Annotated in this window: 70 protein-coding genes and 4 pseudogenes (2 of these 74 cut by a window edge); 18 read left to right on the forward strand and 56 right to left on the reverse strand. The window is 24.7% G+C overall.

The window, feature by feature from the left end; genetic code table 4:
• Positions 1-2,605: the 5' portion of a hypothetical protein gene (locus ACOBME_RS11195; protein ID WP_419333857.1), read on the reverse strand. 617 nt of this gene lie to the left of the window's left edge; the window shows 2,605 of its 3,222 coding nt (coding positions 1-2,605); the start codon lies at positions 2,603-2,605; the stop codon falls past the left edge of the window.
• Between the two features lie 3 nt (positions 2,606-2,608).
• Positions 2,609-3,376 (reverse strand): hypothetical protein, encoded by a 768-nt coding sequence (locus tag ACOBME_RS11200; RefSeq protein WP_419333855.1) that lies wholly within the window; start codon positions 3,374-3,376, stop codon positions 2,609-2,611.
• Positions 3,377-3,486: 110 nt separating this feature from the next.
• Here ACOBME_RS11200 and ACOBME_RS11205 point away from each other — a divergent pair, with 110 nt between their 5' ends.
• Both ACOBME_RS11205 and ACOBME_RS11210 read left to right on the forward strand, forming a co-directional pair.
• The gene (locus tag ACOBME_RS11205) at positions 3,487-3,780 is read left to right on the forward strand and encodes a hypothetical protein (protein ID WP_419334037.1); all 294 of its coding nucleotides are present in this window, start codon (positions 3,487-3,489) and stop codon (positions 3,778-3,780) included.
• A gap of 73 nt (positions 3,781-3,853) precedes the next feature.
• The gene (locus ACOBME_RS11210; protein ID WP_338963556.1) at positions 3,854-4,192 is read left to right on the forward strand and encodes a hypothetical protein; all 339 of its coding nucleotides are present in this window, start codon (positions 3,854-3,856) and stop codon (positions 4,190-4,192) included.
• A 19-nt stretch (positions 4,193-4,211) separates the two neighbouring features.
• On the opposite strand, the gene ACOBME_RS11215 is transcribed toward ACOBME_RS11210, so the two are convergent.
• From ACOBME_RS11215 to ACOBME_RS11265, 11 genes are all read right to left on the reverse strand, one after another.
• The gene (locus tag ACOBME_RS11215) at positions 4,212-4,421 is read right to left on the reverse strand and encodes a hypothetical protein (protein WP_338963231.1); all 210 of its coding nucleotides are present in this window, start codon (positions 4,419-4,421) and stop codon (positions 4,212-4,214) included.
• A gap of 185 nt (positions 4,422-4,606) precedes the next feature.
• On the reverse strand, positions 4,607-5,071 hold the full coding sequence (locus ACOBME_RS11220) for a hypothetical protein (RefSeq protein WP_419334039.1): 465 nt from the start codon (positions 5,069-5,071) through the stop codon (positions 4,607-4,609).
• Complete coding sequence (locus ACOBME_RS11225; RefSeq protein WP_338963407.1) at positions 5,056-5,946, reverse strand: recombinase RecT; 891 nt, start codon at positions 5,944-5,946, stop codon at positions 5,056-5,058. The genes ACOBME_RS11220 and ACOBME_RS11225 overlap by 16 nt, the downstream gene beginning before the upstream one ends.
• Position 5,947: 1 nt before the next feature.
• Positions 5,948-6,649, reverse strand: a complete 702-nt coding sequence (locus ACOBME_RS11230; RefSeq protein ID WP_338963619.1) for a kinetochore Spc7 family protein — start codon at positions 6,647-6,649, stop codon at positions 5,948-5,950.
• Positions 6,650-6,651: 2 nt separating this feature from the next.
• Positions 6,652-6,789, reverse strand: a complete 138-nt coding sequence (locus tag ACOBME_RS11235; RefSeq protein ID WP_338963239.1) for a hypothetical protein — start codon at positions 6,787-6,789, stop codon at positions 6,652-6,654.
• A gap of 1 nt (position 6,790) precedes the next feature.
• Positions 6,791-7,012 carry a hypothetical protein gene (locus tag ACOBME_RS11240; protein WP_338963241.1) on the reverse strand — a complete coding sequence of 74 codons (222 nt, stop codon included), beginning with the start codon at positions 7,010-7,012 and terminating at the stop codon, positions 6,791-6,793.
• A gap of 507 nt (positions 7,013-7,519) precedes the next feature.
• A complete protein-coding gene (locus ACOBME_RS11245) occupies positions 7,520-7,756 on the reverse strand; it encodes a hypothetical protein (RefSeq protein ID WP_338963243.1) in 237 nt (78 codons plus the stop codon).
• A gap of 43 nt (positions 7,757-7,799) precedes the next feature.
• Positions 7,800-8,564 (reverse strand): hypothetical protein, encoded by a 765-nt coding sequence (locus ACOBME_RS11250; protein ID WP_419335305.1) that lies wholly within the window; start codon positions 8,562-8,564, stop codon positions 7,800-7,802.
• Positions 8,565-8,610: 46 nt separating this feature from the next.
• Positions 8,611-9,576: a transposase gene (locus ACOBME_RS11255; RefSeq protein ID WP_419335307.1), complete on the reverse strand. Its 966-nt coding sequence runs from the start codon at positions 9,574-9,576 to the stop codon at positions 8,611-8,613.
• A gap of 46 nt (positions 9,577-9,622) precedes the next feature.
• Positions 9,623-10,087 (reverse strand): hypothetical protein, encoded by a 465-nt coding sequence (locus ACOBME_RS11260; RefSeq protein WP_419335309.1) that lies wholly within the window; start codon positions 10,085-10,087, stop codon positions 9,623-9,625.
• A gap of 389 nt (positions 10,088-10,476) precedes the next feature.
• On the reverse strand, positions 10,477-12,213 hold the full coding sequence (locus ACOBME_RS11265; RefSeq protein WP_338966311.1) for a hypothetical protein: 1,737 nt from the start codon (positions 12,211-12,213) through the stop codon (positions 10,477-10,479).
• Positions 12,214-12,304: 91 nt separating this feature from the next.
• Here ACOBME_RS11265 and ACOBME_RS11270 point away from each other — a divergent pair, with 91 nt between their 5' ends.
• On the forward strand, positions 12,305-13,627 hold the full coding sequence (locus ACOBME_RS11270; protein ID WP_419335311.1) for an Mbov_0401 family ICE element transposase-like protein: 1,323 nt from the start codon (positions 12,305-12,307) through the stop codon (positions 13,625-13,627).
• A 164-nt stretch (positions 13,628-13,791) separates the two neighbouring features.
• Here ACOBME_RS11270 and ACOBME_RS11275 read toward each other — a convergent pair whose 3' ends face one another.
• Genes ACOBME_RS11275 through ACOBME_RS11285 form a run of 3 tightly spaced genes read right to left on the reverse strand, consistent with a single transcriptional unit; the run spans position 13,792 to position 15,524 of the window.
• Positions 13,792-14,604 carry a hypothetical protein gene (locus tag ACOBME_RS11275; RefSeq protein ID WP_419335313.1) on the reverse strand — a complete coding sequence of 271 codons (813 nt, stop codon included), beginning with the start codon at positions 14,602-14,604 and terminating at the stop codon, positions 13,792-13,794.
• A 3-nt stretch (positions 14,605-14,607) separates the two neighbouring features.
• Positions 14,608-15,150 carry a hypothetical protein gene (locus tag ACOBME_RS11280; RefSeq protein WP_419335315.1) on the reverse strand — a complete coding sequence of 181 codons (543 nt, stop codon included), beginning with the start codon at positions 15,148-15,150 and terminating at the stop codon, positions 14,608-14,610.
• A 17-nt stretch (positions 15,151-15,167) separates the two neighbouring features.
• Positions 15,168-15,524: a hypothetical protein gene (locus ACOBME_RS11285; protein WP_419335317.1), complete on the reverse strand. Its 357-nt coding sequence runs from the start codon at positions 15,522-15,524 to the stop codon at positions 15,168-15,170.
• 307 nt (positions 15,525-15,831) lie between these two features.
• Here ACOBME_RS11285 and ACOBME_RS11290 point away from each other — a divergent pair, with 307 nt between their 5' ends.
• The 3 genes from ACOBME_RS11290 (at position 15,832) to ACOBME_RS11300 (ending at position 18,442) form a co-directional block, all read left to right on the forward strand.
• Positions 15,832-16,794: a transposase gene (locus ACOBME_RS11290; protein WP_419335319.1), complete on the forward strand. Its 963-nt coding sequence runs from the start codon at positions 15,832-15,834 to the stop codon at positions 16,792-16,794.
• Positions 16,795-17,154: 360 nt separating this feature from the next.
• On the forward strand, positions 17,155-17,865 hold the full coding sequence (locus ACOBME_RS11295) for a hypothetical protein (RefSeq protein ID WP_419335321.1): 711 nt from the start codon (positions 17,155-17,157) through the stop codon (positions 17,863-17,865).
• A gap of 16 nt (positions 17,866-17,881) precedes the next feature.
• Positions 17,882-18,442 carry a lipoprotein gene (locus ACOBME_RS11300; protein ID WP_338966487.1) on the forward strand — a complete coding sequence of 187 codons (561 nt, stop codon included), beginning with the start codon at positions 17,882-17,884 and terminating at the stop codon, positions 18,440-18,442.
• A 28-nt stretch (positions 18,443-18,470) separates the two neighbouring features.
• On the opposite strand, the gene ACOBME_RS11305 is transcribed toward ACOBME_RS11300, so the two are convergent.
• The 5 genes from ACOBME_RS11305 to ACOBME_RS11325 form a co-directional block, all read right to left on the reverse strand.
• The gene (locus ACOBME_RS11305) at positions 18,471-21,677 is read right to left on the reverse strand and encodes a hypothetical protein (RefSeq protein WP_338966489.1); all 3,207 of its coding nucleotides are present in this window, start codon (positions 21,675-21,677) and stop codon (positions 18,471-18,473) included.
• Positions 21,678-21,680: 3 nt separating this feature from the next.
• On the reverse strand, positions 21,681-23,072 hold the full coding sequence (locus tag ACOBME_RS11310) for a hypothetical protein (RefSeq protein WP_419335324.1): 1,392 nt from the start codon (positions 23,070-23,072) through the stop codon (positions 21,681-21,683).
• A 311-nt stretch (positions 23,073-23,383) separates the two neighbouring features.
• Positions 23,384-23,581: a hypothetical protein gene (locus ACOBME_RS11315; RefSeq protein WP_419335326.1), complete on the reverse strand. Its 198-nt coding sequence runs from the start codon at positions 23,579-23,581 to the stop codon at positions 23,384-23,386.
• 195 nt (positions 23,582-23,776) lie between these two features.
• Positions 23,777-24,802, reverse strand: coding sequence for a PBSX family phage terminase large subunit (locus ACOBME_RS11320; protein ID WP_419335328.1), 1,026 nt, complete (start codon positions 24,800-24,802; stop codon positions 23,777-23,779).
• Positions 24,795-25,193, reverse strand: a complete 399-nt coding sequence (locus tag ACOBME_RS11325) for a hypothetical protein (protein WP_338966469.1) — start codon at positions 25,191-25,193, stop codon at positions 24,795-24,797. The genes ACOBME_RS11320 and ACOBME_RS11325 overlap by 8 nt, the downstream gene beginning before the upstream one ends.
• Before the next feature lie 244 nt (positions 25,194-25,437).
• Here ACOBME_RS11325 and ACOBME_RS11330 point away from each other — a divergent pair, with 244 nt between their 5' ends.
• From ACOBME_RS11330 to ACOBME_RS11355, 6 genes are all read left to right on the forward strand, one after another.
• Positions 25,438-26,400 (forward strand): Mbov_0401 family ICE element transposase-like protein, encoded by a 963-nt coding sequence (locus ACOBME_RS11330; protein ID WP_419335330.1) that lies wholly within the window; start codon positions 25,438-25,440, stop codon positions 26,398-26,400.
• 46 nt (positions 26,401-26,446) lie between these two features.
• Positions 26,447-27,409, forward strand: a complete 963-nt coding sequence (locus tag ACOBME_RS11335) for an IS1/IS1595 family N-terminal zinc-binding domain-containing protein (RefSeq protein WP_338963247.1) — start codon at positions 26,447-26,449, stop codon at positions 27,407-27,409.
• Between the two features lie 189 nt (positions 27,410-27,598).
• Positions 27,599-28,561: an IS1/IS1595 family N-terminal zinc-binding domain-containing protein gene (locus ACOBME_RS11340; RefSeq protein WP_338963247.1), complete on the forward strand. Its 963-nt coding sequence runs from the start codon at positions 27,599-27,601 to the stop codon at positions 28,559-28,561.
• 221 nt (positions 28,562-28,782) lie between these two features.
• Positions 28,783-29,244 carry a hypothetical protein gene (locus ACOBME_RS11345; protein ID WP_338966496.1) on the forward strand — a complete coding sequence of 154 codons (462 nt, stop codon included), beginning with the start codon at positions 28,783-28,785 and terminating at the stop codon, positions 29,242-29,244.
• A gap of 18 nt (positions 29,245-29,262) precedes the next feature.
• Positions 29,263-29,613 (forward strand): hypothetical protein, encoded by a 351-nt coding sequence (locus ACOBME_RS11350; RefSeq protein WP_338966498.1) that lies wholly within the window; start codon positions 29,263-29,265, stop codon positions 29,611-29,613.
• Between the two features lie 114 nt (positions 29,614-29,727).
• On the forward strand, positions 29,728-30,690 hold the full coding sequence (locus tag ACOBME_RS11355; RefSeq protein WP_419335333.1) for a transposase: 963 nt from the start codon (positions 29,728-29,730) through the stop codon (positions 30,688-30,690).
• A 167-nt stretch (positions 30,691-30,857) separates the two neighbouring features.
• On the opposite strand, the gene ACOBME_RS11360 is transcribed toward ACOBME_RS11355, so the two are convergent.
• Genes ACOBME_RS11360 through ACOBME_RS11370 form a run of 3 tightly spaced genes read right to left on the reverse strand, consistent with a single transcriptional unit; the run spans position 30,858 to position 31,366 of the window.
• Positions 30,858-31,031, reverse strand: a complete 174-nt coding sequence (locus ACOBME_RS11360; protein ID WP_338966500.1) for a hypothetical protein — start codon at positions 31,029-31,031, stop codon at positions 30,858-30,860.
• A 58-nt stretch (positions 31,032-31,089) separates the two neighbouring features.
• Positions 31,090-31,248: a hypothetical protein gene (locus ACOBME_RS11365; protein ID WP_338966501.1), complete on the reverse strand. Its 159-nt coding sequence runs from the start codon at positions 31,246-31,248 to the stop codon at positions 31,090-31,092.
• Positions 31,232-31,366, reverse strand: a complete 135-nt coding sequence (locus ACOBME_RS11370) for a hypothetical protein (protein WP_419335336.1) — start codon at positions 31,364-31,366, stop codon at positions 31,232-31,234. The genes ACOBME_RS11365 and ACOBME_RS11370 overlap by 17 nt, the downstream gene beginning before the upstream one ends.
• Before the next feature lie 507 nt (positions 31,367-31,873).
• Here ACOBME_RS11370 and ACOBME_RS11375 point away from each other — a divergent pair.
• Positions 31,874-32,080 (forward strand): hypothetical protein, encoded by a 207-nt coding sequence (locus tag ACOBME_RS11375; RefSeq protein WP_338966505.1) that lies wholly within the window; start codon positions 31,874-31,876, stop codon positions 32,078-32,080.
• A 230-nt stretch (positions 32,081-32,310) separates the two neighbouring features.
• Here ACOBME_RS11375 and ACOBME_RS11380 read toward each other — a convergent pair whose 3' ends face one another.
• The 16 genes from ACOBME_RS11380 to ACOBME_RS11455 form a co-directional block, all read right to left on the reverse strand.
• Positions 32,311-32,583, reverse strand: coding sequence for a hypothetical protein (locus ACOBME_RS11380; protein WP_419335338.1), 273 nt, complete (start codon positions 32,581-32,583; stop codon positions 32,311-32,313).
• 218 nt (positions 32,584-32,801) lie between these two features.
• Positions 32,802-33,053, reverse strand: a complete 252-nt coding sequence (locus tag ACOBME_RS11385) for a hypothetical protein (protein WP_338966509.1) — start codon at positions 33,051-33,053, stop codon at positions 32,802-32,804.
• Positions 33,053-33,181, reverse strand: coding sequence for a hypothetical protein (locus ACOBME_RS11390; RefSeq protein WP_338966607.1), 129 nt, complete (start codon positions 33,179-33,181; stop codon positions 33,053-33,055). Before ACOBME_RS11390 ends, ACOBME_RS11385 begins: the two co-directional genes overlap by 1 nt.
• Positions 33,182-33,310: 129 nt before the next feature.
• The gene (locus ACOBME_RS11395) at positions 33,311-33,466 is read right to left on the reverse strand and encodes a hypothetical protein (RefSeq protein ID WP_338966618.1); all 156 of its coding nucleotides are present in this window, start codon (positions 33,464-33,466) and stop codon (positions 33,311-33,313) included.
• A 101-nt stretch (positions 33,467-33,567) separates the two neighbouring features.
• A complete protein-coding gene (locus tag ACOBME_RS11400; protein WP_338966511.1) occupies positions 33,568-33,894 on the reverse strand; it encodes a hypothetical protein in 327 nt (108 codons plus the stop codon).
• Between the two features lie 13 nt (positions 33,895-33,907).
• A complete protein-coding gene (locus ACOBME_RS11405) occupies positions 33,908-34,096 on the reverse strand; it encodes a hypothetical protein (RefSeq protein ID WP_419335340.1) in 189 nt (62 codons plus the stop codon).
• A 6-nt stretch (positions 34,097-34,102) separates the two neighbouring features.
• Positions 34,103-34,531, reverse strand: coding sequence for a M60 family metallopeptidase (locus tag ACOBME_RS11410; RefSeq protein ID WP_419335342.1), 429 nt, complete (start codon positions 34,529-34,531; stop codon positions 34,103-34,105).
• Between the two features lie 152 nt (positions 34,532-34,683).
• Positions 34,684-34,938 carry a M60 family metallopeptidase gene (locus ACOBME_RS11415; RefSeq protein ID WP_419335344.1) on the reverse strand — a complete coding sequence of 85 codons (255 nt, stop codon included), beginning with the start codon at positions 34,936-34,938 and terminating at the stop codon, positions 34,684-34,686.
• Positions 34,928-35,122, reverse strand: coding sequence for a hypothetical protein (locus ACOBME_RS11420; RefSeq protein WP_338966515.1), 195 nt, complete (start codon positions 35,120-35,122; stop codon positions 34,928-34,930). Before ACOBME_RS11420 ends, ACOBME_RS11415 begins: the two co-directional genes overlap by 11 nt.
• A gap of 147 nt (positions 35,123-35,269) precedes the next feature.
• Positions 35,270-35,536 (reverse strand): 30S ribosomal protein S15, encoded by a 267-nt coding sequence (gene rpsO, locus ACOBME_RS11425; protein WP_040093642.1) that lies wholly within the window; start codon positions 35,534-35,536, stop codon positions 35,270-35,272.
• Between the two features lie 100 nt (positions 35,537-35,636).
• The gene (locus ACOBME_RS11430) at positions 35,637-36,524 is read right to left on the reverse strand and encodes a riboflavin kinase (protein ID WP_338966517.1); all 888 of its coding nucleotides are present in this window, start codon (positions 36,522-36,524) and stop codon (positions 35,637-35,639) included.
• Positions 36,524-37,435 (reverse strand): tRNA pseudouridine(55) synthase TruB, encoded by a 912-nt coding sequence (truB, locus tag ACOBME_RS11435; RefSeq protein ID WP_419335347.1) that lies wholly within the window; start codon positions 37,433-37,435, stop codon positions 36,524-36,526. The genes ACOBME_RS11430 and truB overlap by 1 nt, the downstream gene beginning before the upstream one ends.
• 315 nt (positions 37,436-37,750) lie before the next feature.
• Positions 37,751-38,713: an IS1/IS1595 family N-terminal zinc-binding domain-containing protein gene (locus ACOBME_RS11440; protein WP_338963247.1), complete on the reverse strand. Its 963-nt coding sequence runs from the start codon at positions 38,711-38,713 to the stop codon at positions 37,751-37,753.
• A gap of 460 nt (positions 38,714-39,173) precedes the next feature.
• Positions 39,174-39,938 carry a type III pantothenate kinase gene (locus ACOBME_RS11445; protein ID WP_338966520.1) on the reverse strand — a complete coding sequence of 255 codons (765 nt, stop codon included), beginning with the start codon at positions 39,936-39,938 and terminating at the stop codon, positions 39,174-39,176.
• 246 nt (positions 39,939-40,184) lie between these two features.
• Positions 40,185-40,313 carry a hypothetical protein gene (locus ACOBME_RS11450; RefSeq protein ID WP_338966522.1) on the reverse strand — a complete coding sequence of 43 codons (129 nt, stop codon included), beginning with the start codon at positions 40,311-40,313 and terminating at the stop codon, positions 40,185-40,187.
• A 188-nt stretch (positions 40,314-40,501) separates the two neighbouring features.
• On the reverse strand, positions 40,502-41,473 hold the full coding sequence (locus ACOBME_RS11455) for an IS30 family transposase (RefSeq protein WP_338966523.1): 972 nt from the start codon (positions 41,471-41,473) through the stop codon (positions 40,502-40,504).
• A 119-nt stretch (positions 41,474-41,592) separates the two neighbouring features.
• Here ACOBME_RS11455 and ACOBME_RS11460 point away from each other — a divergent pair, with 119 nt between their 5' ends.
• Positions 41,593-41,700: a lipoprotein gene (locus ACOBME_RS11460; protein WP_338963303.1), complete on the forward strand. Its 108-nt coding sequence runs from the start codon at positions 41,593-41,595 to the stop codon at positions 41,698-41,700.
• Entirely contained in the window at positions 41,681-42,022 is a 342-nt protein-coding gene (locus tag ACOBME_RS11465) for a hypothetical protein (RefSeq protein ID WP_419335350.1), read from the forward strand. The genes ACOBME_RS11460 and ACOBME_RS11465 overlap by 20 nt, the downstream gene beginning before the upstream one ends.
• Positions 42,023-42,045: 23 nt before the next feature.
• Here ACOBME_RS11465 and ACOBME_RS11470 read toward each other — a convergent pair.
• From ACOBME_RS11470 to ACOBME_RS11490, 5 genes and pseudogenes are all read right to left on the reverse strand, one after another.
• Positions 42,046-44,251: pseudogene (locus tag ACOBME_RS11470) on the reverse strand (spiroplasma phage ORF1-like family protein).
• A 16-nt stretch (positions 44,252-44,267) separates the two neighbouring features.
• Positions 44,268-44,504: a hypothetical protein gene (locus ACOBME_RS11475; protein WP_338963583.1), complete on the reverse strand. Its 237-nt coding sequence runs from the start codon at positions 44,502-44,504 to the stop codon at positions 44,268-44,270.
• Positions 44,505-44,554: 50 nt separating this feature from the next.
• Positions 44,555-44,815: pseudogene (locus ACOBME_RS11480) on the reverse strand (hypothetical protein); the annotation flags it as partial.
• Positions 44,808-45,158: pseudogene (locus ACOBME_RS11485) on the reverse strand (hypothetical protein); the annotation flags it as partial. The pseudogenes ACOBME_RS11485 and ACOBME_RS11480, both read right to left, overlap by 8 nt.
• Positions 45,104-45,328, reverse strand: a pseudogene (locus ACOBME_RS11490) (DUF3627 domain-containing protein); the annotation flags it as partial. The pseudogenes ACOBME_RS11490 and ACOBME_RS11485, both read right to left, overlap by 55 nt.
• Before the next feature lie 302 nt (positions 45,329-45,630).
• On the opposite strand from ACOBME_RS11490, the gene ACOBME_RS11495 reads away from it, so the two are divergent.
• The gene (locus ACOBME_RS11495) at positions 45,631-46,593 is read left to right on the forward strand and encodes an IS1/IS1595 family N-terminal zinc-binding domain-containing protein (protein WP_338963247.1); all 963 of its coding nucleotides are present in this window, start codon (positions 45,631-45,633) and stop codon (positions 46,591-46,593) included.
• Positions 46,594-47,023: 430 nt separating this feature from the next.
• On the opposite strand, the gene ACOBME_RS11500 is transcribed toward ACOBME_RS11495, so the two are convergent.
• The 9 genes from ACOBME_RS11500 to ACOBME_RS11540 form a co-directional block, all read right to left on the reverse strand.
• Positions 47,024-47,275: a hypothetical protein gene (locus ACOBME_RS11500; RefSeq protein WP_338966526.1), complete on the reverse strand. Its 252-nt coding sequence runs from the start codon at positions 47,273-47,275 to the stop codon at positions 47,024-47,026.
• Positions 47,275-47,424: a hypothetical protein gene (locus tag ACOBME_RS11505; RefSeq protein ID WP_338963269.1), complete on the reverse strand. Its 150-nt coding sequence runs from the start codon at positions 47,422-47,424 to the stop codon at positions 47,275-47,277. Before ACOBME_RS11505 ends, ACOBME_RS11500 begins: the two co-directional genes overlap by 1 nt.
• A 107-nt stretch (positions 47,425-47,531) precedes the next feature.
• Entirely contained in the window at positions 47,532-47,687 is a 156-nt protein-coding gene (locus ACOBME_RS11510; RefSeq protein WP_338966611.1) for a hypothetical protein, read from the reverse strand.
• Between the two features lie 223 nt (positions 47,688-47,910).
• The gene (locus ACOBME_RS11515; protein WP_338966528.1) at positions 47,911-48,270 is read right to left on the reverse strand and encodes a hypothetical protein; all 360 of its coding nucleotides are present in this window, start codon (positions 48,268-48,270) and stop codon (positions 47,911-47,913) included.
• Positions 48,271-48,490: 220 nt separating this feature from the next.
• Positions 48,491-49,453, reverse strand: a complete 963-nt coding sequence (locus tag ACOBME_RS11520) for an IS1/IS1595 family N-terminal zinc-binding domain-containing protein (protein ID WP_338963247.1) — start codon at positions 49,451-49,453, stop codon at positions 48,491-48,493.
• Positions 49,454-49,642: 189 nt separating this feature from the next.
• Positions 49,643-50,605: an IS1/IS1595 family N-terminal zinc-binding domain-containing protein gene (locus ACOBME_RS11525; protein ID WP_338963247.1), complete on the reverse strand. Its 963-nt coding sequence runs from the start codon at positions 50,603-50,605 to the stop codon at positions 49,643-49,645.
• 125 nt (positions 50,606-50,730) lie between these two features.
• On the reverse strand, positions 50,731-52,074 hold the full coding sequence (locus ACOBME_RS11530) for a hypothetical protein (RefSeq protein WP_338966529.1): 1,344 nt from the start codon (positions 52,072-52,074) through the stop codon (positions 50,731-50,733).
• Positions 52,075-52,116: 42 nt separating this feature from the next.
• Positions 52,117-53,724, reverse strand: coding sequence for a formate--tetrahydrofolate ligase (locus tag ACOBME_RS11535; protein WP_419335353.1), 1,608 nt, complete (start codon positions 53,722-53,724; stop codon positions 52,117-52,119).
• A gap of 15 nt (positions 53,725-53,739) precedes the next feature.
• Positions 53,740-54,189: a GNAT family N-acetyltransferase gene (locus ACOBME_RS11540; protein ID WP_198049372.1), complete on the reverse strand. Its 450-nt coding sequence runs from the start codon at positions 54,187-54,189 to the stop codon at positions 53,740-53,742.
• Between the two features lie 71 nt (positions 54,190-54,260).
• On the opposite strand from ACOBME_RS11540, the gene ACOBME_RS11545 reads away from it, so the two are divergent.
• Positions 54,261-55,121 carry a bifunctional 5,10-methylenetetrahydrofolate dehydrogenase/5,10-methenyltetrahydrofolate cyclohydrolase gene (locus tag ACOBME_RS11545; RefSeq protein WP_338966533.1) on the forward strand — a complete coding sequence of 287 codons (861 nt, stop codon included), beginning with the start codon at positions 54,261-54,263 and terminating at the stop codon, positions 55,119-55,121.
• 78 nt (positions 55,122-55,199) lie between these two features.
• On the opposite strand, the gene rbfA is transcribed toward ACOBME_RS11545, so the two are convergent.
• Both rbfA and ACOBME_RS11555 read right to left on the reverse strand, forming a co-directional pair.
• Entirely contained in the window at positions 55,200-55,538 is a 339-nt protein-coding gene (gene rbfA / locus ACOBME_RS11550) for a 30S ribosome-binding factor RbfA (RefSeq protein ID WP_338966534.1), read from the reverse strand.
• Positions 55,539-56,213: 675 nt separating this feature from the next.
• On the reverse strand, positions 56,214-57,176 hold the full coding sequence (locus ACOBME_RS11555) for an IS1/IS1595 family N-terminal zinc-binding domain-containing protein (RefSeq protein ID WP_338963247.1): 963 nt from the start codon (positions 57,174-57,176) through the stop codon (positions 56,214-56,216).
• Between the two features lie 195 nt (positions 57,177-57,371).
• On the opposite strand from ACOBME_RS11555, the gene ACOBME_RS11560 reads away from it, so the two are divergent.
• Positions 57,372-57,671, forward strand: the 5' portion of a protein-coding gene (locus ACOBME_RS11560; protein ID WP_419335356.1) for a hypothetical protein. 561 nt of this gene lie beyond the right edge of the window; 300 of the gene's 861 nt are visible here — the first part of the coding sequence; the start codon lies at positions 57,372-57,374; its stop codon lies beyond the right edge, outside the window.

Genomic DNA, 57,671 nt, shown 5'->3' on the forward strand with positions numbered 1-57,671 from the left:
TACTTTGAATTGTTGGGTCAATTTGTTTTAAATCAATTTCTATTTCATAATAAGCAGAATTAAATTCATTAGAGAATAAATTAACATCAGGGTATAATGTGGTGTTAACTTTTCTACATTGTGCTGGTGCTATAATTTTAGTTAATAATGGTAATACTACATCGGAAGGCAAAATATCTTTGGTATAAGGTTGATAGTTATATGGCACTGGTGGCAAGACATATTGTGGGTAATTAAATGTTGGTATTTCATAATCATGTGGTAATAGAAAACTAGTTTTATAATTAGTTGTCATATCTCGTAAATAATTATTTAAGACACTTTTTGTTTTACCTCTAAAACTTCATACTGATAATCGTAAATAATCTTCTTCATTATTTGTATATGGATTATCAGCATAAAAGATAATTTCAAAATTACCTTTATATAATGCTTGTATTGAAAACATATCAATTATATAACTACAATTTGTACCATCAGGTGTTTGTAAGAATTCACAATCATTATCTTTTTCACTATCACTAACTGATGTTTGTGCATCAACTGCTTTGGTTTCTTCATTAATTAAATATATACGATTAGTTTTGGGGTTTAATTGTTTTAAATTATAAGTTGAATAAGTTATTCGTTCAGTTGGTTTGCCATCTTTTTCTAAAACATTGCCTTGTATTTTATCAGTTAATAAAGTAGTAAAACCTAAACTAGTGGCATTTGCTCCAAAGATAGCACCAATTTTATCATTTCCTTGTTCTCTAAATATTTCAAATGGTAAATAACCTTTACCAGCAGACTTATCACCTCAAAAGGCATCGTTATAAAAACTATAAACATTAGCACTCATAAAACCATTAAGTCATGGAAAATTAGGTCATTTATCATCTTGGGTAATTGTTAAATTTCCAATTCAGTCCCAAGGAATACCAAAAGAAACAAAGTTTAAAAACTTTCCAATAGCAGGTATAGTAAAAGGATTAAAGACTAATTTTTGCGTATAGTTTAAAGGTAATACGGTAATTTGGCGATTAATAAAATTATTCATATTTAAAATGTCTCAAACATTACACGAACCCATTTTATTATATTCAATTTGAACACTTCCAATAGTATTACCAAATTCATCTTTTCTTCTAAAATATGATGACGCTTGGGTACTAATAATATTATTAACAGTTCCACTATTTACTTTTACTTGATTTGGTGGAGTAATCATTCAACTTTTAGACCAATAAGGTTTAGAATTTGAATTTTCTTCCTTAATAGTTGTTCCAACAGTCGGATTGGTTGCTGTTGAACTTGCTTTATCTGTTATTACCATACCCTCATTATTTTTTTCAATTCAAAAATCAGACATTGATTGAATATGTTCTTTTCAATCTTTATATCCAGTAATAATAGTTGGTTGTATCCCTTGAATGTTATATCAACTTACTTCGGGTGATGCATAAGTATTTATTTTATCAGGTGGGGCAGGATACATGTTATACATTAATAAATCTCTTGAATTCATAACTTTTTTATTAAATTCACCTTTAATAATTGGTCGACCAATAACAGGCATATCAAAAAAGATAGGATTACCATAAAATTTAACTGCCATTGCTCTAACACCTGGGTCTTTTAATAAAACTTCATCTAATTCAACAATACCTTTATTTAGTTTTTCATCATAAGTTATTTTAGGAAAACAATAACCTTCACCTGGTGCTGATGTTTGAATAAATTGTCGTACTGCCAAACCACTATTACTAATTTTGTCATTAATACTTGAAAAGGTAATTTCTTGTCATAAAAAACTACCATCATAAGGTGAATAATAATTAATAACATTTGATGGATATAATCATTGTCTATCTTGGGGTGCAGAATTAATATCACCACCACCAATATTTAAACCACGGTCATTAAATACAGTATAAAAATTATAATAATCATTAATATTTAATTTATCTGCATCTTCATCTAAAATTAATAAAGTATATTTTCTTTCAGTTGATTGTTGTGTAAATACTTGTTCAAATTTGGCTTCACCAAATTGAATTGAACTTCTATCATCAATCATATAAGCATCTCAATATTTACCAACTTTAACTTCTTTTGTATAAAAGTTATCTGCTTTATTATCATTATTCATAAAATAACTTAATTTATATTGCTTTAAGTATTCTAGCATTCTATTAATATCATAAATGTTTTCACCATCAATTAATTTTCAATAAACATTATTATTTTCATCTTTTAATTTTATCGCAAAAGGTGTTTCATTATTTACTCATATAGTTGAATTAATTGGTTGTTTATTAAAATCATCAATCGTTAATATATTAATTTCTTCACCTTTATATTTTTGCACTATTTTTAAACTATCTTGTCATTGTGCAATAGTACTTTCCATATTATCAAATATGCGTGAATAACTACCATAATCACTTGGTTTAGCATTATTAGGTTTTCAACCTGTTTCAGTATCAGGAATATATGAACTATAAACATTAAAAGGAAATACCATTCAATGGCGATTGTCTTTTATGTTTTCTCTAATATCTATTAAAGTATCATGGGCTTGTCTTCGTAATTCTTCGATAACCCCTGGGTTAATTCTACTCATTTTTTAATTCTCCTTAATTTCTGTTCTACCTTGTAAGGCATTTTGATTATTACCAGTTTCATCATATTCCATTAATTTATTATTATGTTCTATTTCTTTGGCTTGCATTTTATCTTGTCATGCTTCTATTTTTTCTAAATATTTTGCTGCTTCTAATTCATCAATATTTTCATATTCAGTAATTGCTCTTATTGGTTCCATTGTGCCATTATCTAATCTAGCAGTAATTAATTCATTTTGTCGCATTTGATCTACTAAACTAGCACTAACAAAATCAAAACCATAAGGTCTTTCACCAGTACCATCTCATAAACCGTAATATTTTAAAACGGTATCAAACACTTTTGTATAATATTGCTTACGATATGCTTGTAAATATGCTTGTTTTTCTAAGTCTTTTGTTTTAGTTAATAATGACTGTGTTTTATTTTGGTCATTATCTGATTTATCACCAAAAGGACTAGAAAAATGACATGCTAAGTATACTTGTTCAATAATAGCTTTTTGGTCTTCGGTATATGTTTCTAAGGTTGGTGTACCTTGTACTACTTGTAAAGATTGGGATAATTGACCATCAACTGCTGATTGACCTGATTGAATAAAAATATCATCAAAAGCATCTTGTAATACTTTTTTATTACCCTTGTTATAAGCAGTCATTAAATCATCATCTAATATTCCATATCAATGCGTACGATTTGCTCATCTTTCTTTTGATTTAATATTAAAACTATCTTCTAAATCAAATTGTAATTTATAACAATTTGCCATTGTAGGTCGTGTGTTTAATGTAGTTGATGTTGATAAGAATAATGGATTAGGTTCATTTTACATATGGAATTCAAGGTATATTTGTTGCTAGTAGTAAACCAAAAGTAGATATGAAAATTGATATTCCACGATTAAAAATATCTAAAATGGGATTAGTATTTACAATTTTACCTTTAATTACTTTAATAATTTCTTTAATTATTATTTGAATTGATAAATCAAAATGAAAAAAAGACCATTTAAGACATTGTTTGAACTGCCGTATTAATCCGCGTGTTATTCAACCAAGAATAGCAAAACAATGAAATAATTTGGATGGTATAACAGAAGAAATATTTAAAAATATGCAAGATGAATATACTAAAAAACAAGAAGAAAATAACAAAGAATTAAATTTAAAATAAACTATATATAGGGGCGGTTGATATTTTTGGGTGGTTATATAGTTTAATTTATAAATTATTTTGTTCTGAAAGAATGGATGGCCACTGTTTGAGTAAGGATAAGAAAGGAAATAAAGAAATGGAAATTAGTAATGAAATAGTAATTGCTTTACTTGTATTAGCGGGTGCTGGTGGAATGGGTAGTCTTGGTATTCTTGGATTATCTGCTAAAAAAATTAAAAAATATAAAGCAGAAATTAGAGAATTAAGAACTGCTGTTATTGCTCACGAAAAACATTTACGAGGACCTGATTATGCAACAGAATTAGCATTAAAAACAGGTCAAATTAAAAATGTTAAAAAACAAGTTAAAGTAAATGACAAAAAACAAGCACAAAAAGATGCTATTAAAAAACTAACAAATAGTATTTAAAAAAAATAACCTTAATTGGTTATTTTTTATTTTCTAATATTAAGTCTAAATTTTTAACTTTACAAATAACTAAATTATTTTTTCCATAATTATTTTTATAATATTCTCAGTATTCAGTTGAATTAATATCTACATCTTGTTTATCAATCCCAATTATATATTCACCACGAGGGTTTTTACAAGGGCGATTACCTTGTTCAGATCGATAACATAAAATATAATTATTCATATTCTTTATTTCCTTTATAATGTGTTATATAAAAGTTAATAAGGTATTCTATTTTTTGAGAATAAGTATTAAAATTTAATTCATTTCAAACTTTTTCTTCGTTTTTATTTAAGTAAATATTAACATTCCTAATTTTGCAAGAATAATATTTTCCAGTTTTTTGATTATATGAATGTTTCATAATATTAACTTTCATAATTAGCAATAATAATGGCATCTCGTAAATGATTACTTATTTTATCATTATTATATTTTCAACCTTTACCATATTGATAAGTTAAATTAGTATCTTTATCAAATTTTCATATACAACTATCATTATATTTACTTAAATTTTCCATATTTTTAACAACTGATTTAGTATTTTTTGGTGATACTCAATTAATAAAATATTTATAAACAGATAATGCTCCTAATAATCTTAATAAATCATCCCTATCTTTACTTGCATTAGCAGATGTATATAAACAATCTTCAATATTAATTTTTTCTTCATAATCAAACAATTTATCATTAATAAATTGATATTGTTCTTTTCAATTTTTATTTGTAAATTCTAATTTTTCAATTAATTTATTATCTTCATAAATAACAATAGCAGTAGTACCTGTTCCTGATGGGTCAATACCTATTTTTATCAAGTGGCTCATTCCTCATCGTTGTTATTATTAATTGTTGGCACTACATTTGATATATCTTCTTCTTTAACTAAATTATTATCTGTCACTTCTTCACTTGATATATTTTCATTACTAATTTGACCCTTATTTATGCTTATATTGCTATCATTATCAATATAAATCTTTTCATCATTAGTTGTAATAACTGCCTGATCTGATTTATAAGCTTGTTGTAATTCAACAGACATAATACCTCATTTTCTTAATAAAGATGTTAATACTGTTTTTAATGCCATTTCATCAAAACTAGCAATATAAAATGATTTATTTTTAGCATAAGTTTTAGAATATTTCATAAAATGATTTTCCATTTGTTCTTTGGTCATATATAAAGTTTTTCCAAAACCATTAACCATTTTAAAGTATGCTACATAACCAATAATTGGTAATTTTTCTCTTTCATCTTCATTTTGAATTCAATTAAAACTAGTTCCTTTTAAACGATCATAATTTACTAATTCATTTTCTCTAACATCTGATACTGACATATCTAAATATTGACCACTTCTTTGTGCTAATTGAATATAACCTTTATAACCTATTTGAAATTGAGCTTGATTAATTCATTCTTGGATTTCGCGACCGTTAATAATTCTTGTTATTTTAGTATTATATGGAACTACATAAGCATAACCAAATTGTTTTTCCATTGGTAAATTTAATAAAACTCCTTGATAACAAGCAGTCATAATTGTTTTTGGATCTGCTTTTTGTAATAATTCATTACTATTTGATATTGCAACTATATTACTTTTAAATCTTGCAATTTCATTTTCATTAGAAAATTTACTTTTTATTCATTCTGTTGCTTTATCTGTTCTTAAAAATTCAACAATATTTGCCATATTATTTTTCTCCTTTATTTATTTTAAAATTAATACCTTTAACCCCAATTAAATTAATATCTTTATTACTATCTCACTGATCTTTAATTTCATTTTTAACAATTTGTTCATCAACAACTAAATAATTTTTAATAAGATTAATAAGTTCTAATTTATCAGCATTTTGTAAAAAATCATCATTAATACCAATAACCTCAATATCTTTAATTAATAATTTTTCTTTCCGAAAATTACTAGTAATAATTTTTAATTCTTGCTCTTTTTTTGCTACACTTTTAATTTCTAAAAATTGTTCTTTTTTATGAGTTTCAATAATTTCATTTTGTTTTTGAAATTGAATATTAATAACATTATTTTTTAAAGAATCATGATTATTCTTAATATTATTTTCTAAATTCAAAATATCTTTTCTAATAAAATTTAATTCATCTTTAAAAGATTTTATTAATTCTAATGGTTCTCTAAAAATATAATCAATTTTTGAAACTACTAATTTTAAATCTTTTAGTGATTGTGATTTATATTCTCCATTTATTAATCAAGCTTGTTGTCGATATATAAATTCTGCTAATTCTTGTCCATTTTCATCAATTCATTTTTTAATTGTTAATGCTTTTAAACTTAATTCTTTAAAATTATTTCCTTTTAAATAAAATGGATACGTAATATTTTTAACTTCATTATTTAATTTTAAATCTGCCATAATTAAATTTCCTCTAATTCCATTTCATTAATTAAATTATCAATATATTCATAAGCACTTTCTTCTGAATGACATTCTTCTAATGCCATATTAAATAAATCTTCTTCAGTATAAACATAACCATTTTCATCTTTTCACATACTAATTTACCTCGTTCTTTGCTATTAATATTTCTATTAATTTTCTTCCTTTTTGTTCTTTAATATCAAAATAAGTTATTTCTTGATTTAATAAATGTGCTTCTTCATTTTTAATTAAATTAATATCATCATTAATATTTTCTTTTTGCCCTGTTTTATTATCAAATATATTAATACAAAAATCATTGTACATATATATTGATATTAGATTTTTGATTGTCATATTTACCTCCTATTTTTAACTCGCTGGCACTCACTCCAAAGTGAAAGTGCCAAAGCGAGAGTTAGTTATATAATTAAGTATTTATCTATTTATTTACTACGCCATCCGCTTCACTGCGGGTGAGCGGTGGCGGTATGTTTTATTGTTTAATGTTTAATAATCGACAGTTGTTTTTATAAGATAATGCCAGAGAATTCTCTCTCTTCATCCGCACCATTTCAGGTCAAAGCGTTCAGTTTTTAAAATAAATTCACTTGCACATTGAAGAGCCTAATGCTGACTTTGTGGTTTTTAAAACCTCTGTCATCCTCTAATGGGATAATATCTATCGCAAATTTATTTATAAAGTGGCCATCTCAATATTTATTGTCGTTTGATGTTGACCCCGCACTTATCACGACTATCGCTTGTTAAAGCGTCTATTATTTACGGACTGATTACCGCTGGGCTAGACCGCCTATGTGGAAAAAAACACTTAGTTATTTAAAATAACTGTTCCACCCTGCATTAAGTTGTTTTATAAAATCAAAGTTTAAAAGAACCAGTTTTATCATCAAAGATAATTTTTGAATTTTCTAGTTTTTGATAAAACTGTTTTTGTGTTTTATCTTTTATTTTATTTAATAAATATTTATGTTTTTCACAAGTTCATAAAACTTTATTTGATAAAAATTCTTCGGTAATGAATGATACTGCTTTATAACAATCATTAACATCACATATTTTTTGTTGTTTAATTATCATTACCTCCTTTTAGGGATTTTTTATTTCAAATAAAAAAACAACCCTAACAAGAGTTGTTTTTTGGAGCTTCATCGTACATTATACGACTACTTAAAATAGTTTGTAAATTATTGTCATCTAAACTTCCTAATTGTGTATTTGTAATAACGTTACTTATTGGTTGTCTAACTGTAAAATAAACCCTTTTATAATCTTTATATTTATTTGAATTATAACTATCGCTATAGCTAGTAAAACCATTTATATCAGCTGACGTATCTGTAATTCTACTAACACTAATATCACTTGTATCTAAGCTTACATTAAGTCTTTTAACAGCATTAAGAATAGTACTATCTTGATTATTATTTAATGAACCTAAATCTGCATTTTTAATTACATTACGCAAATCTTTTTTTACAGCCCCCACATCCATTTGTTCATAATTTCAACTTTGATTTCCTCCTGTATAAGATATTAAATATCCTCTCGGAGTAGTTTGATTATCAGGGTTTATTGTTCTAAATCCCGGAGTTAAGTATGTTACTAAATTACTAGAATTAAATTCACTATATTGTCCTGTTCCTGGATTCATATATGTATAAATAGGATTAGTAGGTCCATTTCGTACACCAGTAATTAAAATAAAATGACTGTGATCAGATTCATTAATATTATTAGAGCCATGATAAGCAAAGGCAACAGGAGTATTATTTTCTAAACTATAAGAAACAATATTATAAAACGCATTACTAGTATGATAATCAAAATATCCCTTTAATTTTGTCGAAAACTCTTGATGAAATAAAAAAAATCATCAATATGACAATTTGAAAACTAATTTTGTGTAAGATTATGATTTTGCTTTAAATTTTTTAAACGTTAAAATATAATACCGTTGATTGTTGGTTTGGTGTTAAACCTTTGTGTTGGTATTTTCATTTTCAGAGCTTTAAATAATTTTGAATATTAGTGAAACCCAAACCATGATAATGAATTAAGGCTTCTTTAAGACTGGATTGTAATTTACTAATAATCTTATTTAACTTTTGATAACTAGTATCAGTGTTTGTACTAGTTTTGGTGGAATATAGAGTAGAATTTGTTTGTTTTGCTACTAATAAATATAGTGGTTGCATATCAGAAATAATTATTGATTTTTCTTTAATTAGTTGCTTATTCATATTTTCAATAATCCATTGTTTTTGTAATCTTTTGGTATTGGTGGATTGAACAAAAATATTATTATTGCTATCAACTGCCATTTGAATACAGCATTTGGTATCAGTTGAAAATGGATCGAGATGAGTTTTTCGTTTATCAAATTTATCTTTAAAATTGCCTTTATGAATTTCTTTAATAAATGTTTCATCCATTTGGATTTGACCATTTAATTTTTTAAATTTTAACTGTGTATTTTCTAATTGTTTTGATTGCATTAATTTTTGTCGATTATATCAAGCGGTTTTTGGGGTTGTTTTAATAAAACGAGAAATTATTTTACTAGATTGTCCTAACAATGAAATTTGAATTAATAAATTTCACTGTTCATAATTTAAATGACTTCAATAAGTAAAATGATGACGAAATGCATCAAAACTAGCACGACATTTTTTACATAAATATTTTTGTTTTCCTTCGGAATTATGACCATTTTTAACACAATGAAAAGATTTGCAATTAGGACATATAATGCCTTTATCTCTAAATTTTTGATCAATTTCATTTAAACGTTTTTGTTTTTTAATTAAGTCTGCTTGTTGTTTTATTTTTTCATAAAATTCTAAAAATTGATCATCTGTTAAGCTATTTATTAATTCTGTAATTATTTTTTTCATCATTTATTTACCTCTATATATTAAAAATATACCTAATTTTAGGTATATTTTATAAATATCAAGAGTTTTCGACAAAATTAAAGAAACATCCTATTCCTGTTGTTGAATATAATCTACCATTATTTAAATTATATATATTAATAAGTTGATTTATTCCATTTGTTCAATTTTGAGGTGATGTTCCTCCAAAAAAGTCAGTATTCATTCAACTAGATAAGCTACCTTGAAATTGTTCATGTGTTTGATCTAAATTTGGAAAATCAGGGTGAGTATAATATTGACTATGAACTGACCTTAATCCTAAATATCTTAATATTGCTTCGCCAATAGTTGGACCACATCAATATGGTTGCGTTTGTCTAATAGCTGGAACATTGGAAATATTAATATTATTTAAACTTCTTTTAACTCTATTTAATATTTCTTCTTTTTGATAAGGACTAGCGGCAATTGTTGTTGGTACAGCAGTTCCACTAATTGTTAATACACTTAATAAACTAAGTAATTTTTTCATTTTGTATAATTTCCTTTCTTTTATCTTGAAACTTTTTATCAAGATCTATTGACATTATATATATATATATATATATGCAAGTCAAGCATTTTTAAATCTATTTTAGAAAGGAGATTATTTATAATGATTATTATTGTGATTATATTTTAGTTTTTAGTACTAATCTGGGCTCGCGGTGATTTTCATAAGTTTGTGAAAAATGCCTTAAAGTTTAAAAAAACTTTTGCCGCGCTTTTCAAAATACTTGGGAAAAATTCTAAGCGTTAAGCGAAGAATTTTATAAAGATTCCCAAATTTGTTTGAAAGAACCTCAAAATCTTTTTTAACTTGTAAGTCATTTTATCACAAAAATTTAAGAAAATCAACCGCTCGCCCAAAAACAAGATTAGTTATAATCCCATTTTAAAACGATATGGATAAGAACAATAAAACAAAGCGTCATATGGGTCATGGTACATTTTACTATCGGGTGTGTTTGTTTTGGTGTCACTAAATCTTAGTTCACTAATGCATTTATCTAAAAATGGAAAGTTATCTAATATGCCATATATTTTGCCTTGAACAAACATTTTTCTTATTCATGTTACACGATTAATTATACCTGCTTCTTTATTCAATGAAGTTTGATGTTTTTTAGCTTTAAACATTTTAATTTTATAACCCAAATAAGGATAAATATCTTCTTGTAATTTTTGCATAAAGTCATGGGCATTAATATCATAATGAAATGTTGCATATTCAAAACCATCAAATTTATCAAAAGTATTGATTATTCATTGTCCATAATGTTCAACTATTTCATTTAAATTCATCGCATTTTTTGGTGTAACAACATTTTCTTCAATTAAATATTTATCATATTCATTATTTTCATTAATTTTATAGCCACTAAATAAAAATACTGTATGGTCTTCACTACCATTAGCATAATCGACACCAATTGAATAACTATCAAATTGATATTGTTTTGTATTGGTATTATAAAAATCTTGTAGATTATACTCTTTAATATATTTACGATAATTTCGTAAAACATAAATGCTGGGGTCATTATCGTTATATTCAAAACCGTAATATTCAAGTTTAAATAAATCGGGTCGTTCTTCTTTATTTGCTAAAACAAGTTTTTTGGTAATATCAGGTATTTTATTTCAAACAGCACCCATAGTTAAACGCAAATTAAAAACACCCAAACCTTTAAATACTTGTTTATTTTCTGAATATATTTGATTGTGTTCTTTTAAAATGTTTTTAATTCTTTCATTTAAAGGTAAAAATGGCGTTACAAATTTTTCATAAAAGACATGGTATTTATCAAAAGGGTTAAAAGTAAATTGATTAGAATATGTTTTATGAAAATATGTTGTTACTGTTATGTATTGTTTTGCTATGTTGTCTCATTCTTGAAATGTCCAAGATAATTCTTTTACTGGAATAGGATTATCTAAATTATATTGTTCATTAACATCATCATCAGTATATTTTTCATAAGATACTTTTAAACTTTTTGAACGAAACATTGAAACTCTTAAATTATTATATCTTTTATCTAGTTCTTTATCAGTTAAGATTTCTTTTTCTTCAGCATGTATCATTTCATCTGTTCAGGCTGATATAATACCGCTTCCTTTACCAACTTTCCCCATAATTTTATTACCATTAGCATAACCCGCAAAAGCAATACGAACACCACTAGGAAAAACAATCTCTCCACCTTCTTTAACATTTTTAGGTCAAACAATACCATTTTCATTGTCGGGTCCTATATCAATCCCATATTTATCATATAGATAATTACAGACATTAATTGTATCGCCAAATGTAGTATCTTCGTGGGTGTTGGCATATCTTCGTAAAATATTAGATGAAGCATCCGTAAAGTTACAAGCAAAAAATAATTTTTCGGCTAAATGATTTCATGTTTTATTAGTACCACGCCCTGCTGAAACAAACTTAAAAAAAGTTGGCGAAGTAAAATATCGGGCATAACTATCACCAACAAAGTCTTTAAATACTTCTCAATCAAAACCAAAATTATAGTCACTAAAATTCAAATCATATTTTTTATTTAAATGTTCATAACTAGTAATTCGTTTTTTGTTATTAATTTTGGTAAAATCTTGCATTTTTAATTAGCCTCCTTTTTTTGATAAAATTATTTGAAGTATTAAATATAATAATTTAAAAAATTGTTTAATTACGAAAGGAAATTATAAAATGGAATTAAAACAAAATTTATTAGGAAATTATAAAGAAAATAAAAAAATACAAACAAAAAATGAAATTAATAATTTCTTAATTGAAAGAGATAATGAGATATTTAAATTATATCAACAAGGAAAAATATTACAAGGATATAAGGTTGTATCAAAAATACCAAAAACATTTAAAACAGAATATGGGGATAACACTGTAAAAAGACGAAGATATGTTAAATATGATGAAGAAAATAAAAAATATATAAATCGTTATCCTTTAGATGAAGAATTAGGGTTAAAAAAATACGAAAGAATTGAAAAAAATTTAAAAGATAAATATATGTCTTTTATGGGCGATGGGAAAAGATATAAAGATATTTTGCATACAACAGAAAATGCTAACATTAGTGAAAGAACAATATCTAATATTTTTAAAAATGCCGATTTAGAAGAAACCGATTACATTAGTAATAAAAATAACAATAAAATTAAAATCCCAAATAATGTTTTATATATTCAAATTGATGGTGCTTTTGAACCTATGAGAGAAAATAAAAAAAGAGTTGAAAATAAAATATTTCTTGCTACTATGCATGTTGGTGTTGATGAAGAAAAGTCAACAAAAACCAGAATAAAAATGAAAAAGAAAAAAGGCGTTTTTCAAATGATGAATAAAAATCATAAGAATAAAAATGATAAATCTAATATTGATAATTTTATTGATAAAATTTTTAAATCAATGGATACTTATGATATTAATGAAGATACTAAAATATTAATATTAAGTGATGGTGAAAAACAAATTAAAAAAATTTACAAAGCAGTAAAATCAAAATATAAAAATAATACTGTATCATATAGTTTAGATAAATTTCATTTAGTAAAAAGATTTAAAGAATTATTCCCAAATAGTAAGAAAAACCGAATTCATAGATTAAAATATAAATTATCAAAAATATATTTTTTTACTGGAAATTATGAAGCATTATTAGATTTTTTAATGTGTCATTTACCCTATGTTATTGATAATAAAAAGAAATTTTTATTAGAAACTATTGAATTAATTAAAAATAATAAAGAAGGAATTGAAAATCAAGCATTAGAATATAATATTGGTTGTCACATGGAAGGTGATATATCACACTACATTAAGGCAGTTAAGGGACGTGGCGCTAAAATATATTGTAAAGAAACATTTATCAATATGTTAATTGCTTCAATGTTAAGACTTAATAGTAAAACAAATGAAGAAAAAATTAATAAAACTAATAAAAATAAAGAAAAAATTGAATTTAATATATTTAATTTAAATCAATCTAAAAAGCAATTTTTATCTTTATAAAAAATAAAAAACCTTTTAAAATTAGTAATAACTTTAAAAAGTATTTTTTAGTGTGTCAAAATTCATAAATTATTTATTCAAATAAAAATTATGTTTTTAAAAAGTTGAATTTTTTATAAATTTTGTTATCATTTAATTATAAGCGAAACTTAATTTGTTTCTAATTACTTAATTTTATTAAAAACCTCAAAATAATGTATACTACCATTGTTTTTACCCTCAATTTGAACTTCAACAGTTTTATCATTTGTAATATTAATTGGTCAATCTTCACCCTTAGCTTCAATAAAGTAATCATAATCATTCTCAGTTAAAGAACTATCTATGGCTTTAACTGCTTTTAAAACGACGGCTTTAAATTGTGGTTTTAATTGTTCGGCTGTTGTTTGAGTTGGATCGTCAACATGAATAGTTGGTTTATCTAATTTATTAATCCCACTAATATCAATTTTATTTGATGATGGAATTACATAATCAACAGAAACTCTAAATGTTTTATTAAGATTACTTTTAGCAGTATTAATTTCTGCTTGTGTAGGTGCTTTTTCTAAAATAATTTTACATGTTTTTGGATATAAAATAGTTGGTGTTGCATATTGTACTTTACCAATTCATTTAGGGTTAGCAGTATCATTATCTAAAACTTGTTGAATAGTATCCATATTAATTGGATATGCTCATAATTGTTTATTTAATAATAAACCATTTACATTAGTAAAATTATAACCTTTATCACGGTTAACTTGTCCTTTTGTATATGTTTTTTCTAAATGAAAACTTTTAGATACAGGAATACCCATTGCAGTATTTTCATATAATTCACCATTAACCATTGCTTTTAATTGGGCTTGTGAACCAATTACTTTTAAATACGCAGGTGTTAATCCTAAATAGGCTCTACGACCTAAAACCATAAACATTTTATCTGTTGGCAAACCAAAATATAAATTACTAATTTGATTAGTTAATTCAATCAAAGTTTAATTTAATGTAAAGAATGCCTTATTTGCATCATCAGCATTTTCTGCTGTATAACTACGAAATGGAATTACTTCATATTGACCATCTGCTAAACAATAATCATAAATAGCCTGAATTAATTCACATTCTAAATTAACAAATTTATTTTGTACAACACTAGAAATAGCATCAGCAATAACACCATTTTTAATATTTTGTTCTATTAATGCTAAGTCAAAAGCCTCATTCATTAATTTTAAATTAAATCTCTTATCAATCGGAACTGGAATTCTTGTTAATCCCATTGTTTGAGTTGTTCCACCATTTGGTAATGAATAATCATCTTGTCATACCACACGATGAGTTAAATTATATAGTGCTTGTCCTGCATTAGGTAATCAAGCAACTTGTTCTGCGGTTGCAGTAGCATACTGCATAATACTTGCATATTCATTATATAAAGGTCCACGCAATAAAGCATTAACCATATCAACATAGGCTTTTTGACCTGTTGTGTTACCTTGTAATGTAAAAGGTACTTGTGGCAAATTAATTGTTGCCATAATATTTCACTCCCTTATTATCTAAGGTTTTTAAGTGTATAATCAGTTAATTTTTTAATTTCTTCTGGAGTATATGCTCCTTTTTCTTTAATAGTTTCAATTTCATCATTTTTATTTTCAACCGATTTTTCAATCATATCTTTAATAAAATTAGTTGGTGAAACTGATGGTTGTTCTTCAACAAACAAATCAGGTTTTAATTCTTTTAAAGTTTGTATTTTTTCACTTAAAGAACTACCACTAACTTTATTTAAATTAGTTTTAATATCTTCAATTTTAGTCGATGGAACATCTTTAAAAGCTTTTAATTCATCTAATTCATTAGATAATTTAATAAAGTCTTTTTTTGATATAACATCTTCGCGTTTTTGCACACTTTCTCTGATTTGCTTTGCTTCATTATTAAACTGATTTAAGATATTTTCAGCAATCTCTTCACTTAAACCTTGTTCGATTAATTGTTCTTTTGTAAGTGCTATTTTATAAACTCCTCTTTTTTTATTCTTGTTCGATTAACAAGTCAGCATAAACTCTTTTTTATGGAAAAAGATTAAACCTATAATTTAATTATATACTAATATTTTACTAAAACAATACTTTTCTTTAATTTTGTCGAAAACTCTTGATATTTATAAAATATACCTAAAATTAGGTATATTTTTAATATATGGAGGTAAATAAATGATGAAAAAAATAATTACAGAATTAATAAATAGCTTAACAGATGATCAATTTTTAGAATTTTATGAAAAAATAAAACAACAAGCAGACTTAATTAAAAAACAAAAACGTTTAAATGAAATTGATCAAAAATTTAGAGATAAAGGCATTATATGTCCTAATTGCAAATCTTTTCATTGTGTTAAAAATGGTCATAATTCCGAAGGAAAACAAAAATATTTATGTAAAAAATGTCGTGCTAGTTTTGATGCATTTCGTCATCATTTTACTTATTGAAGTCATTTAAATTATGAACAGTGAAATTTATTAATTCAAATTTCATTGTTAGGACAATCTAGTAAAATAATTTCTCGTTTTATTAAAACAACCCCAAAAAACGCTTGATATAATCGACAAAAATTAATGCAATCAAAACAATTAGAAAATACACAGTTAAAATTTAAAAAATTAAATGGTCAAATCCAAATGGATGAAACATTTATTAAAGAAATTCATAAAGGCAATTTTAAAGATAAATTTGATAAACGAAAAACTCATCTCGATCCATTTTCAACTGATACCAAATGCTGTATTCAAATGGCAGTTGATAGCAATAATAATATTTTTGTTCAATCCACCAATACCAAAAGATTACAAAAACAATGGATTATTGAAAATATGAATAAGCAACTAATTAAAGAAAAATCAATAATTATTTCTGATATGCAACCACTATATTTATTAGTAGCAAAACAAACAAATTCTACTCTATATTCCACCAAAACTAGTACAAACCCTGATACTAGTTATCAAAAGTTAAATAAGATTAGTAAATTACAATCCAGTCTTAAAGAAGCCTTAATTCATTATCATGGTTTGGGTTTCACTAATATTCAAAATTATTTAAAGCTCTGAAAATGAAAATACCAACACAAAGGTTTAACACCAAACCAACAATCAACGGTATTATATTTTAACGTTTAAAAAATTTAAAGCAAAATCATAATCTTACACAAAATTAGTTTTCAAATTGTCATATTGATGATTTTTTTTATTTCATCAAGAGTTTTCGACAAAATTAAAGATACTTTTTATATATTATATATATAATATATTTTATAACTAAACTTAATATATTTCATTGCTAATTTATCCCTTAAAACGCGTAATAAGAGCTATTTTTCAAGATAAATTTTTAAAATAATTCATAATATTTTGCTTGCTTATATATATATATATATATATATATATATATATATATATATATATATATATATATATATATATATAATGCAATTAGATCTTGATAAAAAGTTTCAAGATTAAAAAAGGAGAAAAACAAGTATGAAAAAATTACTTAGTTTATTAAGTGTATTAACAATTAGTGGAACTTCTGTACCAACAACAATTGCCGCTAGTCCTTATCAAAAAGAAGAACATAATACAGAAACTGATAGTGGTGTTAGTGTTTTCTATCAAATTATAGAAAATGGTAAACGTAAATCAATTATTGAAAAAATATATGGAGTTAATGAAAATGAAAGTTATATTAGATTTTTAGGTTTTGATAATAGAAATAATAAATATTATATAAATGATAAAAATATTTACTTTGTAAATAATAAAAATAATAATAATAATGCTATATCGATTAAATTACTAAGCTTTAAACCAGCATCAGTTATTGATTTTAGTAGTACTGATAATTTTGTTAGGTTTAATTGAAAAGATTTAAATAACACTATTCATGTTTATAGAATAAAAATTATAGATTTAGAAAATAACAATTTAAATAAAATAAATGAATTATCTAAAATTATTTCAAATCCTATTTTAGGAACAGTTAAAATTAATAATGAAAAAGGATTACTAACCGAACAACAAATTAAAGATTTTTTAAAAGATAAAAATCCTCAATTAGATATAACTAAGATAGGAATTAAAAATATTATTGATGATTTATACAATAATAATGAAAAAAGGATTACAGTATTTTCAAGTGACTCAACAATTTATACTGGTGAAGCAACTGTTTTTTTAGATATTGAAAAATAGTTAAGATTTAAAATAAATGAAAAAAATATTAAGTCTTTTATCAACAATAACCTTAATTGGAACAAGTACAACCAGTTTAGTTGCTTGTAATAAACAATATAGCGAGGATGAATTAAAAGAACAAAAAGAAAAACATAAAATAAATACTACTAACCAAGAAATAAGAAACAATTTAGAATGAATAGCACCACAAGAAAAACCATTTAATAAAACAGATAATAAATGATATTATGTTGTATGGTGTGGAGATAAAAATGATAATTGACATTTAACTAAATTTTTAAAAAATAATAAAGATAAAAATGATATTATTGATAAATATTCAATTTCTCCAATAATTTCTTATTTTTTAATTTATTCTGCTATTAGTACGATTGGTTTTTTACCTAGTTATACATTGGAAATAGTGCGTAATTTAGGGAAAAATTCAGATAATGAATATAACGAAAAGCATATATCTATTTGAAAAAATAAAGATAATAATTATTTTAAATCAGTATACCGTTGAAATTTAGATACTCAGGAACCTGACTTAATAGTTGATAATAAAGGTAATGTAAAAGTTAAAGGAGAATAAAAAAGAGATATTAAATCTCTTTTTATTTTTACCTTGGTTTAAATGTAATTTGAATGGGATTATTACTACTGTTATTTACCATATTTAAAACACCCAAAGCATTAAGGTCTATTGTTATATCTTTATCATTACCAAAATATGCTCAATGCATGGTGCTATTTATCACAATATGTGCAATCAAATTCTTTGTAAATCTAATTTTTAATTTCATATCATTAGTATAATATATTTTTATGTTTAAATTTCCAATTTCATTAGAATCTGAATCAAATCATTTATTAAATTGTATTAAAAAATCAAAAATCCCTCTCTTATCATAAGTATTATATCGGTTGGGAACAGACGGCGATGTATTATTAATATAACCAGTAGAATATATTGTTTCACTATCATTTACTTTTACATTATCTGTATATAAAGTTATTGTATTTTCAAAATTAACATTACGAGTTTGCGAGGAACCTTCTGTTTTTAAAGTTATATTTGATAATGAACCTAAATTAATATTGCAATTAGCACCAGCTAAAATATTTACATCTCTATCATAAATAAATCGCTCTATTTCAGGTTTATAACAATTAACTTGTAAATTATCAAGATTACTTATTTCTATTGTTTTATAAGAACTAATAAATTTATCAATACTTTGAATTGTTGGGTCAATTTGTCTTAGATCAATTTCAGTTTCATAATAACTTTCATTAATTTGATTTGAAAATAAATTAATTTCACCTCTTGAATCGGTTTTTTTACATTGTGCTGGTGCTGTAATTTTAGTTTTTAATGCTTGTCCTGCCTTAGCATCTCAGATATCTTTCATATAAGGTTTGTAATTATATGGTATTGGTGGTAATACATATTGTGGGTAATTAAATGTTGGTATTTCATAATCATGGGGTAGTAAGAAACTAGTTTTATAATTAGTTGTCATATCGCGTAAATAATTATTTAGTGTATTTTTTGTTTTACCTCTGAAACTTCATACTGATAATCTTAAATAATCTTCTTCATTATTTGTATATGGATTATCAGCATAAAATATAATTTCAAAATTACCTTTATATAATGCTTGGATTGAAAACATATCAATAATATAACTACAATTTGTACCGTCAGGTGTTTGTAAAAATTCGCAATCATTATCTTTTTCACTAGCACTAACTGGTGTTTGTGCATCTACTGCTCTTACTAATTCATTAATTAAATATATACGATTAGTTTTAGGATTTAATTGTTTTAAATTATAAGTTGAATAAGTTATTTGTTCAGTTGGTTTACCATCTTTTTCTAAAACATTACCTTTTATTTTATCAGTTAATAAAGTAGTAAAACCTAAACTAGTAGCATTTGCTCCAAAGATAGCACCGAATTTATCATTTCCTTGTTCTCTAAATATTTCAAATGGTAAATAACCTTTACCTTTTGATTTTTCAGACCAAAATGAATCATTATAGAAACTATAAATATTTGCACTCATAAAGCCATTAAGTCATTGAAAATTAGGTCAAGTTTTTTCATCTTGGTTAATTACTCATCCTCAGGGAATACCAAATGAAATAAAGTTTAAGAACTTACCAACTCCACCCGGTATCGTAAAAGGGTTAAAAACTAATTTTTGCGTATAGTTTAAAGGTAATACTGTAATTTGGCGATTAATAAAATTATTCATATTTAAAATATCTCAAACATTACAAACACCCATTTTATTATATTCAATTTGAACTTGTCCTACAGTATTACCAAATTCATCTTTTCTTCTAAAATATGATGATGCTTGGGTACTAATAATATTATTAACATCTTCATTATTTACTTTTACTTTATCAGGTGGAGTAATCATTCAATTTTTAGACCAATAAAATTTAGAGTTATTATCTTCTTTATGGATAGTTGTGCCAACCGTAGGATTAGTTGCTGTTGAACTCGCTTTATCGGTTATTACAATTCCCTCACTATTTTTTTGATTTCAAAAGTCGTATCTACTTTCCATATCTTGCTTTCAATCTTTAAAACCAGTTATCATTGTTGGTTGAATACCTTGAACGTTATATCAACTTACTTCTGGAGCAGCATAAGTATTTACTTTGTCAGGTGGGCAAGGATATATGTTATACATTAATAAATCACGATAATTCATAACTTTTTTATTAAACTGACCTTTAATAATTGGTCGCCCAATTACTGGCATATCAAAAAAGATAGAATTACCATAAAATTTAACTGCCATTGCTCTAACCCCTGGGTCTTTTAATAAAACTTCATCTAATTCAACAATACCTTTATTTAACTTTTCATCATAAGTTATTTTAGGAAAACAATAACCTTCCCCTGGAGCACTGGTCTGAATAAATTGTCTTACTGATAAACCACTGTGACTAATTTTGTCATTAATACTTGAAAAGGTAATTTCTTGTCATAAAAAACTACCATCATAAGGTGAATAATAATTAATAACATTTGATGGATATAATCATTGTCTATCTTGGGGTGCAGAATTAATACCACCCCCACCAATATTTAAACCACGGTCATTAAATACAGTATAAAAATTATAATAATCATTAATATTTAATTTCTCAGCATCTTCATCTAAAATTAATAAAGTATATTGTCTTTCAGTTGATTGTTGAGTAAATACTTGTTCAAATTTAGCCTCATCAAATTGAATTGAACTTCTATCATCAATCATATAAGCATCTCAATATTTACCAACTTTAACTTCTTTTGTATAAAAATTATCGGCTTTATTATCATTATTCATAAAATAACTTAATTTATATTGATTTAAGTATGCCAGCATTCTATTAATATCATAAATATTTTCACCATCAATTAATTTTCAATAAATATTATTATTTTCATCTTTTAATTTTATAGCAAAAGGTGTTTCATTATTTGCTCATATTGTTGAATTAACTGGTTGTTTATTAAAATCATCAATTGTTAAAATATTAATTTCTTCACCTTTATATTTTTGTACTATTTTTAAACTATCTTGTCATTGCGCAATAGTACTTTCCATATTATCAAATATGCGTGAATAACTACCATAATCACTTGGTTTGGCATTATTTGATTTTCAACCTGTTTCAGTATCAGGAATATATGAACTATAAACATTAAAAGGAAATACCATTCAATGTCTGTTATCTCGTATATTTTCTCTAATATCTATTAAAGTATCATGGGCTTGTCTTCTTAATTCTTCGATAACCCCTGGGTTAATTCTACTCATTTGTTAATTCTCCTTAATTTCTGTTCTACCTTGTAAAGCATTTTGATTATTACCAGTTTCATCATATTCCATTAATTTATTATTATGTTCAATTTCTTTGGCTTGCATTTTATCTTGTCATGCTTCTATTTTTTCAAAATATTTAGTTGCTTCTAATTCATCAATATTATCATATTCAGTTATAGCTCTTATTGGTTCCATTGTGCCATTATCTAATCTAGCAGTAATTAATTCATTTTGTCGCATTTGGTCAACTAAACTAGCACTAACAAAATCAAAACCATATTCTCGTTCACCAACACCATCTCATAAACCATAATATTTTAAAACAGTATCAAACATTTTAGTATAGTATTGCTTACGATATGCTTGTAAATATGCTTGTTTTTCTAAGTCTTTTGTTTTAGTTAATAATGACTGTGTTTTATTTTGGTCATTATCTGATTTATCACCAAAAGGACTAGAAAAATGATATGCTAAGTATACTTGTTCAATAATTGATTTTTGGTCTTCAGTATATGTTTCTAAGGTTGGTGTACCTTGTACTACTTGTAAAGATTGGGATAATTGACCATCTACTGCTGATTGACCTGATTGAATAAAAATATCATCAAAAGCATCTTGTAATACTTTTTTATTACCTTTGTTATAAGCAGTCATTAAATCATCATCTAATATTCCATATCAATGAGTACGATTTGCTCATCTTTCTTTTGATTTAATATTAAAACTATCTTCTAAATCAAATTGTAATTTATAACAATTTGCCATTGTAGGTCATGGGTTTAATGTAGTTGATGTAGATAAAAATAAAGGGTTGGGTTCATTAATCATTTCTCAAAAAGGAACTATGCCTAATTTATTTTTAAATTCTTGTACTAAAACAGGTTTAACATCATCTTTAATTTGTGTTTTACTTTGTCCAACAACTACTTCATTATTTTTAGGTCAACCTTTAATAACTATTTTATCTTTGGTACAAATTAAATTTAAAATAAAACCACTATCTGATTGATGATAATTTAATCAAATATCAGCACCTTGTTCAATTTCGTTTATTTTACTTACACGAGATGTAAAGTTAAAAGGATTAATTCATAAATCAATATTGCCATCTGATGTTTCTAATAAACCAAAGATAGTTTTACCCATTAAACTTGCTGTTAATTCATTTTTATCTAATTTTTCTTTTATTTTATAAGTTTCATATCATCAATTTAATTTTTCTAAAATTTCTTTACGATGAGACTTAAATAAAATATCTTTACCATTAACTAATCTCATTTGATGACGAGCAATAATATTGGCTAAATTAATAGTTCAATCATAATTATAAAATTTTAAAACACTATTAATATCATTTAAGTTTGGTAAACTATGGAAAGTATTATTCATTGTTATTTTGCTCCTTTAATTTTAAAATAAGTGCATAATTAATAATATTTACTGTTAATAAATTTGGTTCATTTGCTAAAACTTGTACACATACTTTAACTTTTTGATATTTATTAATATATTCGTTATATAAATTTAAATTACATATTGCGATATTATCTTTATTTAATTCTTGACAAAGTCTTTTTTTAACTTGTCCACAAACAGAAATATATGGTCTTTTTGCATTTATTACACGTTCATCATGATTACATAAATATCTTTTTTCATTAAGTTATTCACTCCCTTTGTTGTCATAATTTATAATCTGCTTAACTATTATTTTTAACCATCGGTACTAATTCAAAGTGTAAAGCATAAAAATCACCATCAAATGTGTCATCATATAAATCTAACATTCGTTCTTCTCTTGCATCGGGCTTATCTTCTCATTGAATTAATTCATATTGGGTTTTACTTACAGGACATTTTTCTCATAATCATTTTAATTGATTAGTATTTATTAACATTGTAAATGCCTCAATACGATGTTTTATTTTAAACTTCTGCTTTTGTGCTGGTTTAAAATTTATGTATTGACCAAAAGTATAATTATATTTCTCTCGGTTTAAACTTTCTAATGTTGCATAAGCACTATCATCAACATTAATTGATATTCCTTGTTGTATTAAATTAAAGTATTGGTTTAATTGATTGTTGTAAAACTATAAAATATCTTTAACTTGTTCTAATGGTCCTTTAAATTGTTGCGTAGCATTTGAGTGTGCATATTCTGCTACTTTATAGGCTTTTTTATCAAATGAATTATATATTCAAAAACTCGCTGCTGTTGTATGCCCTTTGGGGCTAGTAGAGTTTGCTAAGTCAACACCACCTAATAATTTAGTTGGTTGAATAATATCTGTTGCTTGCATAATATCAATATATCTTGCAAAAATTGAACCACTAGTATTACCAGGCAATCCTCAACTCCATACTCTTGCTCTTTCAATATCTAATTGTTCTAATCTTAATTGTTCATTAACTTTATTTTGTGGTAATTCATAATTAAGTCTTCAACTAGAATAATGAATAATAATTTTCATATTTCATTTTTCGATATAATTAATTTGTTCATATTTACTACGCATTATTTCTTCATTAAAAGGCATTAATTCATTACAATAACCAACAATATATCTTTTTAAACTTTCAGGGTTACATGTATTAATTGTTATTTTATTTTGATACCCACGAATAGCAAATTCTAAATCACTTAAATCTTTTTGTTGAAATTGGTCACATTCTTCTCTTCAATCAATTACTAATTTATATTTATTCAAATCAGCAAAAGCTTTTAATTTTTCTTTCCGGCTTGGTGAATGTAAACCTTTACAATATATTTTGCTACCATTTGATAAAGTAAAAGTAAAATTTGATAAGTTAATAGTATAAGGAATATGATTTTCATCTAACATATTTCAGATATTTTGAAATACACTATCTTTTAAATCCTTACTTCAATACATACTAGCAATGATACAAATTGGTTCTTTAATTAATAAACTAATTTTTAATAATTCACCAAACATTTTAATATTTGATATAGTCTTACCACTATATCGTGTTCCAATTTGATTAATTTCATTAACTAACTCATATTTCTTAGCAAAGGGGTATTTATTACCAACAGTACTATTTTGTAATAACCAATAAGGCGTTTCTAACAAATAAGTAAAATGATTAAGCATTATTATCACTTTCTTTTTTAATATCTCTAATATCCGTTTGTAAATTAACAATTATTGGTTGTTGATTATTTAAGTTTAATTCTTTTTCAAGTTCTTTTTCTTGTAGTGAATATTTATAATTAAAGGCTCGTTGTCAATATAATTTAGCACCATCAGGTGTTTTCATCATAAAATTAATTATTTCACTTTCAATTCTATCAACTTGTTTTTCAAGCAAAGGAACTATCTTTTCGCTCCGATAAATTTCTTGTCTTCAATGACGAGAAAGGTTGAATTCATTGGTTAAATCATTCAAAGTATATGGTTTATTAGGTGATTTATTTTCTCAAAATTGCTCTATTTTACGATAAAAAGTCGCCAAACTTGCTGTTTTTGGATTAAATTCTTTCATTTTTACTCCTTTTATATGGTTAAATATAAGTAGAGAAAAATATGTACAGAAGAACTTGACACGGTTCTTTTTTTTATTATCTATATTTTACATCAAAATAAAAAAAAGTAAATTACTTTACTTTCAGTTAATTAATTTATTAAATACATTCAAATTGTAACATACTAAATAAAAATTACTATCCTTTTTTTGCATTTTTATTATTTTTGTGATAAAGTCGTAAACTAAGAAAGAGGGTAAGAAAATGATAAATGTTGATAATAATTTTTTTAAGAATTTTATTAATTTATTATATATACAGAGTATTGAAATTATTCAACAAAGTTTAGAAGATTATGATAAATGAATTTTTAAAAATTATAAAATTGATGAAACTTTAAAAGAATTTAAAAATTATAAAGTAAAAGATAAAATTGAAAGAACATTAGTAATTTTAAATGGAAAAATAACTTTTAAGAGAAGAAGATATTATAAAATTAATTCAGAAACAGGTAAAGAAGAATATATTTTTCCTTTGGATAAAATTTTAGGAATTGAAAAATGACAAAGAATAGATAATTCTGTTAAAGAAAAAATATTATTATTTATTACTGAGAACAAAAGATATAAAGATATTTTAGATACTATGGAATATGTAAAAATTAGTTTAATGACAGTATCTAATATTATGAAAAATGCAAAAACTGACGAAGAATATTACTTTAATAAAAGTAATAAAAAAATAGATATTCCACACACTTTATATATTCAAATGGATGGTACTTATTTTAAAATGTTAGATTCAACAAAGCAAGGAAGAAAAAAGATAAAAAAACATACGATAGCATGTACTGTACATACTGGGTATGATGAAGAAAAATATACTGTAAAAAGACCTGTAATCGCAAATAAATTAGGTGTTTTTGAAATGGATAATATTCCAGATTATCTTAAAAAAGAAGCAGATTTAAAACCAGTTCTTATAAAATTATTTTCTTTAATTGAAACTCATTTCAATATGATACCTAATATTGAAATTATGATTTTAGGTGATGGTGCATTATGAATTAAAAATAATAAAGAAGGAATTGAAAATCAAACATTATGAAATAATGTTGGTTGTCATATGGAAGGTGACATTTCTCATTATTGAAAAGGTACTATGATTAAAAAAGCCATTTATAGTGAAAAAACCTTTAATTTTGTCGAAAACTCTTGATATTTATAAAATATACCTAAAATTAGGTATATTTTTAATATATGGAGGTAAATAAATGATGAAAAAAATAATTACAGAATTAATAAATAGCTTAACAGATGATCAATTTTTAGAATTTTATGAAAAAATAAAACAACAAGCAGACTTAATTAAAAAACAAAAACGTTTAAATGAAATTGATCAAAAATTTAGAGATAAAGGCATTATATGTCCTAATTGCAAATCTTTTCATTGTGTTAAAAATGGTCATAATTCCGAAGGAAAACAAAAATATTTATGTAAAAAATGTCGTGCTAGTTTTGATGCATTTCGTCATCATTTTACTTATTGAAGTCATTTAAATTATGAACAGTGAAATTTATTAATTCAAATTTCATTGTTAGGACAATCTAGTAAAATAATTTCTCGTTTTATTAAAACAACCCCAAAAACCGCTTGATATAATCGACAAAAATTAATGCAATCAAAACAATTAGAAAATACACAGTTAAAATTTAAAAAATTAAATGGTCAAATCCAAATGGATGAAACATTTATTAAAGAAATTCATAAAGGCAATTTTAAAGATAAATTTGATAAACGAAAAACTCATCTCGATCCATTTTCAACTGATACCAAATGCTGTATTCAAATGGCAGTTGATAGCAATAATAATATTTTTGTTCAATCCACCAATACCAAAAGATTACAAAAACAATGGATTATTGAAAATATGAATAAGCAACTAATTAAAGAAAAATCAATAATTATTTCTGATATGCAACCACTATATTTATTAGTAGCAAAACAAACAAATTCTACTCTATATTCCACCAAAACTAGTACAAACCCTGATACTAGTTATCAAAAGTTAAATAAGATTAGTAAATTACAATCCAGTCTTAAAGAAGCCTTAATTCATTATCATGGTTTGGGTTTCACTAATATTCAAAATTATTTAAAGCTCTGAAAATGAAAATACCAACACAAAGGTTTAACACCAAACCAACAATCAACGGTATTATATTTTAACGTTTAAAAAATTTAAAGCAAAATCATAATCTTACACAAAATTAGTTTTCAAATTGTCATATTGATGATTTTTTTTATTTCATCAAGAGTTTTCGACAAAATTAAAGAAAAGTATTCTTTAATTTTGTCGAAAACTCTTGATATTTATAAAATATACCTAAAATTAGGTATATTTTTAATATATGGAGGTAAATAAATGATGAAAAAAATAATTACAGAATTAATAAATAGCTTAACAGATGATCAATTTTTAGAATTTTATGAAAAAATAAAACAACAAGCAGACTTAATTAAAAAACAAAAACGTTTAAATGAAATTGATCAAAAATTTAGAGATAAAGGCATTATATGTCCTAATTGCAAATCTTTTCATTGTGTTAAAAATGGTCATAATTCCGAAGGAAAACAAAAATATTTATGTAAAAAATGTCGTGCTAGTTTTGATGCATTTCGTCATCATTTTACTTATTGAAGTCATTTAAATTATGAACAGTGAAATTTATTAATTCAAATTTCATTGTTAGGACAATCTAGTAAAATAATTTCTCGTTTTATTAAAACAACCCCAAAAACCGCTTGATATAATCGACAAAAATTAATGCAATCAAAACAATTAGAAAATACACAGTTAAAATTTAAAAAATTAAATGGTCAAATCCAAATGGATGAAACATTTATTAAAGAAATTCATAAAGGCAATTTTAAAGATAAATTTGATAAACGAAAAACTCATCTCGATCCATTTTCAACTGATACCAAATGCTGTATTCAAATGGCAGTTGATAGCAATAATAATATTTTTGTTCAATCCACCAATACCAAAAGATTACAAAAACAATGGATTATTGAAAATATGAATAAGCAACTAATTAAAGAAAAATCAATAATTATTTCTGATATGCAACCACTATATTTATTAGTAGCAAAACAAACAAATTCTACTCTATATTCCACCAAAACTAGTACAAACCCTGATACTAGTTATCAAAAGTTAAATAAGATTAGTAAATTACAATCCAGTCTTAAAGAAGCCTTAATTCATTATCATGGTTTGGGTTTCACTAATATTCAAAATTATTTAAAGCTCTGAAAATGAAAATACCAACACAAAGGTTTAACACCAAACCAACAATCAACGGTATTATATTTTAACGTTTAAAAAATTTAAAGCAAAATCATAATCTTACACAAAATTAGTTTTCAAATTGTCATATTGATGATTTTTTTTATTTCATCAAGAGTTTTCGACAAAATTAAAGAAAGTATTGTATTAGTAAAATATTAGTATATAATTAAATTATAGGTTTAATCTTTTTCCATAAAAAAGAGTTTGTGCTGACTTGTTAATCGGACAAGAATAAAAAAAGAGGAGTTTATAAAATGGCACTTACAAAAGAACAATTAATAGAACAAGGTTTAAGTGAAGAGAATGCAGAAAATATCTTAAATCAGTTTAATAATGGAGCAAAGCAAATTAGAGAAAGTGTGCAAAAACGCGAAGATGTTATATCCAAAGAAGACTTTATTAAATTATCTAATGAATTAGATGAATTAAAAGCTTTTAAAGATGTTCCATCGACTAAAATTGAAGATATTAAAACTAATTTAAATAAAGTTAGTGGTAGTTCTTTATCTGAAAAAATGCAAACTTTAAAAGAATTAAAACCTGATTTGTTTATACAAGAACAACCCTCAGTTTCGCCAACTAATTTTATTAAAGATGTGATTGAAAAATCGGTTGAAAATAAAAATGATGAAATTGAAACTATTAAAGAAAAAGGAGCATATACTCCCGAAGAGATTAAAAAGATATCAGATTTCACACTTAAAAACCTTAGATAATAAAGGAAGTGAAATATTATGGCAACAATTAATTTGCCACAAGTACCTTTTACATTACAAGGTAATACAACAGGTCAAAAAGCCTATGTTGATATGGTTAATGCTTTATTGCGTGGACCTTTATATAATGAATATGCAAGTATTATGCAGTATGCTACTGCAACCGCTGAACAAGTTGCTTGATTACCTAATGCAGGACAAGCACTATATAATTTAACTCATCGTGTGGTATGACAAGATGATTATTCATTACCAAATGGTTGGACAACTCAAACAATGGGATTAACAAGAATTCCAGTTCCGATTGATAAGAGGTATTGCTATTTATTTAATTTTTTTACCACTTCTAATGTTATTAATTGGAATTAGTTTAATTGTTGTTGTTTCTTATTATATGATTAAGCTTTAATTTTGTCGAAAACTCTTGATATTTATAAAATATACCTAAAATTAGGTATATTTTTAATATATGGAGGTAAATAAATGATGAAAAAAATAATTACAGAATTAATAAATAGCTTAACAGATGATCAATTTTTAGAATTTTATGAAAAAATAAAACAACAAGCAGACTTAATTAAAAAACAAAAACGTTTAAATGAAATTGATCAAAAATTTAGAGATAAAGGCATTATATGTCCTAATTGCAAATCTTTTCATTGTGTTAAAAATGGTCATAATTCCGAAGGAAAACAAAAATATTTATGTAAAAAATGTCGTGCTAGTTTTGATGCATTTCGTCATCATTTTACTTATTGAAGTCATTTAAATTATGAACAGTGAAATTTATTAATTCAAATTTCATTGTTAGGACAATCTAGTAAAATAATTTCTCGTTTTATTAAAACAACCCCAAAAACCGCTTGATATAATCGACAAAAATTAATGCAATCAAAACAATTAGAAAATACACAGTTAAAATTTAAAAAATTAAATGGTCAAATCCAAATGGATGAAACATTTATTAAAGAAATTCATAAAGGCAATTTTAAAGATAAATTTGATAAACGAAAAACTCATCTCGATCCATTTTCAACTGATACCAAACGCTGTATTCAAATGGCAGTTGATAGCAATAATAATATTTTTGTTCAATCCACCAATACCAAAAGATTACAAAAACAATGGATTATTGAAAATATGAATAAGCAACTAATTAAAGAAAAATCAATAATTATTTCTGATATGCAACCACTATATTTATTAGTAGCAAAACAAACAAATTCTACTCTATATTCCACCAAAACTAGTACAAACCCTGATACTAGTTATCAAAAGTTAAATAAGATTAGTAAATTACAATCCAGTCTTAAAGAAGCCTTAATTCATTATCATGGTTTGGGTTTCACTAATATTCAAAATTATTTAAAGCTCTGAAAATGAAAATACCAACACAAAGGTTTAACACCAAACCAACAATCAACGGTATTATATTTTAACGTTTAAAAAATTTAAAGCAAAATCATAATCTTACACAAAATTAGTTTTCAAATTGTCATATTGATGATTTTTTTTATTTCATCAAGAGTTTTCGACAAAATTAAAGTGATTAAGTGAACACGGTTATTAAAACTTTATGATAAAATTATGGAAAAAATTAATTTAGTTGAAATTTATAATTTAGGTTTGTCAAAATATAAATGTGTTAAATTATCTATTTCTTCGGGTGTTAATTTTTTATTTTCAACTTCAATTTCATAACGATCCATAATTGCTAAACCATAATCTTTATAACAATCTGGGTAATTATCAAACATTTCATTTAATAAATCTTTTAAATTCATCATTATTATTCATATCCTTGTCATTTAATATTGTTATCTTCTTATTCATAATGTATTCCTCCTAATTCTTTTTTCCTAATGCTCAATGTTCATCCGTCATATCTTCAAATGAAACAGGATAACTTTTACGCATTAATTCTTGTAATTTATTTTCTTGATTTCATTTTGAGCAATAACCTCAATATTTTTGTTTAAGACAAATTTTATTTAACTTTTTCATTTTTATTTAATTCCTTACTATTTTCTATTCTTGCTTTTTCATTAGCACGCTCAATTTTTTTCTTATGTAATTGCTTTTTACTTAAAAACTTTCAAGGTTTTTTATTTAACCTTTTCATATAAACCTCCTAAATTATTCCTTTGATTTTTAACTACAAAGTACTACGATGTTCTACATTTTGTAGTTGTCTGTAATACCAAGTACCTCCTCATCAAGTCTCCACTAGTAGATTAATTAAGAAATCCTTGCCCAGTTCTTAAAAGTTATTTTTCTTCTACGCACACGATTTTATTTTTATTCTTGCAATTAAAAATTATGAATACAGCATTATCTGTTTATATTAATCAAAGTTATTAATTTACAAAATCGCAAAAAAACAAGTTAACAGTTCTTATTGGTTTCTTTACTGACAAAATGCCAAGTTGGGGAACCCCCCACTAAAAATATGTAATTGTAAAATTAAATAATTGTAGAACCAATATATTTAATTTTTAGAGTTAATTTTTAAATAAAAAAAATCAACCCAATAAGGGTCGATTTTTTTGTCCTATTTGCATCTTTACTTTACAAATATTAATAAAATTTATTTCTAAAAATGTAAACACCACAAAAGTACAAAATGTGTGTGGTTTCTACACGTGATGTTAAACCCCCTGATAGTATACAACAACGAGGTGAATTATTTGCTAATAATACTTTTAACGAACAACAATTAACTCAAACAATTGATAAATTAAAGGACAATCAACATCAAATTGTACAAGGATTAACAAAAACATTTGTAATGTTAGAAAATCGTCGTAAGAAGATGACAAAAATTTTTGCAATATAGTATGTTCTAATTGAATATCTTTATTACTTAAATTAATTCTTTTTCCATTGTATTTAATTCACATTATCTATTCTCCTTTTTAATAATTTGGATTAGTTTTTCTTATTTTTTCCACACAATCGCCACATTCTTGTGTTTCTAAATATTGAGTTCCATATTATTCCAGTTCTATATATTTTTTACAGATGACACAATACAATTTTGTTTTTTCAAATAAATCATCATATGTTTTATAATTTGCCATTTTTGCTCATTTCACTTTCTAAATGTTCTGCAATATGTTGATAAAAATTCATTTCTTTTCGAATAATATTAACGGATTCATAATGAATATCATACTCATTTAATTGAATTAAAGTAGCTTGCATAGTTTTAATTTTCATCTTAATTTCATCCAATAAATCTTGCATTATATTTTTATAAAAATTTTTTACCTTCTCTAAAATATTTTTACGCTCTTCTTGAGAAAATATTTCATCATTACCAACATTTATTTTTTTCATAAACACTCCTTTACCGTAATAAACACTGTTATACTAATGTCTAAATAATGTATATGTACTGTAATAAACACTGTTAATAACATTGTTAAATATATAAAAAATAAGTAAGGCACACTGAAAAATACTATTAACAACGTTAATAGAAAATATAAAATTAATAAATCAAATAACAAAGCTAGTGTGCCACAGCTAAGATATATGATTAATTATAATAAATATTAAAATACTTTAATCATAATTCTAAAGAAATTTAAAATCTTAATAATAACAAAAATTCCAAATGGAATTAAAATAATTCAAGCATCATCAAGAACTGACATTAACTGTGGTAACACAGCATAAACAGCATCTTTAACTTTCATCATAGCTTGTCCTAAACCACTTCAAATAGAACCCATTCCATCTGAAATAGTAGGCTTATCACCAACTGCTAAAAAATTAATTGCTGTTGTTAAATACATACCTAACACTATTTATTTTCCTCCTTATTTTTAATTTCTTTCTTTTCTTTTTTCTTTCCTTGAATTTGACGAATTTTTTGATAAATCGATATACCAATTCAAGCAAGAATTCCTAAAATGATAATAATACTAAATATTTATGTTAACCATACTGGCATAATTTAATTCCCCCTAGAAATTTAGCTTGCGCGGCACGCTTCGCGTGTTAGCTACGCTCAAAATAAACTATATTGAATAAATTACCGCTAATAAATTACGCGGATAATTTATTCATTTTCTTTTACATTATTAGTTACTATTTTATTAACAGTATTAATAACATTATCTTTTCCATACTTAGTTACTAAGGACCGTAAAATAAAATAATGTTTTCTTTCCATTAAAAAATCAACTCCTTTCTGAGTTGATTTGTTGCACTTCATATTACAATTTACATATTATAAAAAAAAGCAAGAGATTTAACAATGAATTTACTTTTTTATTTAAAAAATTCAATTTCTTTTAAGAAAAAAATAACAATACTTTAATTAACTTCTATTAACTTATTATTAATAATTTGATATTTTTTTGTAACTTTATTATTTGTCGAAACTGCTGTTCAGTCATTTAAAAGGGAATTAAATTTTAAAACACGACTTGCTTCTTGTAATTCTAATGTAATCAAATATTTTTCATCATAACTAATTCCGTTTCATAAATTATTAGTTCGAATAACATTAAGAAAATTATCTGTACCAATGATTTTAAGATCATGAAGTATGATTCCATTCTGATTACTAATAATAATTCGATAATATGGCGGATCTTTATCACCAAAATAACTATGAATAATTTCAGCATCACCATACAATCGAATTTTTTTATTATTTTGAATCCAACCCTAAAATCCCATGATAACTATTTGCAAGGCCTAAAAACTTAATAGTATTATTATAATTACTTGATATTGCAAAAACATATTTATTTGGTAATTTTCCCGTTGTTTTAAAACCAATAAAAACATTCACTTTATACTTATCACTAGTCTTTTGATATATTTGATAATTTTGCATTCCTACCTATCAGATAGATAAATTCTGATCATAATTAAAATATTTTCCATAATTTGTCATATTAATATCTGTTCCAAAACTAATTTCAACATTATCTTTTAAAGAAACATCAATTGTTGTAATTTCATATTTTGCAAGATTGTCTTCAACGATTGATTGATGAGTACCATCAATAATATTTTCTCAAATGTTTTTAGTTAACATTGGATAAGTTTTAATTTTTTGATTAGTTGCTTCGGTTGGTATTAGACCTCACTTTATAAAAAAAGGCGCTAAATTGCGGTTACTTACTTTCGAAGTCATTTCAATAAATAATTGTTGTTTTTCAACATTTGTTCCAGGATTATCAGAAAATGGTAAAAGACGATAATATTGTGATAAAGTTGAATAAAAATTATCACCAAAAGCCATCAAATTACTAAAATTAAATATCATTTTGCGCAATCAGATCAGCAACGAAATTTTGATGATATTAGTGATTTATTTACTAAATTAGCGATGTTTTGACAATTACAAATGGCTAGGGGTGTCTAACCGATTCGCATTGAATAATTTTTGTTGAACATAAAGCGCACTAATATTAACTGTTACTTCAGTAAGACCATTTCATATTGGTATTGTGGAGTTTGATAAGTATGCCCGATTTCATGTCATAACCCTCATTGATTATTACTTGTACTAGTAAATAAATCAGCGCCGGAACTTGTATCATTTTGAAAGGTAATATGATAATTGGTTGCTGAAGCATAACCTGCCCCCGTATCTGGATTAGCAATATGAATATATTGTTGATGCTTCTTTGCAATTCCTGAATAATTTGGATTCAAACCATTATGCTTCATTTGTATATTTTCAAATATTGTCTCAATTTTCTAAAATTTTTTCAATATTAACATTATTTTGGTTTTCCCATAAAAATATTTTAACAATATTAATATCATATGTTTCTAATAGTTTTGTAAGATATATCTCTAATCCTGCTTTGCACCCACTACAAACAGCTGATATATTGTTAATATTGCCCATAATACCCTCGTTAATACTATAAAGTTATTTCAAATAACTCTATTTTCTCAGTTAATTAAAACATTTTTTAAATAAAAAAACAATACCAAGAACTAAGTGTCAAATGAATTAATCAGCTAATTAAAAAAAGTTTAAAAACCTTAAACCTTATTTTCTAATTCCTAATTCTTCAATGATTGCTTTATATTCATTAAAATCAGTTTTAATTAAGTAAGCAAGCAAATGCTTTCTTTGTGCTACTTTTTGTAATAAACTTCTTCTTGAAACAATATCTTTACGATGAATTTTCAAGTGAGCAGTTAAATTGTTAATATCTTCTGTTAAAATAGAAATTTGTACTTTTGTTGAACCAGTATCTTTAGCATTTTGACCAAATTTTGATACTAATTCTGCTTTTCTTTCTTTTGAAACCATTATAAATTTCTCCCTTCATTGTTGTGGCTCATAACGTTAAATCAAAGCATTTAAGAAAGGGTTATCTTAAATCAACGAAATAACAACAACCCTATTAATATTATGCTTTATTTGCAAAAAATGCAAGAGTATCAGCTAAATCTTGTTCTAAAAGATTAACTAATTCGGTTAAGTTATTTATTTTAATATTTTCACGCAAATATTTTTTAAAATAAACAATAATTTCTTGTTCATATAAATTTAAATTAGCATCTAATAAATATGTTTCAACAACTTCTTTTCCTTCAAATAACCGATATGAAGTCATTGATGGGTAAAGATGTCCTTGTGCTCACGTTTCTGTAACATAAACCCCATAAGGTAAAATTACTTTTTGTGGTAAATACATGTTGGCAGTTGGAAAATTAATTGTTCGCCCAATTTGTTTCCCTGGTTTTACTTTCCCACGCAAATGATAATCTTCATATAATAATTTATTTGCAGCTGGTAAATCATAATTTAATAATAAATTACGAATTGTTGTTGAAGAAAAAACATCATCTTGCCGATTAATTAAATAAACATTTTCTTGACTAAAAAAAGTAATAATTTGTTTAAAATCCCCTTCGCGATTTTTCCCAAACCGAAAATCAGATCCAATTACAATTTTAACAACATTAAACCGTTCTTTTAATATTGTTAAAAATTGTTGCGCTGATAAATTCATAAATTCACTTGTCACTGGAACCTCTAAATAATAATCAAAATTTAATTTTGCTGCTGTTTCCTGTTTTGACCTATTATCTAATAATTTTGTATCAGTTTGATGTAAAAAATCAGTAACACTTTGTGACATTGTAAAAAATAATGCCGCTAAATTTTGTTCTGCTTTAATTTCCATTAAACGATTAATTAGTTTTAAATGCCCTAAATGAAAACCATCAAATAGCCCTAAGGAAACAATTTTTGCTTCATTATTAGCTAATTTATTTCATGTTAAAATTTTCATTAATAATGATCATCCTTATCTATTTTTTGTTGTTGATTTGTATCAATATTTGCCCATAATCCCCGTTGACAAGCATAAACATGTTTACCAATATGTTTATAAATTGCTAAAACATTTTTGTTTTTATCAATGATAAAAATAATTGGATCAGTATGATTAATAATAACAATTGGTTTTCCTTGTCTAATTTCTTCATCATAATGATAAAGTAACAACTGTTGTTTATTTGTAAACAAGGCATCATACATTGAAATTAAACGGTTAAAATTTACTTCTTCTGGAGCAATTGCTTTCGATAACAAAAAATTTCCTGATTGTGTTCGACATAAACTCTTAACCGTTGCAATTGTATTTAATTTTGCAGCAAGATCAATAACTAAACTACGAATATATGTTCCTTTGGTACATAATACACTAAAGGTGATGGTGTGGTCATGATGATTATATTTTTTCAACTTAATTTCCTTAATCGTAACTGTTCGTGGTTTAATTTCAACTTCTTCATCGCGCCGAGCATATTCATAGAGTTTCTTCCCATTAACTTTAATAGCAGAATATTTAGGCGGATATTGCTCATACATAAACCCATTAAATTCACTAAAAATTTTTTTCAATTGTTTTTTGCGCAGTTTAAAGGGAGTTTCTTTCTTAATAACATTACCAGTAATATCACCATTATCTGTTTCAACAAATAATTTCATTTCGACATCATAAGCTTTATCTGCTGTTAACAAATATTCACTCATTTTCGTAGCATTATTCACTAATACCACTAAAAGACCTGTTGCTAAAGGGTCTAAAGTTCCAGCATGGCCAACTTTTTTAATCATCAAGGTTTTTTTAATATCTTGAATAATTTGATGACTTGTTTTCCCAGCCGGTTTATTAATTAAAAAAATACCATCATGCATATGTTAAAATCACCCACTTCTTGATTCATTATATCATTTTTTAGATTATTCCCAACATTGATTAAGATCAGTTTTAACCCTTTTTAGAACATTTTTTGACAAAAGTAATTGATTATTAAATAAATATAGTTTAAGATATTTATGTATGAAAAATAAATATTGTTACATTTATATCTTTCTTAAATTATTATAGCCTTTCCTTTTGTGTTAAAATTCTTTAATTTTGTCGAAAACTCTTGATGAAATAAAAAAAATCATCAATATGACAATTTGAAAACTAATTTTGTGTAAGATTATGATTTTGCTTTAAATTTTTTAAACGTTAAAATATAATACCGTTGATTGTTGGTTTGGTGTTAAACCTTTGTGTTGGTATTTTCATTTTCAGAGCTTTAAATAATTTTGAATATTAGTGAAACCCAAACCATGATAATGAATTAAGGCTTCTTTAAGACTGGATTGTAATTTACTAATCTTATTTAACTTTTGATAACTAGTATCAGGGTTTGTACTAGTTTTGGTGGAATATAGAGTAGAATTTGTTTGTTTTGCTACTAATAAATATAGTGGTTGCATATCAGAAATAATTATTGATTTTTCTTTAATTAGTTGCTTATTCATATTTTCAATAATCCATTGTTTTTGTAATCTTTTGGTATTGGTGGATTGAACAAAAATATTATTATTGCTATCAACTGCCATTTGAATACAGCATTTGGTATCAGTTGAAAATGGATCGAGATGAGTTTTTCGTTTATCAAATTTATCTTTAAAATTGCCTTTATGAATTTCTTTAATAAATGTTTCATCCATTTGGATTTGACCATTTAATTTTTTAAATTTTAACTGTGTATTTTCTAATTGTTTTGATTGCATTAATTTTTGTCGATTATATCAAGCGGTTTTTGGGGTTGTTTTAATAAAACGAGAAATTATTTTACTAGATTGTCCTAACAATGAAATTTGAATTAATAAATTTCACTGTTCATAATTTAAATGACTTCAATAAGTAAAATGATGACGAAATGCATCAAAACTAGCACGACATTTTTTACATAAATATTTTTGTTTTCCTTCGGAATTATGACCATTTTTAACACAATGAAAAGATTTGCAATTAGGACATATAATGCCTTTATCTCTAAATTTTTGATCAATTTCATTTAAACGTTTTTGTTTTTTAATTAAGTCTGCTTGTTGTTTTATTTTTTCATAAAATTCTAAAAATTGATCATCTGTTAAGCTATTTATTAATTCTGTAATTATTTTTTTCATCATTTATTTACCTCTATATATTAAAAATATACCTAATTTTAGGTATATTTTATAAATATCAAGAGTTTTCGACAAAATTAAAGTTAAAATTTGTATTTTGTGGCAATATTTAAATATAAAATAATCTTAAAAGTTTTTTTTCATACATTTACAAAAATTAATTGAAGTTTCTTATAGGCTGTTCATTTTTCTTCAATTAATTTTTTTTTGAAAAAATAGCAGAAAAGTACGCAAAAAAGCAAGAAATTTTATTTAAAATTGTTGTAATTTTTGAAATCCATGCTATTATTAATTTGTCTTAAGTAGACAAATAAGTAAATCAAAGAAAAAATTGGATATGCTAGGTAATCTTTATTTTATTTAAAATAAAGGAACGAACAAAAAAATGTATAAATACCTAAATGGACTTTAAAGTATTAAAATATCTCAAAAATTAAAAAAATAGGACATTTGTCCTATTTTTTTATATTAATTTATTATCTTGTAAAATGGCCACAAATCCTTTAAAAAGAAGATTCTTATCATATTGATATGGCACTAATGTTGTAATATAACTTGCATTCCCACCTGTTAGCATTACTTTTGGTGTGGTTGCTTGAGTTGTAAGTTTTTCAACAAAAGCTGTTATTGTTAATAAATGACCGTTTACTAATCCGATGTTGATTGCTTGTTTAGTATTTTTTCCTAAAATTGCATCTTCATAAGAATAATCAAATGTCTGTAGTAACTGTGCTCGATTAAACAGTGCTTCAGCAGCAGCTTCTAACCCCGGCATAATAATTGTTCCTAATAAGGTCCCTTGTTTTAGTAATGAAATTGTAGTGGCTGTTCCCATATTAACTAAAATAACATCTTGGTTTGGATATAAATCCAATGTTGCATATGAACCAACAATCAAATCAGCCCCAAGATTTCGTGGATTAGGAATATCAATTGCTAATCGTTCAATTGCTAAATTTTTTTTAACTTGATAAAACGGAATTTGTAAATCAAGGGCTAATTGGTAAAATAAATCATCTCACATTGGACGAACTGACGATAAACATAGTAACGTTAAATCTGTTAAAGTTAATTTTATTTTATCTAAGGCTGTTATAATTTTTTGACGAAAATTCTTTTCTGCGATTAATTCGCGACTAGAAATCGTTAAAAAAGATGTAATTTCTTGGGATGAATTAAGAATTGCAAATTTAATTGCTGTATTACCAATATCTACTAATAATTTCATTGTTATTTATCTCTCTCTTCTATAATTTCACTAATTGCTGTTACAATTGCTTGAGCAACAATTATTGGTCGTATAAATTATTTAAGGGTCTTAAATTAATATCTTAGAAATTGTGGAATAATGTACCACTTACTTATTTACATTGTATTACTTTTAATTTTATTGTCAATACATTTTTCTATTTTTTTAAATTTATCCACGACAAAAATACATTTTTATTAAAGTTATTTAATTTCTTAGATAAAACTAATAAAAATATAAGTTTTTTTGTAAATTATTATTTACAAAATTATTAACTGAATAATTAAATTTATTTTCTTCTAGCAGTTGTTCATTACTATTAAATAAATTAATTTTATTTTTTAATCCCATCATACTAGCATTTAATTTATTTGGAATTATGTAAAATGAAGTGCAACAAATCTTATTAGTCAAATAATACAATAAAAATCATAAAAAATCAATTATAAATTTTTAAAAATCAAAATATTTATAGTTTTTATTTTATTTTAAGGAAAATTAAGCACACTAAAAAATAATTTATTAAATTACTTCAAATAAACCTATTTAAAATTATCTGAAAATACCTCTTTTGCTGTTCTTCAATTAAGAACAGGCCTTAATTTATCATTTATAACATTAACTACTCAATTTATTTTTTGTTGACTAACATTATTAAAATCAGTTCCCTTAGGAAATCATTGTCTAAGTTCAGAATTCATATATTCAATTAATGGTTTTTGTTGTGGTTTACCGGGGTCACAAAAATAAACTTGTGTTTCAGCAAATATTTCTAATTCTCTTCATTTACTAAATTCTTTTCCTACATCAGTTATTATTCCTTTAATTTTCCCAAATAAATTATTACTTATAACAATATCTTTAAACTTTTCCACAACTTCATTAGCAGTATGATTTTTTAATTTCATAACAAAATAACTTTTACTATTTTGTTCAACTAAAACCAAATTACTAGATTGATGCTCTTTTCCAACTACCGTATCCATTTCAAATCAACCAACACCAGTCTCTTTATTATCAATATCTAATATTGATTTAAAATTAATTAATTTACCACGATTATCAAATTTTCCTTTTGTTTTATATTTTTTACCACGATGACGTAAATTCTGTTTTAAAAAACCATAAAAACCCAAACGAATTCATTTATACAATGTTTTAACACAAACAGGAAATTTAATACCAAACTTTAGAAAATAACGATGAATAAGTTGTGATGGAGAATCACGATAAACATTAAATCTTATATTAATAAAATTTAATTGTTCTTCTGTAAACTTATATCTTTTATTATTCTTTTTTCTTTTCTCATAATACATTTTATCTGACTTATAAGCACTATATTCATCAATAGTTTTAAAACGCTTAATTTCTCGCAAAATAGTACTACGATTTCTGTTCAAACATTTAGCAATCTGTGCAATATTTATTTCACCATTCTTTTTTAAAAATAATTTTGATAATAATAATTTTTCCAATTTAACCCTATCAATAAAACTTAAATGACTATACATAACATTTATATACCTTTCATTAATTTATAAATTTAATATTAAAATTATTTAATACATTATTGATATATGATAAAATCAATTATAGCATTCAAGTAATTTTAATAAAGGAGAAGTAAAATATGAAAAAGTTACTAAGTATTTTAGGAGTAATCGGATTAACAGCAACAAGTACAACAACATTAATTAGTTGTGAAAAACCAAATAATAATGAAAACGGGGGGGGGTAATAAACCTACACCAGAACCACAACAACTACCAGAAAATAGCAAATGAACTAATATTCCTAGAACACAGGCGCCTAATAAAGAGTTTTTAACTGCTACTAATAAATGATATTTTTATATAAATAAATATGAAAATAATTATATAACGACAAAATTTTATTTTGATAATAATTTTATTAATAATCAAAACACTTGATGACAACACTTAAAAAATGATTCAGATTTTATTTGAAACTATAATTTAGTATATCGTTGAAATAAAAACAATGAACCACAAATACCAGAAATTAATAAAGACACAGGACTAATAATTGATTGAAAATAATAAAAGGACTAACAAGTCCTTTTTTAAATTAATCGAACAAACTTCATAAAGATAATTAATAGGAATATATTTGTTATTGTATTATATAATGCTGGACTAAATTTTCATACCTCAAATGTTTGACTAAAAAAACTATATATTGTTTGAAATATTTTACCAACACCGCTTGCTAATTCGTTTACTTGTTTAACACCGGGAATATTATTTACAATTCAAATTGCAGCATTTTTTATATGACACGCTAAATTATATCAACTACAACTTTCATATTGTGCTTGTCATCATTGACTATCGGGAAATAATCCACCATTATTAATTTCTTGTCAGTTATAAATCCCAAAATTAAAATCATAATAACGGTACATATCATTTTCTTTTTGGGCTTGTAATTCAAAAACATTATAACCGATTTTTTGTTCTTCAATTTTTTTTGTATTTTAAACCGTATTTATCTTTTAAAGCACCTTCAAAAACATAACCCTCATTTTGATTAATATTATAATCATTTGATACAGAAAAATCATAATTAAATACATCTCCATAATTTGTGTTATAAAAACGATTTTTAAATGCTGAATACAATTTAATGTCTAATTGATTGTATTTATCAGAAAAATAAAAATAACGAGGATAAATTTTAAAACCATTATTTGCTAATAAACCATATTTTTTATTATATCCTTGTACATAAGTATCATTTTCTAAATAAAAAATTGTTCGTAAATAATCTTTATAAAAATTTTGGGAAACCGTAAACATACTATTTAATAGTTTTTCAAATTGATTTTTATTAGTATTAGTTTCATCAATTAAAACATCTCTAAAATTAATCAATTTTAAACCAAAAAAATTAATTAAAACAGTATCATACTGTAAATTATCAATATAACCACTTTCAATAAAATTACTGCGATTTTGAAATACAGGTACCAAAGAATGGGTAAAAAAGGCTTTTAAAAATTTATTAATATCAATTTGACCTTTCATCTGTTCAAAAACCATTTTACCAATATTAGGAGAATTACCTTGATAATAATTATAAGTTTCAGCACTAAAATTAAAAGTATCTTCTTTTTCTTTTATGAAAGAAAATAAAAAACCTAAATCATCAGTATACCGATAACTATTTGCATTATTACCATCCCAATATTGTTTAAAATGTGTTAATTCTAAACTACCAGCAACAATATTTTTATTTTCATCAATTGTTAAAATCATCCGATAAATTGATTTTCTAGTTAAAATAACATCAGGTTTTCAATCTAATTTTTCCATATTATTAATAATTTCAAAATCAAAAATTATTCTTTCACTACCCAAATTTGGGTCATCATAGTTTGGATTACCACCTTGCTGAATTCGGATATTTTCTTGTACAATAACATCAATATATTTAAGCAAAAAAGAACGAACATTTTGATAATATTCAGTATATCATTTTAATTTGCCATCATTATCAACAACGGGTAATTCTTGTTCACCGTTTCCATCTCAACGATATACTAAATTATAGTTTCAAATAAAATCTGAATCATTTTTTAAGTGTTGTCATCAAGTGTTTTGATTTTTAATAAAATTATTATCAAAATAAAATTTTGTAAGCAAATATTGACCATTTCTTTTTTCTCCATAAAAATATCATTTATTAGTAGCAGTTAAAAATTCTTTATTAGGTGCCTGTGTTCTAGGAATTTGTATTCAAAACTCATTAATCATTTTAACTAATTGTAAATTATCAATACCTCTTTCTAATTTATTAATAACTTCCACAGTATTAAAATACTTAGCAAAAGAATAAGAAAAATTAGTTAATTCTTTTAAAAATTGTTTTTTATCAACATCATAGAATTTATCAATATTATATTGTTTAGCATAAGTATCTCAATTTTTATATAAATCCATAAACTCATCACTAGGCTTATCAAATGAAATTCCCGTTGAATAACTATTCTTTAAAAAGTCTAAATATCATTTATCATTATAAGTTAATGTTTGTGATGTTTTTAGAGTTGGATTAATAAAGTAATTTGTTTCAGACCAGTTTTCAAAAAAACTACTGCGTAAAAACATTGTATTAATAAAATCAGTTTCATTCATTCCCATTGTTTGTTAATTAACAGTATAATTCTGCTGATTTAAGGGTTTAAATGCTGTTAAAGTAATAAATGGAATAATTAAACCTAAAATACCTAAAATAGATATGGCAAATAAAGATAATGATTTTTTCATATTTATAATTCAACCCCTAACTATACAATGTTTTTGAAACAATAAACCCAACAATATATAAACTTGATATTGTTAACATTAATGGATGACTAAACAAAATTGCCATTTTACCAAACAAAGAAAGTAAAAAAGTATCTGAGTTATATAAATCCATAATGATATTTTTTGCTGATGTTAATTGATTTATAATCACCGTAATAAAACTAGTACCAAAAATAGCAATTGCAGCAACTAATAAAACTAATCTAATCATTAATCTGTTTCCTTTCACCGACCATTTTTATTAGCCTTATGTGCTTTTTTAACACCACGTACTGTTGAAGCATACAATTTTGATGTACTGTTTTTAACAGTTGAACCTAATTCGTTATATTGCGTTCTTGTTCCGTGAATTGCATAAATAGACAACTTAACAACCATAAAAAAGATAATAAAATAAGCAATTGTTGTATTTGTCATCGGTAATTTAGTATTTCAAATTACATCAAAAATAAACAAAAATACATCAAAAATAAAACTAAAAATCTTATTTCAATTACTGCTTTCTGATAATAAATTAATCATCTTTACCACTTCCTTTTTCTTTTTTAGGTTTTAAATTCTTTTTCAAAATATCAATATCAAACAATGCTAAACGTTCTTTAACACTTAATTTAGTAATTTCTGACCAATAATATTCTTTATAATTAACTATTTCATCATTTTTTAAATCACGAACAAACTTTAATCATTGACTATCATATTTCTGTGCAAATTCTAATGGAATAATTATTTTAAAAAACCGAATTCCTAACCCAACATCCGACTTATGTTTTGCTCGTTTACCTTCGGCTGTTCTTTCTACTGATTTTGTTTTTCAAATTTCATAATCTGTAATATCTTGAAAAATACCAATTCGCATAATAAATCTGAGTGTTTTTCACCAGGATAAATAAATTTATTACTCAACCAAAAACCAATATGACGATTATGATTAGGTAAATTTATAAAACTTGCTTTTTCTGTTTCAAAAACTATCAACTCTTTACGAATAAAATAATTTTCTATATTTTGATTTTTCTTAACAAAATTACTCAATTTTATCAACTCCTAACTAAATATTTATTTAATAAACAATGTTATATTTAATGTTTATATATTGTTTACTTATTGATAAAAACACTGATTATTAACAATGTTATAAATAATGCTATATATTGTTTATTTAATGTTTAATAAACAATGTTATTAACAATGTTAAATATATAAAATAATAAAAATTGACACACTGAAAAATACTATTTAATTTTTAATAATAGTCTTTAATTTTGTCGAAAACTCTTGATATTTATAAAATATACCTAAAATTAGGTATATTTTTAATATATAGAGGTAAATAAATGATGAAAAAAATAATTACAGAATTAATAAATAGCTTAACAGATGATCAATTTTTAGAATTTTATGAAAAAATAAAACAACAAGCAGACTTAATTAAAAAACAAAAACGTTTAAATGAAATTGATCAAAAATTTAGAGATAAAGGCATTATATGTCCTAATTGCAAATCTTTTCATTGTGTTAAAAATGGTCATAATTCCGAAGGAAAACAAAAATATTTATGTAAAAAATGTCGTGCTAGTTTTGATGCATTTCGTCATCATTTTACTTATTGAAGTCATTTAAATTATGAACAGTGAAATTTATTAATTCAAATTTCATTGTTAGGACAATCTAGTAAAATAATTTCTCGTTTTATTAAAACAACCCCAAAAACCGCTTGATATAATCGACAAAAATTAATGCAATCAAAACAATTAGAAAATACACAGTTAAAATTTAAAAAATTAAATGGTCAAATCCAAATGGATGAAACATTTATTAAAGAAATTCATAAAGGCAATTTTAAAGATAAATTTGATAAACGAAAAACTCATCTCGATCCATTTTCAACTGATACCAAATGCTGTATTCAAATGGCAGTTGATAGCAATAATAATATTTTTGTTCAATCCACCAATACCAAAAGATTACAAAAACAATGGATTATTGAAAATATGAATAAGCAACTAATTAAAGAAAAATCAATAATTATTTCTGATATGCAACCACTATATTTATTAGTAGCAAAACAAACAAATTCTACTCTATATTCCACCAAAACTAGTACAAACCCTGATACTAGTTATCAAAAGTTAAATAAGATTAGTAAATTACAATCCAGTCTTAAAGAAGCCTTAATTCATTATCATGGTTTGGGTTTCACTAATATTCAAAATTATTTAAAGCTCTGAAAATGAAAATACCAACACAAAGGTTTAACACCAAACCAACAATCAACGGTATTATATTTTAACGTTTAAAAAATTTAAAGCAAAATCATAATCTTACACAAAATTAGTTTTCAAATTGTCATATTGATGATTTTTTTTATTTCATCAAGAGTTTTCGACAAAATTAAAGATAATAGTTATTAAAATATAAAATTAATCATTTATAATTAAATTGATATTTTTGCACTACATACTGCCTACAAATTTTAAAAAGAAAGTAGATATATTTATAAAGAATATTATAAAAATTTATATTCCAAAACTACTATTAATATGACCCCCAATAAAAATATTCTTATTTTTATTAAATCCTACTTTAAAACAATTATTTCATTACTAATAATTTCAATAATAACTTATAGACAGTGTGTAATACAAAAATAAACAACAAAATTATTTAATCAACTCACATAAAAGCTAGTGTGCCATAGCTAAGATATATGATCAATAATAATAAATATTAAAATCCTTTAACCATAACACGGAAAAAGTTTAAAATCTTAATGATAACAAAAATACCAAATGGAATTAAAATAATTCACGCATCACCTAAAAAGGTCATTAATTGTGGTAATACAGCATAAATTGCTTCTTTAACTTTCATCATAGCTTGTCCTAAACCACTTCAAATAGAACCCATTCCATCTGAAATAGTAGGCTTATAACCAACTGCTAAAAAATTAATTGCTGTTGTTAAATACATACATAACACTATTTATTTTCCTCCTTATTTTTAATTTCTTTTTTATCTTTTTTCTTTCCTTGAATTTGACGAATTTTTTGATAAATTGATAAACCAATTCAAGCAAAAATACCTAATATAATAACAACACTAAAAATTGTCGTTAATCAAACTGGCATAACTTATTCCTCCTAAAAATCTAATTTTCGCGGCACGCTTCGCGTGTTCGCTACGCTCAAAATAAACTATATTGAATAAATTACCGCTAATAAATTACGCGGATAATTTATTCATCTTCTTTTTCATTATTAATTACAATATTATTTACCGTATTAATAACATTATCTTTTCCATACTTAGTTACTAAGGACCGTAAAATAAAATAATGTTTTCTTTCCATTAAAAAATCAACTCCTTTCTGAGTTGATTTGTTGCACTTCACTTACACGATGCCTCTTTATCTTCTTATTAATTATACAAATAAAAAACGATATATTAAAATATTAATATATCGATGTTCCTTATTACTATCTTACTGCTCTTTTTTCGTAAAAAAAGCAGCTTGCATTCTTCGTTGTGACTCTGCAATAATTCGCATCAACCAATTCAAGTCATTGCCCTTGTTCTAAATATCGACAATAAAAATTACGAATAATGTATAAACGTTAACCATAACGTTCTTGCACAAAATATTTTGCTTTTTTCAAAATTGAAATATATGCATATTGTAAATCTAATGGTTTTTGATAAATTTTTTGATAAACTTGAGCATATTCTTTAATTAACTCAGTAACTTTAAATTCTAATGTTTTTGTTCGCTCAAGAATCATTTGTTTTAATATTTGATCTTTTTGCGCCGCATTATACTTTGCACTTTTCATAATATAATATAGTTTAATTTCTAATGCCAAAACAGGATTATTATGTGAAATAATTTTTTCATTATTTACAATCAATGATAACTCCCGGATTACATTATCATAGAACTGACTGCAATTATTGCTTCCTAACACTGATACTGACACTTTTTTCACCCCGTATAAATAACTTTTTAATCCTTATAAGAAACATTCTCTAAGTGGCTGTTGTATATTATTATACTTATATATTATACCTTATATTTAATACTTTTTGATAAAAAAATACTTTAATTTTGTCGAAAACTCTTGATGAAATAAAAAAAATCATCAATATGACAATTTGAAAACTAATTTTGTGTAAGATTATGATTTTGCTTTAAATTTTTTAAACGTTAAAATATAATACCGTTGATTGTTGGTTTGGTGTTAAACCTTTGTGTTGGTATTTTCATTTTCAGAGCTTTAAATAATTTTGAATATTAGTGAAACCCAAACCATGATAATGAATTAAGGCTTCTTTAAGACTGGATTGTAATTTACTAATCTTATTTAACTTTTGATAACTAGTATCAGGGTTTGTACTAGTTTTGGTGGAATATAGAGTAGAATTTGTTTGTTTTGCTACTAATAAATATAGTGGTTGCATATCAGAAATAATTATTGATTTTTCTTTAATTAGTTGCTTATTCATATTTTCAATAATCCATTGTTTTTGTAATCTTTTGGTATTGGTGGATTGAACAAAAATATTATTATTGCTATCAACTGCCATTTGAATACAGCATTTGGTATCAGTTGAAAATGGATCGAGATGAGTTTTTCGTTTATCAAATTTATCTTTAAAATTGCCTTTATGAATTTCTTTAATAAATGTTTCATCCATTTGGATTTGACCATTTAATTTTTTAAATTTTAACTGTGTATTTTCTAATTGTTTTGATTGCATTAATTTTTGTCTATTATATCAAGCGGTTTTTGGGGTTGTTTTAATAAAACGAGAAATTATTTTACTAGATTGTCCTAACAATGAAATTTGAATTAATAAATTTCACTGTTCATAATTTAAATGACTTCAATAAGTAAAATGATGACGAAATGCATCAAAACTAGCACGACATTTTTTACATAAATATTTTTGTTTTCCTTCGGAATTATGACCATTTTTAACACAATGAAAAGATTTGCAATTAGGACATATAATGCCTTTATCTCTAAATTTTTGATCAATTTCATTTAAACGTTTTTGTTTTTTAATTAAGTCTGCTTGTTGTTTTATTTTTTCATAAAATTCTAAAAATTGATCATCTGTTAAGCTATTTATTAATTCTGTAATTATTTTTTTCATCATTTATTTACCTCTATATATTAAAAATATACCTAATTTTAGGTATATTTTATAAATATCAAGAGTTTTCGACAAAATTAAAGAAAAAATATCTTTAATTTTGTCGAAAACTCTTGATGAAATAAAAAAAATCATCAATATGACAATTTGAAAACTAATTTTGTGTAAGATTATGATTTTGCTTTAAATTTTTTAAACGTTAAAATATAATACCGTTGATTGTTGGTTTGGTGTTAAACCTTTGTGTTGGTATTTTCATTTTCAGAGCTTTAAATAATTTTGAATATTAGTGAAACCCAAACCATGATAATGAATTAAGGCTTCTTTAAGACTGGATTGTAATTTACTAATCTTATTTAACTTTTGATAACTAGTATCAGGGTTTGTACTAGTTTTGGTGGAATATAGAGTAGAATTTGTTTGTTTTGCTACTAATAAATATAGTGGTTGCATATCAGAAATAATTATTGATTTTTCTTTAATTAGTTGCTTATTCATATTTTCAATAATCCATTGTTTTTGTAATCTTTTGGTATTGGTGGATTGAACAAAAATATTATTATTGCTATCAACTGCCATTTGAATACAGCATTTGGTATCAGTTGAAAATGGATCGAGATGAGTTTTTCGTTTATCAAATTTATCTTTAAAATTGCCTTTATGAATTTCTTTAATAAATGTTTCATCCATTTGGATTTGACCATTTAATTTTTTAAATTTTAACTGTGTATTTTCTAATTGTTTTGATTGCATTAATTTTTGTCGATTATATCAAGCGGTTTTTGGGGTTGTTTTAATAAAACGAGAAATTATTTTACTAGATTGTCCTAACAATGAAATTTGAATTAATAAATTTCACTGTTCATAATTTAAATGACTTCAATAAGTAAAATGATGACGAAATGCATCAAAACTAGCACGACATTTTTTACATAAATATTTTTGTTTTCCTTCGGAATTATGACCATTTTTAACACAATGAAAAGATTTGCAATTAGGACATATAATGCCTTTATCTCTAAATTTTTGATCAATTTCATTTAAACGTTTTTGTTTTTTAATTAAGTCTGCTTGTTGTTTTATTTTTTCATAAAATTCTAAAAATTGATCATCTGTTAAGCTATTTATTAATTCTGTAATTATTTTTTTCATCATTTATTTACCTCCATATATTAAAAATATACCTAATTTTAGGTATATTTTATAAATATCAAGAGTTTTCGACAAAATTAAAGAAAAATATCCATAAAACTGATTAGTTAAGAAAGAAAGACCACGGGTTAATTATCATTTCCAGCAATATAATCATCATTTTTTAAACTATCAACCGAAGTCATAATTGCTTGTAACCGCATATAATAGTTTGATGAAGAAATAATTGGATATTTTTTATCAAAATAAACTTTAATATAGGTTAGTTTTTTACGATATGTTGTTAATCACTTATGAGCAATTAAATTTAACTCTTCCATAATTTCGCGTTGATTAACGCTCATCGCATCTTTTCGTTTGGCTGGATCTAATTTTTTGAACAATGTTGTCGCTTTTTTCTTAAAATTAATTGCATAAGCAACGAATCCAACCACACCACTAATTTTAACCGGTGTTACATAAATTCCCAAATCATGATTGCGACAATAATCATATTGAATTCGGGAAAAATCAGCGTGCTTTAATTCTGCTTGAACATAATTTAAATCATTAAATTCTTTAATGTTATAAATTTTAAAATCAACATAATAATCATATGGTGTCAAAAAACAATTATTAGTATATCAACTATACCGCGAAATTGACTCAAAAATTTCTTCTTCAATAAATTCAAATTCACGGAAATAATAAGTTTCTGTTTTTCAATAACGTTCTAAAATATAAAAAATTAATTCCTCACCATCAATATTATTTAAAAATCAAATTTTTTGAAAATTAATATTCCGATATTTTATTAAGTCCTCTTTTTCAATCCGTTTACTTGCATCAATTTTTTGCAAGTAATGATCATATTTTTTGACAAAATACTCATAAAATCACCGCAATGTTAATGTATACAAAATATAATAATAAGTAAAATCGGTTTTAAGGACATATTTAACCATTTTCATTAGTGTTCGTAATAAATTATTTGAAATTTTATTAGCTTTGTTAAAACCTCGTACTACTTGAATTACATTATCATTTTTTTCAATTCCATTTCGTCAAAAAATATATGTTAATTCTCCTTCGGCGTTCTTTTTATAACAAAAGGGAATAATACGAACAATCAGATTTATTTCATCATTTATTTGATATTCTAGATATCCTTCATTCTGAGTATCTTTAATAACTGTTCATTTTTTAACATTTTTACGCATTTCACCAAGAACAGCTTGAAACATTCGTTCTCGTAACCCATTACTACTTTTAGGAGCATATTTAACAACTGCCAATTCCAATTCAAGTTTATCGTATTTGGTTAAAGTTTTAAAGCCATATTCACCAATGGCAATTGTTTGATAACCAATTTTTTGAAAACTTTTTTTATAAGTAGTGAAGATTTCATGCATTATTTTACGAACATTACTCGCTAAATTAAGTTGTTTGCTAACAATACTATTTAATTCTAAAAATTTTGCTTTTTTTTGCATTAAATTCGCCCCTATTTTTAGTCCAATATAATTATAACAAAATTATTTAATATTTATAATCTGATCATTAACAACTTCAATCTCAAGTGCATTAGGTTTTTTATTTAAACCAGGCATTGTAATAATATCCGCTAAATATGCAATAAAATATTCTGCTCCTGAATTAATTTTAAGATCACGAATGGTAATGTGATCATCATTAGGATCTTTATTACCAAAAATTGTTTGATGATTTTTTGCCATACAAACAGGTCAAGTTTTATATTTATCATCTTGCTGATAAAATGCAATTTTTTCTTGAGCGACAGCACTAAAAGTAACTTTTGTTGTTTGATAGATTTTTTCACAAATAATTTTAATTTTATCTGTTAATGAAGTTGTACCTGGATTAAACAATAATTGATATTGTTGTGGCCGTGTTGTTTGTTCAATAATTGTTTTAGCTAATAATGGATTATCTTTAATTCCAAGATGATAAGTGTTATTAATTCCAAATGGGATTTTTTGTTCTGTTAATCAATTTGTTACTAACGTAATTTCTTCACTACCATCCGTTGCGAATTGATTTAAACAAACAACAAAGTTTAACCGATAATTTTGGATAATTTTAATATAATGTTCTAAATGAACTAACCCCTTTTTTAAACTAACAAGATCAACTGTTGCTAATTTTGTTTTATCAGCACCACCATGTAATTTCAAAGCCCGAATGGTTGCTACTAACACTGTACAGTCAAGAGTGTATTCTTTTTTTAAGTTAATGATATCATTAAACTTTTCGAACCCTAAATCACTACCAAAACCAACTTCACTAACAACATAATCACTTAATTTTAACGCTAAATCAGTGGCAATTAACGAATTGGCACCGTGTGAAATATTTGCAAAAGGACCACAATGTACGAACAATGGGGTTCCATATTTTGTTTGAACTAAATTTGGTAATACAGCATCTTTTAACAAAGCCAATAATGAACCTGTAATTTGTAGTTGTTGTAAATAAACTGGTTCGTTTTTAAAATTATAGGCCACAATTGCTTGATCTAAACGGCGCCGTAAATCATTAAAATCTTTACTTAGTCCTAAAATAGCCATAATTTCACTGGCCGCTGTAATTTGAAAATGCTCATTTCGATGAATTTTATCATTGATTTTAATTTTAACATTTCGTAAAGCACGATCATTAACATCTAAACAACGTTGTCAAACGACTTTTGCCGGATCGATTTGTAAGGCATTACCTCAATAAAGAATATTATCAATAATGGCACTAACCATATTATTTGCCGTTGTAATTGCATGAAAATCACCAGTATAATGTAAATTGATTTCATTTTCTGGTTGCATGACACATTCGCCCCCACCTGTCGCTGATCCTTTTAAGCCAAAAACTGGCCCCAATGATGGTTCTCGTAATGCTAAGGTTGTTTGATAACCTAAATGATTTAACATATCAGCAATACCAATTGAACAGGTTGTCTTTCCTTCTCCTGCTTTAGTTGGATTAATTGCTGTTACTAAAATAAACTTTGCTTTTTTTGGTAAATGACTAAAATTAAATGCTTTTACTTTTGCAATATAATCACCATATTTAATTAAATCATCTGTTGTTAAACCAATTTTGGTACCAATTGTTGTGATTTTTTCCATTCTTATCAACTCCTTTTAACTATTATAATAATAAACCATCGGAAAATGGACAATATCTGCATCAATAAAACTTTCCCCATTTTTAATAAAACCTAATTTTTCATAAAAACCAACAACTTGACTTTGAGCAAATAAATGAACAGCAGTAGGTTGATGGTTAGTTTGAACATAATTTAATAAAGTTTGTAATAATACCGTTCCCACTTGGTGATGACGATAACTTTTAAGAACAGCAATCCGTCCTAAAAACCAATTTTCATCTTGTTGCAAAATACGAGCACAACATACTGGTTTGTTATCATAATATCCAACAAGATGATTAGCAGTTTGATCATACTGATCAACTTCTTCTGCTAAAGGGACATGTTGTTCATCAACAAAGACAACTTTTCTAATTATAAGAGCATCAGTATAAATTGAATTATTAGTTCCTTTTGCACTTTTAAAAATGATGGTATTTTGCATTTAATTTTATGGTCCTTTCAGATACAATACTTATATAAAAACATTTTAACATAGAAAAGAGTGAAACATTAATGGATAAAACCCAAATAATTGATGGAAAAATGGTTAGTGAATTAATTAAGACAAAAGTCGCAGCAGAAGTTATTAAAATTCAAAAAAAGCATCACCGTGCTCCTAGTTTAACAATTATTCAAATTGGGGATAATAAAGCAAGCAGTACTTATATTAAAAATAAAAAGATTGCTTGTGAAAACGTGGGAATTATTTGTAATGTCCTAACATATCCTGTAACAATGACTGAAGAAGAACTTCTTAATCTTATTAATCAATTAAACCATGATTCAACCATTGATGCTATTCTTGTTCAACTACCGTTACCCATTCATATTAATAGCGAAAAAATTATTCATCGTATTATAACAAAAAAAGATGTTGATGGTTTTACCCCTGAAATATTGGGCAATCTAATGCTTGGCCATTATGATTTATTACCCGGAACACCAAAAGGAATTATGTTACTATTAAAGCATTATCAAATTGACTTAGCAGGACAACATGTTGTTATAATTGGTCGTAGTAATATTGTTGGTAAACCTCTTGCTAACTTATTAATTAACGCTTCAGCCACCGTTACGGTTTGTCATTCAAAAACAAAAAATTTAAGTTTTTTTACAAAACAATCGGATATTTTAATTTCAGCGGTTGGACAACCAAAAATAATAACTTCTGAAATGATCAAAGAAAACGCTATCATTATTGATGTTGGAATTAATCGAGATCATGATAATAAACTATGTGGTGATGTTGATTTTGAAAATGTTCTACCAAAAGTTAAAATGATAACCCCTGTTCCTGGCGGTGTTGGACCGATGACAATTGCTGCTCTATTAGAAAATATCTTATATCTTTATTATCAAAATAATAATTTATAATATAAAAATCCTCATAATTATTTATTTTAATTTTCTACTTTAAAAAAGAAAACTAATTCAATAATTACGAGGATATTTTTATTTTAGTTTTTGCAAAATTGTTTCAATATTATTTGCATTATCTAATGAATGATCATAAATAAATTCTAAATCTGGACAACAATAAATTTCTAATTTATGTGCTAATTTACTACGAATCTCATTTTTATATTCTTGCACAACATTAGTAAGTTCTAATTCTGGTTTTGATAATAATGAAGAATAATAAACTTTAGCATGACCTAAATCATTTGATAATTTAACAGCATTAATTGATAAAGTATTTAAAATTTCATCACGAATTTCTCGTTGCATAATAAGTGTTAAATCACGGGCAATCAACGATTGCATTTTTTCAATTTTAATTTTATTTGCCATATATATCACCTTATTTCTAACTTTATTAACATTATAACAAAGCATTTTAATAAAGCGAATACTTTTAAGCTATTCTGTATTTAATTAATATATTTTTCAATTTTGCCCAATGTTTATTTTTTTAAAGCAGCATCTAACGAAACTCGTAGTCATTTTTCGGACCAGCCATAATGTTTGAACCTATTTGTAAAAAACTAAAATTTTAATATTGTGTTCTTTTTGTTTTTTAATAATTTCTAAGTCTTTAATTTTTAATAAAATTACATTTTTTAAAAATTATTTTTCCATTTTTTACAGCTATAAATAAAATATATATGCGATGCGTCCTCAAGGTATAGGGAGTTCAAAACAATAAAAATAGGGATAATTTTAAAATTTTTACAAAAAAATGAGAATTTTAAAACTAAAACTCTCATAAATTTATAGCAAAATGCTATAATTATTTATGAGAGCATAGCATAGTTGTGGTTTAGCGATCTTGAGTATGCTCTCACATATATATTTTTAAATTAGTGAGTTATTGCAACTCACTTTTTATTATAACACTAAAAAAATAAAATAACATCACGATAATTCTTTAATTTTGTCGAAAACTCTTGATGAAATAAAAAAAATCATCAATATGACAATTTGAAAACTAATTTTGTGTAAGATTATGATTTTGCTTTAAATTTTTTAAACGTTAAAATATAATACCGTTGATTGTTGGTTTGGTGTTAAACCTTTGTGTTGGTATTTTCATTTTCAGAGCTTTAAATAATTTTGAATATTAGTGAAACCCAAACCATGATAATGAATTAAGGCTTCTTTAAGACTGGATTGTAATTTACTAATCTTATTTAACTTTTGATAACTAGTATCAGGGTTTGTACTAGTTTTGGTGGAATATAGAGTAGAATTTGTTTGTTTTGCTACTAATAAATATAGTGGTTGCATATCAGAAATAATTATTGATTTTTCTTTAATTAGTTGCTTATTCATATTTTCAATAATCCATTGTTTTTGTAATCTTTTGGTATTGGTGGATTGAACAAAAATATTATTATTGCTATCAACTGCCATTTGAATACAGCATTTGGTATCAGTTGAAAATGGATCGAGATGAGTTTTTCGTTTATCAAATTTATCTTTAAAATTGCCTTTATGAATTTCTTTAATAAATGTTTCATCCATTTGGATTTGACCATTTAATTTTTTAAATTTTAACTGTGTATTTTCTAATTGTTTTGATTGCATTAATTTTTGTCGATTATATCAAGCGGTTTTTGGGGTTGTTTTAATAAAACGAGAAATTATTTTACTAGATTGTCCTAACAATGAAATTTGAATTAATAAATTTCACTGTTCATAATTTAAATGACTTCAATAAGTAAAATGATGACGAAATGCATCAAAACTAGCACGACATTTTTTACATAAATATTTTTGTTTTCCTTCGGAATTATGACCATTTTTAACACAATGAAAAGATTTGCAATTAGGACATATAATGCCTTTATCTCTAAATTTTTGATCAATTTCATTTAAACGTTTTTGTTTTTTAATTAAGTCTGCTTGTTGTTTTATTTTTTCATAAAATTCTAAAAATTGATCATCTGTTAAGCTATTTATTAATTCTGTAATTATTTTTTTCATCATTTATTTACCTCTATATATTAAAAATATACCTAATTTTAGGTATATTTTATAAATATCAAGAGTTTTCGACAAAATTAAAGCGATAATTTGGAAATTTTTTTTATTTTGCTCTAACAAAAGTTATAAAATTATAAAAATTATCTTTTTAACAAAGTATTCTTATGATAATATTTAAAAGATTATCAAGGAGGAATTATGAAGCGTTGATCTTATCGAATTTGATATAAGGATTATCTTTGATATTATAAAGTAATAATTGCCAGTTTAGCTTTTGCATTTTTAGCTTATGGTTTTTATGCTGATATCTTCAAAGAATTTTGATATGTCAATAAAAATGCTTATCGATCTAGTTTACAAAATTATGATATATTATTAAGTTTTTATTCAGTCCAGGTTAATATTATTACGATTGCTTGATTATTGTTAGCTATTTTTAACCATCATCGTGAACAAAAAAGTTGGTTCTTTTCAACAAACTTTAAGTTAAGCATTTTA

This window comes from Spiroplasma endosymbiont of Sarcophaga variegata (genome assembly GCF_965178695.1).
GTDB lineage: Bacteria > Bacillota_I > Bacilli_A > Mycoplasmatales > Mycoplasmataceae > Spiroplasma > Spiroplasma poulsonii.